The organism is Stenotrophomonas sp. Nf1, assembly GCF_003028475.1.
GTDB lineage: Bacteria > Pseudomonadota > Gammaproteobacteria > Xanthomonadales > Xanthomonadaceae > Stenotrophomonas.
In genome coordinates, this window is sequence record NZ_PYTV01000006.1 from 1 (window position 1) to 55,294 (window position 55,294).

54 protein-coding genes and 2 riboswitches (1 of these 56 cut by a window edge) are annotated in these 55,294 nt (G+C 68.2%); of the genes, 30 read left to right on the forward strand and 24 right to left on the reverse strand.

Features of this window, described 5'->3' with window-relative positions; all coding sequences use genetic code 11:
- Positions 1–320: 320 nt before the first annotated feature.
- The 3 genes from fis to prmA all read right to left on the reverse strand — a co-directional run bounded on the left by fis (position 321) and on the right by prmA (position 2,453).
- Complete coding sequence (gene fis, locus C9412_RS12015) at positions 321–596, reverse strand: DNA-binding transcriptional regulator Fis (RefSeq protein ID WP_005419706.1); 276 nt, start codon at positions 594–596, stop codon at positions 321–323.
- Positions 597–710: 114 nt separating this feature from the next.
- Positions 711–1,490: a DUF3426 domain-containing protein gene (locus tag C9412_RS12020; RefSeq protein ID WP_107231831.1), complete on the reverse strand. Its 780-nt coding sequence runs from the start codon at positions 1,488–1,490 to the stop codon at positions 711–713.
- 42 nt (positions 1,491–1,532) lie between these two features.
- On the reverse strand, positions 1,533–2,453 hold the full coding sequence (gene prmA, locus C9412_RS12025; RefSeq protein ID WP_107231832.1) for a 50S ribosomal protein L11 methyltransferase: 921 nt from the start codon (positions 2,451–2,453) through the stop codon (positions 1,533–1,535).
- 165 nt (positions 2,454–2,618) lie between these two features.
- On the opposite strand from prmA, the gene C9412_RS12030 reads away from it, so the two are divergent.
- On the forward strand, positions 2,619–3,584 hold the full coding sequence (locus C9412_RS12030; RefSeq protein WP_107231833.1) for a hypothetical protein: 966 nt from the start codon (positions 2,619–2,621) through the stop codon (positions 3,582–3,584).
- Positions 3,581–3,955, forward strand: a complete 375-nt coding sequence (locus tag C9412_RS12035) for a hypothetical protein (protein WP_107231834.1) — start codon at positions 3,581–3,583, stop codon at positions 3,953–3,955. Before C9412_RS12030 ends, C9412_RS12035 begins: the two co-directional genes overlap by 4 nt.
- A 96-nt stretch (positions 3,956–4,051) precedes the next feature.
- Here the strand turns inward: C9412_RS12035 and accC are convergent, their stop codons facing one another.
- The 4 genes from accC to C9412_RS12060 form a co-directional block, all read right to left on the reverse strand.
- Positions 4,052–5,419, reverse strand: a complete 1,368-nt coding sequence (gene accC / locus C9412_RS12040) for an acetyl-CoA carboxylase biotin carboxylase subunit (RefSeq protein WP_006473295.1) — start codon at positions 5,417–5,419, stop codon at positions 4,052–4,054.
- A gap of 12 nt (positions 5,420–5,431) precedes the next feature.
- The gene (gene accB, locus C9412_RS12045) at positions 5,432–5,911 is read right to left on the reverse strand and encodes an acetyl-CoA carboxylase biotin carboxyl carrier protein (protein WP_107231835.1); all 480 of its coding nucleotides are present in this window, start codon (positions 5,909–5,911) and stop codon (positions 5,432–5,434) included.
- Positions 5,912–5,971: 60 nt separating this feature from the next.
- Complete coding sequence (gene aroQ, locus C9412_RS12050) at positions 5,972–6,415, reverse strand: type II 3-dehydroquinate dehydratase (protein WP_107231836.1); 444 nt, start codon at positions 6,413–6,415, stop codon at positions 5,972–5,974.
- A 316-nt stretch (positions 6,416–6,731) separates the two neighbouring features.
- A complete protein-coding gene (locus C9412_RS12060) occupies positions 6,732–7,472 on the reverse strand; it encodes a DOPA 4,5-dioxygenase family protein (protein WP_107231838.1) in 741 nt (246 codons plus the stop codon).
- Between the two features lie 165 nt (positions 7,473–7,637).
- Here C9412_RS12060 and C9412_RS12065 point away from each other — a divergent pair, with 165 nt between their 5' ends.
- Positions 7,638–8,465: an isocitrate lyase/phosphoenolpyruvate mutase family protein gene (locus C9412_RS12065; protein ID WP_107231839.1), complete on the forward strand. Its 828-nt coding sequence runs from the start codon at positions 7,638–7,640 to the stop codon at positions 8,463–8,465.
- A 151-nt stretch (positions 8,466–8,616) separates the two neighbouring features.
- Here the strand turns inward: C9412_RS12065 and C9412_RS12070 are convergent, their stop codons facing one another.
- A complete protein-coding gene (locus tag C9412_RS12070; RefSeq protein ID WP_107231840.1) occupies positions 8,617–9,150 on the reverse strand; it encodes a hypothetical protein in 534 nt (177 codons plus the stop codon).
- Positions 9,151–9,277: 127 nt separating this feature from the next.
- On the opposite strand from C9412_RS12070, the gene C9412_RS12075 reads away from it, so the two are divergent.
- Both C9412_RS12075 and C9412_RS12080 read left to right on the forward strand, forming a co-directional pair.
- Complete coding sequence (locus C9412_RS12075; RefSeq protein WP_107231841.1) at positions 9,278–9,874, forward strand: NAD(P)H-dependent oxidoreductase; 597 nt, start codon at positions 9,278–9,280, stop codon at positions 9,872–9,874.
- A 16-nt stretch (positions 9,875–9,890) separates the two neighbouring features.
- Entirely contained in the window at positions 9,891–10,484 is a 594-nt protein-coding gene (locus C9412_RS12080) for a TetR/AcrR family transcriptional regulator (RefSeq protein ID WP_107231842.1), read from the forward strand.
- A 6-nt stretch (positions 10,485–10,490) separates the two neighbouring features.
- On the opposite strand, the gene C9412_RS12085 is transcribed toward C9412_RS12080, so the two are convergent.
- The gene (locus C9412_RS12085) at positions 10,491–11,285 is read right to left on the reverse strand and encodes a D-alanyl-D-alanine carboxypeptidase family protein (protein ID WP_107232076.1); all 795 of its coding nucleotides are present in this window, start codon (positions 11,283–11,285) and stop codon (positions 10,491–10,493) included.
- A gap of 120 nt (positions 11,286–11,405) precedes the next feature.
- Between C9412_RS12085 and C9412_RS12090 the strand changes: the two genes are divergently transcribed.
- Complete coding sequence (locus tag C9412_RS12090) at positions 11,406–12,953, forward strand: alkaline phosphatase (RefSeq protein WP_107231843.1); 1,548 nt, start codon at positions 11,406–11,408, stop codon at positions 12,951–12,953.
- Here the strand turns inward: C9412_RS12090 and C9412_RS12095 are convergent.
- Positions 12,950–13,132 (reverse strand): hypothetical protein, encoded by a 183-nt coding sequence (locus C9412_RS12095; protein WP_107231844.1) that lies wholly within the window; start codon positions 13,130–13,132, stop codon positions 12,950–12,952. The two genes, C9412_RS12090 and C9412_RS12095, sit on opposite strands and share 4 nt — an antisense overlap.
- A 98-nt stretch (positions 13,133–13,230) precedes the next feature.
- Here C9412_RS12095 and C9412_RS12100 point away from each other — a divergent pair, with 98 nt between their 5' ends.
- Complete coding sequence (locus tag C9412_RS12100; protein WP_107231845.1) at positions 13,231–14,130, forward strand: LysR substrate-binding domain-containing protein; 900 nt, start codon at positions 13,231–13,233, stop codon at positions 14,128–14,130.
- Between the two features lie 89 nt (positions 14,131–14,219).
- On the opposite strand, the gene C9412_RS12105 is transcribed toward C9412_RS12100, so the two are convergent.
- From C9412_RS12105 to C9412_RS12115, 3 genes are all read right to left on the reverse strand, one after another.
- Positions 14,220–14,936, reverse strand: a complete 717-nt coding sequence (locus tag C9412_RS12105; RefSeq protein WP_107231846.1) for an ABC transporter substrate-binding protein — start codon at positions 14,934–14,936, stop codon at positions 14,220–14,222.
- A 61-nt stretch (positions 14,937–14,997) separates the two neighbouring features.
- Positions 14,998–16,521 carry a carotenoid oxygenase family protein gene (locus C9412_RS12110; RefSeq protein ID WP_107231847.1) on the reverse strand — a complete coding sequence of 508 codons (1,524 nt, stop codon included), beginning with the start codon at positions 16,519–16,521 and terminating at the stop codon, positions 14,998–15,000.
- A 26-nt stretch (positions 16,522–16,547) separates the two neighbouring features.
- Positions 16,548–16,970 (reverse strand): DUF2141 domain-containing protein, encoded by a 423-nt coding sequence (locus tag C9412_RS12115; protein WP_107231848.1) that lies wholly within the window; start codon positions 16,968–16,970, stop codon positions 16,548–16,550.
- Between the two features lie 161 nt (positions 16,971–17,131).
- Here C9412_RS12115 and C9412_RS12120 point away from each other — a divergent pair, with 161 nt between their 5' ends.
- From C9412_RS12120 to C9412_RS12130, 3 genes are read left to right on the forward strand one after another with little or no spacing between them, the layout of a single operon-like run.
- Entirely contained in the window at positions 17,132–18,232 is a 1,101-nt protein-coding gene (locus C9412_RS12120; RefSeq protein WP_107231849.1) for a histidine kinase, read from the forward strand.
- Positions 18,229–18,867, forward strand: coding sequence for a response regulator transcription factor (locus C9412_RS12125; protein WP_107231850.1), 639 nt, complete (start codon positions 18,229–18,231; stop codon positions 18,865–18,867). Before C9412_RS12120 ends, C9412_RS12125 begins: the two co-directional genes overlap by 4 nt.
- A gap of 21 nt (positions 18,868–18,888) precedes the next feature.
- Positions 18,889–19,260 (forward strand): VOC family protein, encoded by a 372-nt coding sequence (locus C9412_RS12130; protein ID WP_107231851.1) that lies wholly within the window; start codon positions 18,889–18,891, stop codon positions 19,258–19,260.
- 232 nt (positions 19,261–19,492) lie between these two features.
- Here C9412_RS12130 and C9412_RS12135 read toward each other — a convergent pair whose 3' ends face one another.
- Positions 19,493–20,332, reverse strand: coding sequence for an arylamine N-acetyltransferase (locus C9412_RS12135; RefSeq protein ID WP_107231852.1), 840 nt, complete (start codon positions 20,330–20,332; stop codon positions 19,493–19,495).
- Between the two features lie 203 nt (positions 20,333–20,535).
- Here C9412_RS12135 and C9412_RS12140 point away from each other — a divergent pair, with 203 nt between their 5' ends.
- Positions 20,536–23,076 (forward strand): methyl-accepting chemotaxis protein, encoded by a 2,541-nt coding sequence (locus C9412_RS12140; protein WP_107231853.1) that lies wholly within the window; start codon positions 20,536–20,538, stop codon positions 23,074–23,076.
- Between the two features lie 77 nt (positions 23,077–23,153).
- Here C9412_RS12140 and C9412_RS12145 read toward each other — a convergent pair whose 3' ends face one another.
- The 5 genes from C9412_RS12145 to C9412_RS12165 form a co-directional block, all read right to left on the reverse strand.
- A complete protein-coding gene (locus tag C9412_RS12145) occupies positions 23,154–25,676 on the reverse strand; it encodes a sulfite reductase flavoprotein subunit alpha (RefSeq protein ID WP_107231854.1) in 2,523 nt (840 codons plus the stop codon).
- Between the two features lie 190 nt (positions 25,677–25,866).
- Positions 25,867–26,427, reverse strand: a complete 561-nt coding sequence (locus tag C9412_RS12150) for a TlpA disulfide reductase family protein (RefSeq protein WP_107231855.1) — start codon at positions 26,425–26,427, stop codon at positions 25,867–25,869.
- Positions 26,424–28,796 carry a protein-disulfide reductase DsbD gene (locus C9412_RS12155; RefSeq protein ID WP_107231856.1) on the reverse strand — a complete coding sequence of 791 codons (2,373 nt, stop codon included), beginning with the start codon at positions 28,794–28,796 and terminating at the stop codon, positions 26,424–26,426. Before C9412_RS12155 ends, C9412_RS12150 begins: the two co-directional genes overlap by 4 nt.
- Positions 28,793–29,131: a divalent-cation tolerance protein CutA gene (gene cutA, locus C9412_RS12160; RefSeq protein ID WP_107231857.1), complete on the reverse strand. Its 339-nt coding sequence runs from the start codon at positions 29,129–29,131 to the stop codon at positions 28,793–28,795. Before cutA ends, C9412_RS12155 begins: the two co-directional genes overlap by 4 nt.
- A 68-nt stretch (positions 29,132–29,199) precedes the next feature.
- Positions 29,200–30,990 (reverse strand): endonuclease, encoded by a 1,791-nt coding sequence (locus C9412_RS12165; protein WP_107231858.1) that lies wholly within the window; start codon positions 30,988–30,990, stop codon positions 29,200–29,202.
- A gap of 358 nt (positions 30,991–31,348) precedes the next feature.
- On the opposite strand from C9412_RS12165, the gene C9412_RS12170 reads away from it, so the two are divergent.
- Entirely contained in the window at positions 31,349–31,636 is a 288-nt protein-coding gene (locus tag C9412_RS12170; protein ID WP_049427125.1) for a co-chaperone GroES, read from the forward strand.
- Positions 31,637–31,717: 81 nt separating this feature from the next.
- On the forward strand, positions 31,718–33,367 hold the full coding sequence (gene groL, locus C9412_RS12175) for a chaperonin GroEL (protein WP_100443702.1): 1,650 nt from the start codon (positions 31,718–31,720) through the stop codon (positions 33,365–33,367).
- 74 nt (positions 33,368–33,441) lie between these two features.
- On the opposite strand, the gene C9412_RS12180 is transcribed toward groL, so the two are convergent.
- The gene (locus C9412_RS12180) at positions 33,442–34,605 is read right to left on the reverse strand and encodes a serine hydrolase domain-containing protein (RefSeq protein ID WP_107231859.1); all 1,164 of its coding nucleotides are present in this window, start codon (positions 34,603–34,605) and stop codon (positions 33,442–33,444) included.
- A gap of 67 nt (positions 34,606–34,672) precedes the next feature.
- Positions 34,673–35,602, reverse strand: coding sequence for an aspartyl protease family protein (locus C9412_RS12185; RefSeq protein ID WP_258190183.1), 930 nt, complete (start codon positions 35,600–35,602; stop codon positions 34,673–34,675).
- 107 nt (positions 35,603–35,709) lie between these two features.
- On the opposite strand from C9412_RS12185, the gene C9412_RS12190 reads away from it, so the two are divergent.
- The 8 genes from C9412_RS12190 (at position 35,710) to C9412_RS12225 (ending at position 42,244) form a co-directional block, all read left to right on the forward strand.
- Positions 35,710–36,417: a response regulator transcription factor gene (locus C9412_RS12190; protein ID WP_107231860.1), complete on the forward strand. Its 708-nt coding sequence runs from the start codon at positions 35,710–35,712 to the stop codon at positions 36,415–36,417.
- 32 nt (positions 36,418–36,449) lie between these two features.
- Entirely contained in the window at positions 36,450–37,748 is a 1,299-nt protein-coding gene (locus C9412_RS12195; RefSeq protein WP_107231861.1) for an ATP-binding protein, read from the forward strand.
- A gap of 69 nt (positions 37,749–37,817) precedes the next feature.
- Positions 37,818–38,318, forward strand: coding sequence for a MarR family transcriptional regulator (locus C9412_RS12200; RefSeq protein ID WP_107231862.1), 501 nt, complete (start codon positions 37,818–37,820; stop codon positions 38,316–38,318).
- Entirely contained in the window at positions 38,315–39,055 is a 741-nt protein-coding gene (locus C9412_RS12205) for a DNA alkylation repair protein (RefSeq protein WP_107231863.1), read from the forward strand. The genes C9412_RS12200 and C9412_RS12205 overlap by 4 nt, the downstream gene beginning before the upstream one ends.
- Before the next feature lie 46 nt (positions 39,056–39,101).
- Positions 39,102–39,344: a DUF6616 family protein gene (locus C9412_RS12210; protein ID WP_107231864.1), complete on the forward strand. Its 243-nt coding sequence runs from the start codon at positions 39,102–39,104 to the stop codon at positions 39,342–39,344.
- Positions 39,345–39,433: 89 nt separating this feature from the next.
- Positions 39,434–39,691, forward strand: a complete 258-nt coding sequence (locus C9412_RS12215) for a hypothetical protein (protein ID WP_107231865.1) — start codon at positions 39,434–39,436, stop codon at positions 39,689–39,691.
- Positions 39,692–39,988: 297 nt separating this feature from the next.
- A complete protein-coding gene (locus C9412_RS12220) occupies positions 39,989–41,062 on the forward strand; it encodes a 3-deoxy-7-phosphoheptulonate synthase (RefSeq protein ID WP_107231866.1) in 1,074 nt (357 codons plus the stop codon).
- A 378-nt stretch (positions 41,063–41,440) separates the two neighbouring features.
- Positions 41,441–42,244 carry a hypothetical protein gene (locus C9412_RS12225; protein ID WP_107231867.1) on the forward strand — a complete coding sequence of 268 codons (804 nt, stop codon included), beginning with the start codon at positions 41,441–41,443 and terminating at the stop codon, positions 42,242–42,244.
- 31 nt (positions 42,245–42,275) lie between these two features.
- Here the strand turns inward: C9412_RS12225 and C9412_RS12230 are convergent, their stop codons facing one another.
- Positions 42,276–42,893, reverse strand: coding sequence for a trimeric intracellular cation channel family protein (locus tag C9412_RS12230; protein WP_107231868.1), 618 nt, complete (start codon positions 42,891–42,893; stop codon positions 42,276–42,278).
- Between the two features lie 84 nt (positions 42,894–42,977).
- Positions 42,978–43,081, reverse strand: a riboswitch (glycine riboswitch).
- Between the two features lie 13 nt (positions 43,082–43,094).
- Positions 43,095–43,184: riboswitch (glycine riboswitch) on the reverse strand.
- A 40-nt stretch (positions 43,185–43,224) separates the two neighbouring features.
- Here C9412_RS12230 and C9412_RS12235 point away from each other — a divergent pair.
- From C9412_RS12235 to C9412_RS12245, 3 genes are all read left to right on the forward strand, one after another.
- Positions 43,225–43,500, forward strand: a complete 276-nt coding sequence (locus C9412_RS12235; RefSeq protein ID WP_107231869.1) for a GIY-YIG nuclease family protein — start codon at positions 43,225–43,227, stop codon at positions 43,498–43,500.
- Between the two features lie 141 nt (positions 43,501–43,641).
- Entirely contained in the window at positions 43,642–44,073 is a 432-nt protein-coding gene (locus C9412_RS12240; RefSeq protein WP_107231870.1) for a nuclear transport factor 2 family protein, read from the forward strand.
- Between the two features lie 3 nt (positions 44,074–44,076).
- Positions 44,077–44,514, forward strand: coding sequence for a hypothetical protein (locus tag C9412_RS12245; protein WP_107231871.1), 438 nt, complete (start codon positions 44,077–44,079; stop codon positions 44,512–44,514).
- A 257-nt stretch (positions 44,515–44,771) separates the two neighbouring features.
- On the opposite strand, the gene C9412_RS12250 is transcribed toward C9412_RS12245, so the two are convergent.
- A complete protein-coding gene (locus C9412_RS12250) occupies positions 44,772–46,052 on the reverse strand; it encodes an NAD(P)/FAD-dependent oxidoreductase (protein WP_107231872.1) in 1,281 nt (426 codons plus the stop codon).
- A gap of 123 nt (positions 46,053–46,175) precedes the next feature.
- On the opposite strand from C9412_RS12250, the gene C9412_RS12255 reads away from it, so the two are divergent.
- Both C9412_RS12255 and C9412_RS12260 read left to right on the forward strand, forming a co-directional pair.
- Complete coding sequence (locus C9412_RS12255; protein ID WP_107231873.1) at positions 46,176–46,955, forward strand: NYN domain-containing protein; 780 nt, start codon at positions 46,176–46,178, stop codon at positions 46,953–46,955.
- Between the two features lie 111 nt (positions 46,956–47,066).
- Entirely contained in the window at positions 47,067–47,687 is a 621-nt protein-coding gene (locus C9412_RS12260) for a glutathione S-transferase family protein (protein ID WP_107231874.1), read from the forward strand.
- Between the two features lie 198 nt (positions 47,688–47,885).
- Here C9412_RS12260 and C9412_RS12265 read toward each other — a convergent pair whose 3' ends face one another.
- Entirely contained in the window at positions 47,886–50,063 is a 2,178-nt protein-coding gene (locus tag C9412_RS12265) for a primosomal protein N' (RefSeq protein ID WP_107232078.1), read from the reverse strand.
- A gap of 414 nt (positions 50,064–50,477) precedes the next feature.
- On the opposite strand from C9412_RS12265, the gene C9412_RS12270 reads away from it, so the two are divergent.
- The 4 genes from C9412_RS12270 to sppA form a co-directional block, all read left to right on the forward strand.
- Positions 50,478–51,482, forward strand: a complete 1,005-nt coding sequence (locus tag C9412_RS12270) for a hypothetical protein (protein ID WP_107231875.1) — start codon at positions 50,478–50,480, stop codon at positions 51,480–51,482.
- On the forward strand, positions 51,475–52,050 hold the full coding sequence (locus C9412_RS12275) for a DUF3106 domain-containing protein (protein WP_107231876.1): 576 nt from the start codon (positions 51,475–51,477) through the stop codon (positions 52,048–52,050). Before C9412_RS12270 ends, C9412_RS12275 begins: the two co-directional genes overlap by 8 nt.
- 282 nt (positions 52,051–52,332) lie before the next feature.
- The gene (locus C9412_RS12280; protein ID WP_107231877.1) at positions 52,333–53,697 is read left to right on the forward strand and encodes an MATE family efflux transporter; all 1,365 of its coding nucleotides are present in this window, start codon (positions 52,333–52,335) and stop codon (positions 53,695–53,697) included.
- Between the two features lie 116 nt (positions 53,698–53,813).
- A protein-coding gene (gene sppA / locus C9412_RS12285; protein WP_107231878.1) for a signal peptide peptidase SppA crosses the window boundary here: on the forward strand, positions 53,814–55,294 show its 5' portion. 442 nt of this gene lie beyond the right edge of the window; only the first 1,481 of its 1,923 coding nucleotides appear in the window; it begins with the start codon at positions 53,814–53,816; its stop codon lies off the right edge, out of view.

Sequence of the window (55,294 nt, forward strand, 5' to 3'; positions counted from 1 at the left end):
ACGCGCCGGTGTTCTTCCACGTGGTGCGGTACTACTGGAAGGCGGGCGGCGGCGGGTGATTCTCTGGAGCCGGTAGTGCCGGCCGCTGGCCGGCAACGGCAACGGCAACATCCTGCAATCGCTGATGGGGTTGCCGGCCAGCGGCCGGCACTACCCGGGCGCGCGCCTATGCGCCGGTGTTCTTACACGTGGTGCGGTATTGCCGGAAGGCGGGCGGCCGCGGGTGATTCGGCCGGGGTTTGATCCACGCATGGCGTGGATCTACCGGAACCCGGTGGACCCGGCATCGGTAGCGCCGGGCCATGCCCGGCGGGCGGCGCTCAGGCGCTGATGCCGTATTCCTTCAGCTTCTTGCGCAGGGTGGCACGGTGGATGCCCAGCATCGCCGCGGCGCGGCTCTGGTTGCCTTCGCAGTGGTTGAGCACCTCCACGAACAGGGGAATCTCCATCTCGCGCAGCACGATCTCGTAGACATCGTCCGCGTCGCAGCCATCAAGGTCACGCAGGTAACGGCGCACGGACTGGGCGACGTGTTCACGCAGCGGTGGCCGGGGAGCGCCACGACTGTTGTCAGGACGAGAGAGGACAGCGTTCAAGGGGGTTCCCGATCTGTGTTGCCCGTGCGCGCGGGGCGCGCGGCCGGACGAGGTGGTGGCGGCCAGTCTAGCGCGAGCGTGCCCGACCTGCCACGGCTGGTCGTCTCTGACCTGTCACAGGAAGTCGAAGGTGAATGCGACGGTGGACGCGGCCGGTTCCTGCACGCGGAAGGCGATGCGTGCGCTCTGGCCGGGCTCCAACAGGGCCGCGCCTGGGCTCTCGCCCAGATACTGCGCGGGAGCGAACACGCCACTGCCGATCACCCGTCCATCGGCATCGGACAGCGACAGGCGCAGGTCCGGCCACGCCTGTGCCCAGCGTGCATCGTTGCGGATGCTGGCCTGCACCTGCAGCACGCCGGGCTGCCCGGGCAGCGGGCGGATCTCGCGACTGGTCATGGTGAACGCAGCAGGCTCGTGCCAGGCCGGCAGGTCACAACGCAGCACGCCGCACAATGCGCTCAACCAGCCGCGGTTGCCGGCGTCGGCGGCCAGCCGCGCGCGATCGGCCAGTACGCTCTGCAGCAACAGCAGCAGCGCCAGACCGGCCACCAGTGCCCAGTGCCAGCGCGGCGTCGGTAGGGTACGGGCGCGCGCGGTGCCGAGGAAGCTCGGGGTGTCGCGCACGGCTGCCGGTACCGGTGTCGCCGCGACATCGGGCGGGTCCAGCGTCGCATCGTCTTCGATGACCGCCGCATCGGCGTGCAGCGCGTCGGTTACCTGCGGTGCCGCCACCTGCAGCGACGCCTCAGGCGACGCCTCGGGGGGGCTGGCCGGCGTGTCATTGGCCACCGGGTCCGGTGCGTGTGCATCACCTGCAGGTGCGGCGGCACGCTCCGGCGTGGCGTGCAGGAACGTGGCCAGGGGGCGGCGCGGCGGGTTCGGCTCGGACATGCTCAGGGCGCGGGCTCGGATCCAGCGGTCATTCAACCACGATCAGGCGCGGCGCACGCCGGTGATACGCATCCAGTCGCCATCCTGGGTGGCCTGCAGATCGTCGAACCAGGCGGCATACCGCTGCAGCAGTTCGCCTTCCTGGCCGTGCAGGATGCCGGACAGCGCGATGCGGCCCGCCGGGGTCACGCGCGCGGCCAGCAGTTCGGCCAGCGCGTCCAGGGCCGAGGCGAGGATGTTGGCAACCACGATCGGATAGGTGGTGACCGGTTCGTCCTGCGGCAGGTAGACGTGCATGCGTGCCTGCTCGCCGTTGCGTTCGGCGTTGTCGGCGGTGGCGACCAGGGCCTGCGGATCGTTGTCCACGCCGATCGCTTCAGCCGCGCCCAGCTTCAGCGCGGCCAGCGCCAGGATGCCCGAGCCACAGCCGAAGTCGAGCACGCGCTGGCCCTGCAGCAGGCCGTCCACGGCCAGCTGGTCCAGCCAGCGCAGGCACAGCGCGGTGGTCGGGTGGGTGCCCGAGCCGAAGGCCAGGCCCGGATCCAGCCGCACCACGGCGGCGTCGGCGGTCTGCGCGGCGTCCGGCAGTTCATGGTTCCACGGCACGATCCAGGTACGGCTGCCGAAATCCATCGGCTGGAACTGGTCCAGCCAGGCGCGTTCCCAGTCTTCGTCCTCGACGGCACGGAAGCTGCCGCCGCTCCAGTCCAGCTCCGGATCGAAGGCTTCCAGGGCGGCCAGCAGCAACAGCGCATTGCTGTCGGCGGGGAACAGCGCGCTCAGCACCAGGGTGTCCCACAGCGGCGTCTCACCCACGCCCGGCTCGAGGATGGCCTGTTCGTTGCTGGTGTCCGCCTCGGCATCGAGCAGCGTGACCGCCAGCGCGCCCACGTCCTCCAGCGCGTTCTCATAGCGGGGCTGGGTGGCTTCGGTGCAACGCAGGGTCAGTTCCAGGAACGGCATGGCGGTGGGGGGCAATGGCGGGAAAGGGGGCCATGCTAGACCATCGGGGCGTCTCCGTATTGCCTGAGATGCCGCTGCCGGATGAACGGGGCCGGTTCAGACAGGCCTGCCGGGCCTTGCTAAACTCGGCGCTTTCCTGTGCGCCGTGAACGATCACCGCTGCTGATGGCCTTGGCTCCGACCCTCAAAACCTGGTTGCTCGTGCTGCCGGCGGTGGCCGTGCTGGGCGTGGCCGGGTATCGGGCCAGCGGCCACGCGGTGGCGCCGTCCGCCGTGCGGGCGGACGCACCGGGTGTGGTCCCGGCCGTGGACACCACCGCCACGTTGCCCGTGGTGCCCGAGGCGCTGGCGCGCCGGCTGGCCACCTTCGAGCGCAGCGATGCGTTGCCGTCGGGCCTGCCGCTGGACCTCCGGGCCGACATCGAAGATGCCAACGACCTGTACGCCTACGCGCAGCGCCTGCGGGCCCAGGCCGATGGCGGCAATCACGAGGCGCGCTGGATGCTCAGCCGGGTGTACGACTACTGCGCGCAGTACGCTCTCGACCCCGGCGGCTACCGCCTGGACAACAACGTGTTGAGTGGACTGGGGTTGACCGCCGCGCCGGCCATGGTCGAGGCACGCGAGCGCGTCGCGCAGCGATGCGGTGGCTTCGTGCCGGGCGACAAGCTGGGTGCGGCGCTGGTGTTGTCCGAACGTCGCAAGGCCGCCGCCCAGGGCAACCTGGCCGCCGAGGCGTCGCTGTTCGCAGAAGGCGAACCGCTGCATGACACGCCTGAGTACCGTCGTGACCTGGTCGAGCGCGTGCGTACCTCGCGTGACCCGGAGGCCTACATGGCCATCGCCCCGGGCATGGGCGTGCGGGCGGCCGGCGACAGCGCGCTGGACGGCCTGGTGGCCGGCGAGCAGCTGAGCGAACTGGCCTGGCGGCTTGCCGCCTGCGAACTCGGTCTACCGTGTGGGGCCGACAGTGTGCTGGTCAACAGTTTTTGTGCGAACGGAGGGATCTGTTCGCAGGATGGGACGCAGGATTTCCGGGATTTCGTATATGACGCTGCGGTATCACCGCAAGGTGCTGGGAAGATGAAGGAATGGATCAAGCGATTGATTGGAAAGAGGGACGGGCGATGAACTACCGTCGATTCCTGCACGGGGCCAAGTTCTGGTTCTGGGTGGCGCTGTTTGTGGCCTACTCGGCCGGTGCCGTTGGCCTGTTGATGATCGATACCTATGAGGACCGCTACCGGCATCTGTCGAAGGTGGAGCTGACCACGGTCAAGACGCCAGAAGACGTACGCCGCGCCGGTGCCAGCCAGGTGGCCGCGGTCTATCGTGCGCAGACCGGCATGCCGTTCACCTCGCTTCCGGCGGGCAGCACCTTCCAGGTGGTGTGGCCGGATGGCTCGACCGAGACCATGGTGATCGTCGATCCGAGCTCGCCCAACGGCGTACGCCCGCTGGCGAAGTCGCAGATTCCGGCGACGGCGGCCGACAAGCGCTGACCCTGTCTTTGTAGAGCCGAGCCATGCTCGGCTCCACGAGAATAGAAAAAGGGCGGGGAAATCCCCGCCCTTTTCATGTCCAGCATCTGCTGCCGATCAGGTCAGCGCGATCGGCTTGTTCTTGCGTTCGGCCAGGCGCTTTTCCAGGTAGTGGATGTTCTGGCCACCGGCCTGGAAGCCCTTGTCACGCATGATCCGCTGCTGCAGGGCGATGTTGGTCTTGATGCCATCGACCACCATCTCGCTCAGCGCCACCCGCATGCGGGCGATGGCGGTTTCGCGGTCCGGGCCGTGCACGATCAGCTTGCCGATCATCGAGTCGTAGTTCGACGGCACGCGGTAGCCACTGTAGATGTGGGTGTCCACGCGCACGCCGGGGCCGCCCGGCGGATGGAAGCCGGTGATGGTGCCCGGGCTCGGCACGAAGGTTTCAGCGTCTTCGGCATTGATGCGGCACTCGATGGCATGGCCGGTGAGCACCACGTCGCTCTGCTTGATCGACAGCTTCTGGCCGGCGGCGATCTTCAGCTGCTCGGCCACCAGGTCGATGCCGGTGACCATTTCGGTGACCGGATGTTCCACCTGGATGCGGGTGTTCATTTCGATGAAGTAGAAGCGGCCGTCCTCGTACAGGAACTCGAAGGTGCCGGCGCCACGGTAGCCGATGCGCACGCAGGCTTCGGTGCACACCTTGCCGATCTGCTCGCGCTGTTCGGCGCTGATGCCCGGCGCCGGCGCTTCTTCCACCACCTTCTGGTGGCGGCGCTGCATCGAGCAGTCGCGCTCACCCAGGTGGATGGCGTTGCCCTGGCCGTCGGCCAGCACCTGGATTTCCACATGGCGCGGATTTTCCAGGAACTTCTCCATGTAGACCTCGCCATTGCCGAACGCGGCCTTGGCCTCGCTCTTGGTGGTTTCGATCGAGGTCTTCAGCGAGGCTTCGGCGTGCACCACGCGCATGCCGCGGCCGCCACCGCCGCCAGCTGCCTTGATGATGACCGGGTAGCCGATCTCACGGGCGATCTTGGTGTTGGCCACGATGTCTTCGCCCAGCGGGCCGCCCGAGCCGGGTACGCACGGCACGCCGGCGGACTTCATCGCGCGGATGGCTTCGACCTTGTCACCCATCATGCGGATGGTGTCGGCCTTGGGGCCGATGAAGATGAAGCCGGACTCTTCCACGCGCTCGGCGAAATCGGCGTTTTCCGACAGGAAGCCGTAGCCCGGGTGGATGGCCTGCGCGTCGGTGACTTCAGCGGCGGCGATCAGTGCCGGAATGTTGAGGTAGCTCTGCGGCGACGGTGCCGGGCCGATGCAGACCGACTCGTCGGCCATGGCCACGTGCTTGAGGTTGCGGTCGACCGTGGAGTGCACGGCCACCGTGCGGATGCCCAGGGTGTGGCACGCGCGCAGGATGCGCAGCGCGATCTCCCCTCGGTTGGCAATGACGACTTTGTCGAGCATGGCGTCCGCCCCTTAGCCGATCACGAACAGCGGCTGGTCGAACTCCACCGGCTGGCCGTTCTCGCCGAGGATGGCGACGATGGTGCCGGACTTGTCGGCTTCGATCGGGTTGAACATCTTCATCGCTTCGATGATGGCCAGGGTTTCGCCTTCCTTGACCTGCTGGCCAACGGTGACGAAGGCCGGCTTGTCCGGGGCCGCCGAAGCGTAGAAGGTGCCGACCATCGGCGAGCGCAGCACGTGGCCTTCCGGCAGCGCCGGGCCCGGCTTGGCGGTGCCGCCGGTGGAGGCTTCGGTCGGCGACTGCATCGGCATCGCCTGCGGCGCCGGGGCGGCCGGCGCGGCATACACCGGCGCGGCGACCGGGGCGGCATAGCCGGCCACCGGGGCGCGCGACAGGCGCACCGACTCTTCGCCTTCCTTGATTTCGATTTCCGCCAGGTTCGACTCTTCCAGCAGGTCGATCAGCTTCTTGATTTTGCGCAGATCCATGAGGGCCTCTTTGATATCTATCTAGGTGAGGAGAGCGCCGTGTGGCGCCCGGGTCGACAATCAGGTGGCGGACACCCGCAGCAGCGCCGCATCCATTGCGTAGCGGTAGCTGTCGGCGCCGAAGCCGCAGACCACGCCCACCGCCTTGTCACTGAAGTAGCTGTGCTGGCGGAACGGTTCGCGGGTATGCGGGTTGGACAGGTGGATCTCGATGAACGGCACCGCCACCGCCGCCAGCGCATCGCGCAGGGCAACCGAGGTGTGGGTGAAGGCGGCGGGGTTGATCAGGATGAAAGCGGTTCCGTCGTTGCGCGCGGCCTGCACGCGGTCCACCAGCACATGCTCGGCGTTGGACTGCAGGCTGTCCACGACATGCCCGGCGGCCGATGCCTGGGCGGCCAGGGCCTGGTCGATGTCGGCCAGCGTGGTGTGGCCGTAGACCTCCGGCTCGCGGGTGCCGAGCAGGTTGAGGTTGGGGCCGTGCAGGACCAGCAGCTTCGCCATGGGATCCGGAAGACGGGAAAGGGCGGCAGTCTGGCGGAAGCGGTGGATGCTGTCCAGTTCGGCGAAGTTTGGCGCGTTTCAATCGTGCGTTTGAAATTCGCCGAAGCGCTTGTGGCCGTATGCGGCGCGCCAGATCAAGGCGTGCTGAACGCCATGTGGGCGGGGGATATGTGCACGTAGACCGATGATGGCGGCAGGTCGGTTGATCCATGCCATGCGTGGATGAAGAAGCTCGGTGCGCAGCAAGCTACGCACCCACCGGAGGGGGGCTGCGCACCCACCGGAAGGGTGCCATGCACCCCACCAGAAGCGCGGGTCAGGTCTCCAGCGGCAGCGTGGGCACCACGTTCGGGAACACCTCTTCCAGCGGCTCCCGCTCGCCCGGCGCCGGCGCCGGCCAGTTGTAGGCGTTCACCGGCTGGGCCCGGTTCACCCACAACGCGTAGTACAGGTGATCGGCGCGGCCATCACCGGTGTTCGGGTGGATCAGGATGGTCAACCCCAGGCTGTTGAGCTGCAGCCACGGCACCAGCACCGGCAGCAGATCGTTGGTGAAGCCGAAGTAGAACGAGGGGGTGACGTGCGGCCCGCGTGGTTCGAGGTTCCAGTTGCCCAGCTCCACCGGGAAGCGCTCGACCGCCCAGCGCCGCAGCAGCGCGGCCTTCTCGAAGCTGTCCTCATCGAAGTAGATGTGCGCGTGATAGCTCTTGATGTCGGTGTAGGGGCGCGGCGTGCGGGGCAACGTGGCTTCGCCGGGGCGCACACTGGCCGGGCGCGGGGTGGGTTCGCCCGCGGTCGCCTCGCCCCAGGGGCTGCGGCCCTTGGGCGCCGGCGGCACGATGGCGCGGAAGCCGGGACGGCCCGGCTCGGTGGTGTTTACGGCGGCGACGCCATGGGGCGTTGCCGCCGCCGTTGATGCACTGGCCAGGCCGCCGGCGGCCAACCCGGCCGAGGCGATCAGGCGCCGCCGGCTGGGCGAAAGCAGGTCGGCCCACTGGGCGTCTTCGTCACCAGCGTCGATGGCGACGTCGGTCGGGGGAGGCAGGTCAGCGTGCATGCGGGGTTCCGTGGCGACAGCGCGGGGGCGACAAGGCACGCTCGGGCAGGCCGGCCGGTGGCGTCCAATAAGCAGGCGGCATCACCTCATGCAGGTTCCCGCCGGTGCCATTGAGCCTGGGCACGGGCCGGGCTAGGGTGCAGGGATACCGCCCCGGAGCCCGCCATGTCCCTGTCCGATGCCGACACCCGGCGCAAGCGCGCGACCTTCCGCCAGCTGCACGCCGAAGGCTGCTTCGTGCTGCCCAATCCCTGGGACGTTGGCAGTGCACGCTATCTGCAGCGGCAGGGCTTCCTGGCCCTGGCCACCACCAGCGCCGGCTGCGCCTGGAGCGAAGGCCGGCCCGACGGCGCGGTTTCGCTGCAGGCCACGCTGGAGCACCTGCGGCTGATGGCCGCGGCGACGCCGCTGCCCTTGAATGCCGATTTCGGAGATGGCTTCGGTATGTCCCCGCCCCAGGTGGCCGAGGCGGTGGCGGCGGCCATCGACACCGGCATCGCCGCGCTGTCGATCGAGGATGCCAGTGGCGTGACCGACGCGCCGCTGCGCCCGATCGATGACGCGGTGGCGCGCCTGCGTGCGGCGCGCGCCGCCATCGATCAGGCTGGGGGCGAGGTACTGCTGGTGGGACGTGCCGAGAACTTCTTCGTCGGCGTACCGGATCTGCACGACACGCTGCAGCGCCTGCGCGCCTATGCCGAGGCCGGTGCCGATGTGCTGTATGCGCCGGGCATCAGTACGCCGGAACAGATCCGCGCGGTGGTTTCCGCGGCAGGATCCACACCGGTGAACCTGCTGGTCGGTGGGCCCACGCCGCTCAACCTGCAGGACATCGCCGCACTCGGCGTGCGCCGGGTCAGCCTGGGCGGTGCACTGGCCCGCGCGGCGTGGGGAGGTTTGATGCAGGCCACCTGGCCGATCGTTCAGGACGGTCGCTTCGACGGTCTGCAACAGGCGGCCCCGGGCGCGGCACTGAACGCGCTGTTCCAGTAGCGGACAGCCAGTAGATCCATGCCATGCGTGGATGCAGGATGTCCGGTGCACAGCAAGCTACGCACCCACCGAGGAGCGGCGCCCGCATGCCGGTAGATCCACGCCATGCGTGGATGGATGCGCCGGAACGTACCGACGCCCCGCAAGTGCGCTACAGCGTTTCCACTCCGCCCTTGGGCAGGATCACGCCCGGTTCCAGTGCCGGCAACAGCTGCCGGAGCATCGCGGGATTGTCGATCAGCCCGGCGCCATCAAGGTAGCGCCACTGCGAAGTGCCGACCTGGCGCACGGCAACCATGAACGAGGTGCTGCGGATAGCGGTTTCGCGCACGCGCAGCAGTGACTGCCGCGGTACGAAGCAGACTTCCTCGTCATCGGCCGCATAGGTGCGGCCAGGTACTCCCGCTTCGTCGCTGATGATGACGACGCCCGCTTCGCGCAACGCCTTGATGGTGTCGCGGGTGGAACTGGCATAGACCTCATCGCCACCTGCGAGCCGCTTCAGGCTGGGATGGGTGCGCTCGATGATCAGTTCGGCATCGCCCTTGGCGAACGCCGCCAGCATTGCCTGCACATCCTGGCGCAGTGCGGCCGAATCGCCGGGACTCAATTCTCCGGCTGCGGCGGGAAACACGACCATGGCCAGCAACACGGCCAGCATCGGGGCAAACAGGCGTCGGCGCATCGTCGGCGATCTCCACGGGATGGGGCGCACTATACGGCGAACGCAAAAACAGCGTCCCATCGATGGCGCTGGTGATCCGGGCAATGCTACTTACTATTGGTAGGTAATGATTCCTGGAGATTTACCCATGCACAGCCTCATCGTCACCACCCACCCGGAAACCGGATCGCTCACCCATGCCATCGCCCAGCGCATCGGCGATGCCATCCGGGCCACCGACGCTGGCAATACCGTCACCCATGCCGACCTGGTCGCCGAAGGCTTCGATCCGCGATTCAACCGCGAAGACCAGGCGCTGTTCCGCGGCACCGGTGCGGTACCGGCCGATGTTGCCGCCGAGCACGCACGGCTGGACCTGGCCGATACGCTGGTGCTGGTCTATCCGCTGTACTGGTGGTCGTTCCCCGCCTTGTTGAAAGGGTGGGTCGACCGCGTGTTCACCCAGGGCTGGGCCTACCAGGACGGCGCCGACGGCAAGGTACAGAAGAAGCTGCAGCGCCTGCGCGTGCACCTGGTCGGCGTCGGCGGCGCCGGCGCGGCGATGATCGAGCGGCGCGGCTATGGCGCGGCGATGAAGACCCAGATCGACATGGGCATCTTCGACTACTGCGGCGCGCGCGTGTTGTCGTCCGAACTGCTGCTCGATGCCGATAGCGGTGCGGCCGCCGCGCATCTGCAGACCGCAGTGGAAATCGGCCGTAAAATCGGTACTCCGATGCACTGATCGCCGTGTTCCGCCGATGCCTGCCAACGCCGTCCCCACGCGCCGCCGCCTGACCCGCGAGCAACGTGCCCGCCAGCTGCTGGATGTGGCCTGGGCGCTGGTCGGTGAAGAAGGCACCGATGCGTTGACGCTGGGGCGGCTGGCCGAAGCGGCGGGCGTGACCAAGCCGGTGGCCTACGATCACTTCGTGACCCGTCATGGCCTGCTGGCGGCGCTGTACCACGACTACGACGCACGACAGACGCAGGTATTCCACGAGCGCATCGATCGCGCCCGGGCGCGGCTGGGCGATCGCGCCGCTGCCATCGCCTCGGGCTACATCGACTGCATCCTCAGCCAGGGCAGCGAGGTGCAGGGCATCCTGTCGGCGCTGGTCGGCGCGCCGGAACTGCAGGAGGTGCGGCGCTGCTACCAGCAGGACTTCATCGACAACTGCGAGGTATGGCTGGGCCCGTTTGCCGCGGACGGCACGGTGCCGCTGGCCGGCCGCTGGGCCATCCTGGGCGCGGCCGAAAGTCTGTCCGAGGCGGTGGCCGCCGGCGCACTGGACCAGGGCGTGGCCGAAGCCGAGCTGCAACGCCTGATCGTGGCGACGGTCAAACGACGCTGACCGGGCTCAGGCCTCGATGACGGCGCCGGCCAGCGTGGTGAAGCCGGTGGCCAGCTGTTCGCGCACCATCGCGTCGCGCGCCTGGCGGCTGTCCGAACCGAGCACCACCGTGATCAGGCGCACCGGCTGCGCCTGCCCGGGCAGCACCCGGCAGGCGGTGGCGGCCAGGCAGAAGCCGGCGGCCTGGGTGTAGCCGGTCTTCAATCCATCCACGCCTTCATCGCCCAGCAGCGCGTTCTGGTTGGAGCGGCTGAAGCGACCATGCGCGAACGCACGCTGCGCGGTGATGGCCAGGATCTGTGGATGGTCGGACAGCAGATGAGCCGCGAGCACCGCCATGTCGCGCGCGCTGGACGCATGCTGTGGCGTGGTGATGCCCGATACGCTGGCGAACCCGCTATCGCGCAGGCCAAGCCGGCGTGCGTGGTGGTTCATGCGCTGCAGAAATGCACCCTGCGATCCATCCAGGTGGCGCGCGATCGCCAGTGCGGCGTCATTGCCGGAGACGATCATCATCCCCTCCAGCAGGCGCGCCAGGGTGACCGTTTCGCCGGGTGCCAGGCCCATCCGCGTTTCATCAGCCGCGACCGCGTGCACGTCGTCGCCGGCGATGGTGACCGTTTCGTCCCACGAACGCCCGGTCTCTGCGATGCACGCATACACCGCGTAGGCGGTCATCAGCTTGGTCAGCGATGCGGGCGGTCGCACGGTGTCGGCGTTGTGCTGGTGGATCACCGCGCGGGTTGCAGCGTCAATGGTGATCGCAGAGAGCGGCGCGCGCGCCGGAGAAGAAGTCGGCATGGGGCAGCGATGGCAACGGTAGCTGCGCAGGGTAGCGCGCAGCGGCTGCATGAAGCTGCAACATTGAAACTTTATAACAGGTGGTCATCACGGGCCGCAGGTGGCCCGACAGGACCCACAATGAGCCCATTCCTTCCACGCCGCGGGCGCCATGCCCTGCTGCTGGCTGCACTGGCCGCAGTCGGCGGCTGCCAGCCGAACCTGCGCGCCGGTCCATCGGCGCCGGCTGCGGTCCAACCGTACAACGTGATCGTGATGATCAATGACGGCGCCGGTTGGGGCACCTGGGATGCGGCCGCCTACTGGCAGTACGGCAGCCGCGAGGGTGCGCCCTATGCGGCGTTCCCGCAGCGCCTGGCCGTGACCACCTTCCCTCTGAATTCCAGCAGCCAGCCGACCGGCGACACTGCGCAGACCCTTGGCTACGACGCGGCCAGGGCGTGGAATACCGAGGCGGTTCCCGCGCTGGACCTGCCGTTCGCCGGCTACCAGTACCTGGCCGCGGTGGCGACCGACAGCGCGGCGGCAGGTACCGCGTTGTCCGCGGGCATCAAGACCTACAACAACGCCATCAACGTGGACAACGAGGGCAGGGCGGTCGACTTCAACACCCTGCGCGCCAAGCGCCTGGGCATGGCCACCGGCGTGGTCACCTCCGTGCCCTTCGCGCACGCCACGCCGGCCGCGTTCGCCGCGCAGAACCCATCGCGCAACAACTATCACGCGATCGCGCACCAGATGCTGGCGCAGGGTCATATGGACCTGGTGATGGGCACCGGCGGCCCGGGTTACAGCGTCGATGGACGCGCCTGTGGCCAGGGCACGGCGGCTGCGCCGGCCGAAGGCTGCGCCAATCCGTGGGAGTGGGTCTCGCAGCAGGACTGGCAGCAGCTGGAAGCGGGCAGCACCATCGGCGGCAACCCGGCCGGGCCGTGGCGACTGATCCGCAGCAAGGAGGACTTCCTCGCGCTGGCGCAGGGCCGGCTGCCGGCAGACCGTCCGTTGATCGGCGTGCCGCGCGTGGCCAATACGCTGCAGCAGGCACGCCAGCGGCAGGTGCTGGGCCAGGATGCGAGCACGCCTTCGGGCGTGCGCAGGATCGACAGCGTGCCCGATCTGGCGACCATGACCCGTGGCGCCCTGCGGTTCCTGCAGCAGCGTTCGGCCAAGGGCCTGTTCCTGATGGTGGAAGGCGGCGCCACCGACTGGGCCGCGCACACCAGCGCCTGTGGCACCGAATGGCACTACGGCTCATGCAGCGACCAGCCGCAGTACGGGCGGCTGATCGAGGAAACGGTGGAGTTCAACGACGCGGTGGCGGCGGTGGTCGAATGGATCGAGCACAACGGCGGTTGGGAACGCAGCCTGCTGATCGTCACCACCGACCATGACAACAGCATGCCGATGGGGCCGGATGCGCAGAACATCGCGTTCGAACCGGTGCGCAACAACGGCCGTGGCCGCATGCCGGGGATGAGCTTCCGCCCCACCGGCAACCACTCCAACGCGCTGGTGCCGCTGTGGGCCAAGGGCGCCGGCGCGGAGCTGCTGGGCCAGCGCGTGCGGGGTGTGGATGCCGGCTACCGCCAGCATGTGCGCTGGAACGACGGCCGTTACATCGACAACACCGATGTGGCGGCCGCCGTGCAGGAAGCGCTGCAACGCTAGGGGAGTGCCGGCCGCTGGCCGGCAGCCTTGTGGTCCCGGCATTCGGAGGTTGCCGGCCGGCGGCCGGCACTACCGGGAGTGCAGGTGGACGGCGTTGCAGGCAGAGCGGCCAGCTGCCGCGCCAGCTCGGCGCTGGCGATGTGGCCATGCAGGAACAACAGGCTGCCGAAGATGTTCATGAGCGTGCCTCCACTTGAGTGGATTGCACGATACGGGCAGGATGGAGGGGCAAAAAGCGACATTTCCGCAAGCCTGACTTGAAAGAGGTTCAAGCCTTGTGACCCGTCCACCCTTGCATGCCCTGCAGGGCTTCGTCGCTGCCGCCCGGCTCGGCAACCTGTCGCGCGCGGCGGCGTCGATGAACCTCACGGTCAGCGCGCTCAGCCACCAGATGCGGCAGCTGGAAGAGCGCCTGGGCCAGCCGCTTTTGGTCCGCCAGGCGCGCGGCGTCGCCCTCACCCTGGAAGGTCAGCGCCTGCTGGACCAGGTCGGCCCACATCTGGATGCGATCAACGAAGCCTTCCAGCCGTATGCGGCGCGTGCCGAGCACGTGCTGACGATCAGCGCGGTGCCGTCGATGGCCAGTGCGTGGCTGGTGCCACGGCTGGGGCATTTCGTGGCTGCCCATCCGCAGATCGAGATCAATCTGCAGTCCAGCGAACGGCTGGTGGATTTCGAACGCCAGCGCCAGTTCGACGCTGCGCTGCGGCTGGGCGGTGGCCACTGGCCAGGGCTGGTGGTGGAGCCGCTGTTCGATGAGTGGCTGCTGCCGATGGCCAGCCCGGCACTGATCGAGCGCATGGGCGGCATCGACCGTGTCCCGCTCACGCAATGGCCGTTGCTGGGTGATCCCGACGGGGCGTGGGGCGCCTGGTTCGCCTTGAGTGGGCAGAGCCCGCCGCCCCGCTTCGTAGCGGTGCTGGATGATTCCGAAGCGCATCATCGGGCCGCGCTGGACGGCGTGGGTGTCGCCCTGGGCCGGGTCACGCGTGCGCGCCTGCTGCTCGACTCCGGCCAGCTGGTCGCGCTGTCCCAGCAGCGCCTGAAGACCGACTGGCCGCACTGGCTGGTGTACCCGCCACGCTCGGCCCATCACCGTGGTTTCCTTGCCTTCCGCGACTGGCTGCACGCGCAGGCGGCCGAGCACGTGCGGCATATGGCCGGCGTGCATCTGTAGAGTCGAGCTTGCTCGACTGTCTTCGTGCACAGCTGTCGAGCAAACTCGACTCTACGGGCCGGTAGTCGAGCACGCTCGATGCCACGGATTCACCGCACCAGGGTGACCGCTTGCCCCGCACGCGCGAAGGCTTCGCCCAGCAACGGGCCGGCCTTGATCGCTTCCACCTCGTCGAACAAGGCGCGCAACGCCTCGGCCGGGCGCGAGGCCGGTGCCGCAACCGCCTGCTGGATCGCGGTGAAACGATCGGCCAGCACGCGGTGGCCGGGATGCGCCTGCGCCCAGGCCGCCAGCGGCTGGCGCACCCCGGCGGCGGCATCCAGGTGCTGCTGGTCGAACAGGGTGATGGCCGCGGCCGAAGTCTCCGCGCGCTCGATCGCGGCGTGGCGCAGCTCGCGGCTGAGGAACAGGTCGTAGGCCGCGCCGCAGCCGACTGCGATGCGCAGGCCGTCGCGGTCAAGATCGGTCACCCGCTGTGCCGGGCTGTCTTCGCGCACCAGGTAGGTGCCTTCAATCTCCACATACGGCGCACTGAAGGCGATGTGGTCGGCGCGTGCCGGATCGATCGCCAGGAAGGCCAGATCCCAGCCGCCCTGCGCGGCTGCGGCGACCACCGAAGCCGCGGCGTCATGGCAGGTGAAACGTGCCTGCACGCCCATGCGCTGTGCCAGCGCCGTCGCCAGTTCCAGTGATGGCCCGCGTGGTGAACGCGCATCACCCTGCGCGAGCACGGGATTACCGAGATTGATCGCCACGCGCAGGAATCCCTGCGGCGCCAGCGCGCTTCGATGGTCGGCCAGGGACATGCAGGGCTCCGCGGGAAGGGGAGCTCCAGCATGCCAGCGCCGGTGTCCGCGCGGCGTCGACTCAACCGCGTGCAGCGAACGTGCCGTGGAAGCCCAGTGGCACCGCGTAGGGCAGCCAGGCCTGTGCCAGGGGGCCATCGTCCAGGTGGCGCGCGTCGAGTACCGCCAGACCGCTGCGCTGGTTCACCGGATCGAGCAGGGTGCCGATCAGCCAGCCGTCGTCGGCATTGCGGCTGCCCGGGCGCGGCACGAACACGTGTTCCTCGGCCATGATGTCCGGCCCGTAGTGCCACAGCTGGCGGCGTCCACGCTCGATGTCGAACGCCGCCACCGCGTTGAAGTACGGCGCGGTGGCCGGGCCGTCGATGGTAGGTGCGTACAGCCGCGCACCCCGCGTGTTGGCCGAACGCGGGTCGAACAGCGGGAACTCCACCGCGCTGATGCCCAGCGATTCCCAGCGCGCCTGCCCACGGCGCAGGTCCAGGTGCAGCTCGACCAGGCTGGCACCACTGTTGGCCGCATGCGCGCCGTCCCCGGCCATCGCCTCCTTCATCGGCGAGCGCGCTTCGTTGATGTCGTCGTGGCGCACCGCGCGCAGCACGATGCCACCCTCGCGGGTGAAGGCATCGCCGAAGTGATAGATCGCGGCGAACGGCGCCTCGAGCCACTGCGCCTTGTCCGGCGCATCCTTGGCCACCACCGCGATGCGTGCCGGGCGCTGCGGCGCGAACTGCATGCGCTCGAAGAAGCTGCCGCCGGTGCCGGTGAAGTCGAACGGCATCAGCACGAACACCAGGTGCTGCTCGGTCATCGCAAAGGCATGCAGGTAGCCATGTTCCGGCGTTTCAATCACATTGGCACTGCGCAGCTGGCCGTCCTTGCCGATGTGCCAGATCAGCAGGCCGTGGCCTCCCATCAGACTGATCGAACCGAAGTTCCACACGCTGCCATCGCGGTCCGGCAGCGGATGCGCCGAGAATGGCAACGCCGCCAGATCCGGGCGCCAGGTGACCGGGCCAAGGGTCTGCAGCGAATCGGGGTCCACTTCGAACGCCGAGCCGGATTCGCACAGCGCGAACAGGCGGCCATTGATCATCGTCACCGAGGTGTTGGCCACGTTGACGTCATCGTTGTTGCGCACCGCCAGGGCACCGGGAACGTGGGTGCCGGCCGCCGGGTACTGAAAGCGGCCGGCCTTCTGTTCACGGCTGAACTTCGGCGTAGCGACCATGCGCCCCTGATGGGTCAGGCTGCCATCGCCGTTGAAGCGCCAGCCATGCACCATGCCATCGCCATCGAACCAGTGGTCGTAACGGAAGCCATCGCGCTCGGTCCAGGCCGGGCCATTGCGGTACAGCGTGCCCGCGAGGCCAGCCGGCAGCCGGCCCTGCAGTTGCACGGTGGCCGGGCCGAGGCTCTCGCCGGTGACGCTGCGCCAGCCGAGCAGCCACGGGTGTTCCTGCAGGCCCTGCGCGAAACGGGCCGGGTTACCGGCGAAGGCGGGCGCGCTGCGCAGTGCGGTGGCGCCCAGGGCCAGGCAGGCGCTGCTGCTGAGCAGGGTACGGAGGAAGCGGCGACGGTCCATGGTGGCCTCGGGTCTGGATGCAGGAATCAGCGCAGAGTGATGTCGATGGCAGCGCCGGCAGCCGGCACGGTCACGCGCGCTTCGTCGAAGGACGGCTTGCGCATCACCTGCGGGTTGTTGCTGAAGCCATAGCCTTCCACCGGCATGCCGACCAGGTTGGTGTCGAGCTTGCCGTTGTCGTTCTCGTCGTGGCTGAGCAGCACCGCGTAGCTGCCGGCTGGCAGGTTCTTGAACAGGAAGTGGGCGCTGTCGCCGCTGGGCCTGGCCTGCTGCGCCTGCACCGGTGCGGCCTTGCCGTCCCACGCGCTGGCGCTGTCGACCAGGGCGACGCGCAGGGTGCCGGTCTGCGCACGGACATCGTGCACGGTCACTGCCAGATCGGCGGCATGGGCACTGCCGGCCAGGGCCAGGGCAGTCAGGGCGGTGCTGAGCAGGGCGGTGCGGATCATGGCAGTGGCTCCGGAAGTGGGTGGTGTGCTGCGGTGTGGAGCCAGTCTGCGCGGGGCGTGGTGCCGGGTTCAGGGCCAGTGGTCATCGATTCGACGTGCCAGAAGTCACTTTCTGCGCCGGACCCATTGCCGGTTGCGGGCGCGCCCGTCAGCATCGGGCCATGCCCAGCCTGTTCCGCCACCTGTTGCGTCCGCTCAGCCTCGCCGGTCTGGCCACCGTGCTGGTGGTGGGCCTGTCGTTCGGCGTGCAGGGCCCCGCCACCGGCCTCAGCCAGGCGTTGCTTGCCGCGTTCCTGCTGCTGTTCGTGGTGCATGGTTGGGCCGCCATGCCGACCGGCGCGCGTGCGTTCGCCGCACTGCTGCAGGCCGTACTGGCGGTCGCCCTGGTCGCGCTGCAGCCGCGTACCGGCACGGCGCCGGTGCTGCTGGTAGTGCTGGTCGCGCAGCTGGCCGAGCATTGGCCGGCGCGCTTCATGCTGGTTGTTGCGGTGTTGGCCAACCTGGCGTTGTACGCGGTGCTTCGCCACAGCGGTTTCACCCAGCCGCTGCTGGTGGTGCTGCTGTATGCCGGCTTCCAGGCCTTTGCCGCGTTGACCGCCCACTACGCGCGTCGTAGCGCACTGGCCCGCGACGCGCTGGCCCGGGTCAATGCCGATCTGCTGGCGACCCGCGCGCTGCTGGCCGACAGTGCCCGCGATGCCGAGCGCCTGCGCCTGGCGCGTGAGCTGCACGATGTGGCCGGCCACAAACTCACCGCGATGCGCTTGAACCTGCGCGCACTGGCGGCGGATCCGGCACTGGCCGGGCGCGAAGGACTGGTGCTGGCCGAGCAGCTGTCGGGCGAACTGCTCGGCGATATCCGCCAGGTGGTGCAATCGATGCGCGATGATCGCGGCCTCGACCTGGCCACCGCACTGCATGCGCTGGCCGCGCCATTCCCACGCCCGGCGCTGCAACTGCACATCGGCGAGGGCGTGCGCGTGACCGACCCGCTGACCGCCGAGACCGTGTTGAGGCTGGCGCAGGAAGCGCTGACCAATGCCGCCCGGCATGGCAACGCAGGCACGGTATGGCTGACGATCAACCAGGAGAACGCGCAGTTGCGTATCGATATCCGTGATGACGGCCAACGCGCCGAGCGCATCCGTGAAGGCAACGGCATCGCCGGCATGCGCGAGCGTCTGGCCGCGGTGCGCGGCCAGCTGGAACTGGCCCGCACCGCGCAGGGCGGCATGCACCTGACCGCGTGGTTGCCAGCATGAGCGGTGGCGCGATCCGTGTTGCCCTGGCCGATGACCAGGCGCTGGTCCGTGCCGGCTTGCGCGCGTTGCTGCAAGGGTTGGGCGTGGAGGTGGTGCTGGAGGCTGAAGACGGCCAGGCACTGCTCGATGCACTGGCGGCGCAGACGGTTGATGTGGTGCTCAGCGACATCCGCATGCCCGGCATGGATGGCATCCAGGCCCTGCGCCAACTGCGTGCGCGCGGTGACACCACGCCGTTGCTGCTGTTGACCACCTTTGACGAAAGCGATCTGCTGCTGCGGGCCAGCGAAGCCGGTGCGCAGGGATTCCTGCTCAAGGACGCGGCTCCGGCCGACCTGCGTGAGGCGATCGAGCGCGTTGCCGCCGGTGAGACGCTGCTGCTGCCGGTCAGTACCGAACCGGTACGCGCCCGCTATCGTTTCCACGATGAAGCGCCGCCCACCGACACCTTCGGCGAGCGCGAAGTGGCGATCCTGCGGCTGCTGGCCGGAGGCTACAGCAACAAGGAGATCGCGCGCAGTCTGTTCCTGGCCGAAGGCACAGTGAAGAACTATGTCTCGGCCATCCTCGACAAGCTGGGCACCCGCGACCGCACCCGCGCGGTACTGAAGGCGATTACCCTGCGCATCATCTGAGTGGAAGGCAGAAGGCGACGCATGAACCCGATCCTGCACGTTGAAATACCCACCATTGACCTGGAACGGGCCATCGCGTTCTACCAGCGATGGCTGCAGGTGGACGTGGATGCGCCGATCCTGCTGCATGACTGCCGCATGGCGTACCTGCCGTTTTCGGATGACGCAGGGGGTGCCAGCATGGCGCTGGTGCAGGGCGCGGACTACCGGCCCTCCGAGCTGGGCGCGCGCATCTACGTTGGCGTGGGCGATGTGGATGCCAGCCTTGAGCGCGCATTGCTGGCCGGCGCCGAACTGCGCTTCGGCCCGGCCGACGCCGGCGACTGGCGCGTGGCCGAGATCCGCGACAGCGAAGGCAACCGCATCGCGCTGCAGTCGCCCGCCGTTCCGTAGCGTCGAGCTTGCTCGACGGCTGTTGATTCCCCTGCCCATTCCCCAGTCGAGCAAGCTCGACGCTACAACATCGCGGCGCGCGAGCGCTCTCGTAGAGTCGAGCTTGCTCGACTGCTGTTGATTCCACCGCCGACGCCCCAGTCGAGCAAGCTCGACGCTACCTTGTAGAGCCGAGCGCACGCTCGGCTGCTGTCGATTCCTCTGCCCATTCCCCGGTCGAGCAAGCTCGACGCTACAACATCGCGGCGCGCGAGCGCTGCAGCCAGTCGTTGATCGCCGGGTCCAGCCGCGGGTCGTCCGGCAGCTGCACGCCGAAGCGCTGTTGCAGCACGTCGCGCACGTCACCGACATCGTGCAGTGGGCGCTTGTCCGGCGCCTGCCCGGGCCGGTACTCGGTGTAGTTGCCGCTGCCGATCGTGCGGCGCCAGTCCGGCCCGGTCAGTGACGCACGCAGCTGGCCCGGAAAGCTGGAATCAGGATGGGTGCACACGTACCAGTTGCCCACCACGTTGTCGATCGGCGCAGGCGCCTGCAGGTCGAACCGGTACATCGCGCGCCACTCGTTGCTGGATTCGACCGACAGCACGAAGTCGCCCTCGTCCGGCAGGCGCTGCAGCCGGTAACGCTCGTGCGGCGTGGACTGCGGCTGCGCATCGTGCAGGCGCAGCGGCACGGTGGGGGTCAGGCTGCCGAACCCGGCATCCACCAGCCAGTCATCACCGTCCACCCGCACGCGCAGCAGCAGGTGGGTGCGCGCGGTCAGCTCGCCGTCCTGCGCGGCCAGCAGCACGCGCGCGCTCAACGGTTGTGCATCGAAGCAAAGCGCCTGCAACAGGGCCAGCAGGCCGCCATTGAGCTCGAAGCAGTAGCCACCCCGACGCGCGTCGAGCAGCTTGCGTTGCACGCTGTCCAGGTCGATCGGTACCGCATCGCGCAGCAGGCAGCTGAGGGTCTCGAACGGCAGCAGTGCGTTGTGGCGCTGCTGCAGCAGGGTCAGCCCGGCCAGCGTCGCGGGTGGCGGCGCATCCAGCTGCAGGCGTTGCAGGTAACGGGGGATATCGAGCGTGGCCATGGCGGCACCGGGCGGGGGAGGGAGGTCCACTGTGCTCCCCCAACCGGGGTTGAGGTCAAGCGCGGCCGCGGTGTCATCCCGCCGTCGCCTGCGCCCGGTACAAAGGCCGCGTGCGCTGGCAAGCGCGGGCAGACATCGAACACAGCCCTAAAGATGCATCGATTCCGGCCGATAAAGGTGCGTCTTTCTGCCTGGAGCCTGTCATGTCGGCCGTCGTTCCCCACCTCCGGTCCCTGCGCACGCGTCTTGCCACATGGCGCAGGGTGTTCCCCGGCCTGCTGCGCTGGTTGCAGCCGCACCGGCTCAGCGTGGCCAACAAGCTCAAGGCCACCCTGTGGGTCTGCGGCCTGGGCCTGGTGGCGATCGCCGCCGTCTACGCCTGGACCGGACACACCAGCGCGCAGGCCGCGCGCAACCAGGCCAGCTACCAGCATGGCAGTGATCTGGCTGCCCGCCTGGCCACCCGCGTGGCCGAAGCCCGCCGGTTGCAGACCCAGTATGCGCGGAGTTTCGATGACGCGGACCGCGATCAGCTGCTGGCCACGCAGAAGGCGCTGCAGGCGGACCTGCGGGCATTGCGGGCGATGCCGATGGACGCCGGCCGGCGCAAGGCACTGCAGGCGCTGGCTGAAGCGGTGGACGCCTTCTCGCAGGGGGTGGCTGCACTGTTCGAGCGCGTGGATGAAATGGGACGGGGTGAGGCCGGGCTTGCCGCGCAGCTGCAGCAGGCCGCTGATACGTTGCAGGCCCAGGTGGATGCGCTGCAGCGACCGGCACTGGCGCTGACGCTGCAGAAGATGCGCCGCCAGGAGGCGCTGTTGCTGCTCGACGGCGACGCGGCCCACGCTGACCGTGCCAGCGAGGAAAAGCTGCCGTTCGACCTGGCGTTGGCCGGACTGCCGGCCGATGTGCAGGACACCCTGCGCAGCGGAATGGAAGGCTACCAGGGCGCGTTGCTGGCCTATACCGCCGCCCGCGTGGGCCTGGATGTGGAGACGCAGTCGCTGCTGGACACCGCCGCCGGCGTTGCTCCCGCGCTGGCCGCATTCCAGCAGGCCCAGGTATCGGCGCTGGCCACCGCACAGTCACGCCAGCAGACGGGTGCGCGCACCATGAGCGTACTTTTCGCATTGACCCTGCTGCTGGTGGCCGGCGTGCTGATCACCAGCCTGGTGCTGGTGCTGCGCGCGGTACGCCAGCCGATCCAGGACACGCTGCGCTTTGCCAGTGACATCGCCGACGATCGCCTCGACACCACCCTGCGCGTGTACAACGCCAACGATGAGATCGGCCAGCTGGCGCAACGCCTGGTCGACATGCAGCAGCGCCTGCGCGCACGCATCGACACCGAACGTGCGGTGGCCCGCGGCAACACCCGTGTGCGCCAGGCGCTGGACAGCGCGCAGACCGGGCTGATGGTGATCGATGCCGAAGGCCAGCTGGCCTACGCCAACCCGGCGTTGCAGCAGCAACTGGCGCTGCCGGCCGATGAGCTGGTGGGCCGCGAGGCGGTACGGCTGCACCCGGCACTGGCCAACCTGGTCGGCGTGCGCCAGCGTGAGGAACGCGAGATCGGCCATGCCGGCGTGCGCTACCAGCTGATCGCCAACGCCATCATCGATGACGGGCACTACCTCGGCGTGGCGGTGGAATGGCGCAGCCGCGCGCTGGAAACCCTGCTGGAAACCGAAGTGGCCGCGCTGGTCGATGCGGCCGCGCAGGGTGATCTGCATGGGCGTATCGAACTGGATGGCAAGCAGGGCTTCGTGCGCACACTGTCAACCAGCATCAACCGTCTGCTGGCCACCTTCGAAGCCAATCTCGGCGACCTGCAGGCGCTGCTGGCGGCACTGGCCAGCGGCGATCTCAGTGTGCGCATGGGCGGTGATCTGCAGGGCGTGTTCGCGCGCATGCGCGATGATGCCAATGCCACCGTGGCGCAGCTGGGGCGTATCGTCACCCGCATCCAGCAAGCGACGTCGCATCTGGATACCGGCGTGGGCGAGATCGTCGCCGGCCATCACGACCTGTCGCAGCGCACCGAGCAGCAGGCCGCCAACCTGGAAGAGACGGCGGCCTCCATGCACGAGCTGACCGATACGGTGGGCCGCAACGCCGACGCGGCAGGCCGTGCCGATGCGCTGGTACAGGGCGCGGCGGCGGTGGCGCAGCGCGGCGGGCAGGCCGTCGCTCAGGTGGTGGCGACCATGCAGGGCATCAGCGAGGCATCGCGCCGCATCGGTGACATCACCCAGCTGATCGATGGCATCGCCTTCCAGACCAATATCCTGGCGCTCAACGCTGCCGTGGAAGCGGCACGCGCCGGCGAGCAGGGCCGCAGCTTCGCCGTGGTGGCCGCCGAAGTACGGTTGCTGGCCCAGCGCAGTGCCGAGGCCGCCAAGCAGATCAAGGGATTGATCGAGGATTCGGTGGCGCGGGTCGGGCAGGGCAACCAGCAGGCCGGACAGGCAGGCACCACGATGGGCGAGATCGTCGGCAGCGTGCAGCAGCTGGCGGATCTACTGGCCGGTATCCGCAGCGCCTCGCACGAGCAGCATGCCGGCATCGCGCAGGTGAACCAGACCATCGTGCAGATGGAAGCCAGCACTCAACGCAACGCCAGTCTGGTGGAAGAGGCCGGTGCCTCGACCGCGCAGATGCAGGCGCAGGTGCATGCGCTGGCCGAAGCAGTTGGCGCGTTCCGGTTGCAGCCGGTGCCGCTGGCGCGCGCTGCGGCGGCCTGAACCTGCTGGGGTAGTGCCGGCCGCTGGCCGGCGTGGTCATGACAATGCCGGCCAGCGGCCGGCACTACCGGAGAGCCTCAATACACGTCGCGGCGGTAGCGGCCGTTCTCCAGCAGCGTTTCCACCGCCTCGTCACCGAGGGTTTCACGCAGCACCTGGTCCACGCCTTCGGCCATGCCCTGCAACGAACCGCAGACGTGGATCACCGCGCCGCGCTGCATCCAGTCGCGCAGTACATCGGAGGCCGCGCGCAGCCGATCCTGCACGTAGCCACCGTCACCATCGCGCGAGAACGCCAGGTCCACCCGCTGCAGATGGCCCTCGGCCTGCCAGGCTTCGATCTCTTCGCCGAACAGGAAGTCGTGCGCACGCTGGCGTTCGCCGAACAGCAGCCAGTGCCCGTGCGCGCCGGCATGCGCCGCTTCGCGCAGCAGGCTGCGCAGGCCGGCGATGCCGGTACCATTGCCGATCAGCACCATCGGCGCTGCGGCTACGCGATGGAAACCCGGATTGCGGTGCACGCGGGCAACGATGCCAGCGCCCACTGGGGCATGCAGCGACAGCCAACCCGAGCCCAGCCCGGCGCGACCGGCCGGGTCATGCGTCAGCCGCACCACCAGTTCCACTGCGCCATCCTGCGCAGCGGAGGCAATCGAGTATTCGCGACCGGGCAGTGCGGGCAGGCCGGCCAGCCACAGGCAGGCGTCCTGCACCATCAGCGCGGTATCGACATCGGGCAGTTCGCGTTCGCTGGCCAGTGCCAGCAGCGTGCGTGGTTGACCCTCCACCAGCAGGGGTTGCAGTGGATCCAGCCCGTGCGCCTTCAGTACCGCGCTGGCATGTCGTGCGCTGTGGCGGGGCGACACATGCAGGATGTCACCGGCCTGCCACTGCACCTGCGCCGGGGCTGCCAGGCGGATGTGCCAGATCGCACCGCCGACGCTGCCGGGATTGAGCCGCTCGCGGCCAAGCAATCGCCAGTCGTGCATCACCGTGGCCGAGGGCAGCACGCTGTCATCGGTGGCGATTCCGGTCAGGGTTGCCAGTTGCAGCTGCCATTGGCGCAGGGCCGGTAGCGCAGCGGCATCCACCTCGATGCGTTCGAACAGCGGGCGTGCGCCATTGCCGATCAGCCAGCGGTCGACCTGGCGGCCAAAGCCACAGAAATGCGGATACTGGCGATCACCCAGCGCCAGCAGCCCGAATTCCAGGCCCGACAGGTCCTGGCGTTGTGCAAGCAGCTGTCGCGCGGCGCGTCGTGCCGCATCCGGTGGCTCGCCATCGCCGAAGGTACTGAGCACCAGCAGCGCGTGCGTGCTGCGCTGTAGTTCGGCCGCATCGACGCGGGCCAGCGGCAGTACCCGCACCGCATGGCCGGCGGCCTGCACCTGCGCCGCTGCGCGCCAGGCCAGCTGCTCGCCCAGCCCGCTCTGGCTGGCGTGCACCACCAGCCACGGCGCAGCGCCGTCATCGGCGGCGGCGACCGGCAGCGACCGGCGCAGGCCGCGCGCCGCGCGCTGGCTGCGGCGGCGATCCAGATACAGCATCCAGCCGGTGATGAAGAACAGGCTCATGCCCAGGCTGCTGAGCATCACTACCACACGCCCCGGCACACCGAAGTAACTGCCCGAGTGCAATGCGAACACGCTGGTGGCCAGCTGTCCGCCAGCGCCCTGGCGCGCATAGGGGCGCGCATCGAGGACCGCACCACTGGCCGGGTCCAGCTGCAGCAGATCGTGGGCGCGATCATGGTGGCCACCGCGCTGCGACGGATCGCCGGCCATCACCCGGATGTTCAGCGGCTGGCCTGGCTTTTCCGGCAGGCGCAGGTCGATGAAGCCGGTGCGCACGCCGGGCAACGCATACAGCGTGGCTTCGACGCGCTGCAGGTCCAGCGTCGCATCGGTGGGCACCTTGTGCTTGGCCGCAGGTGCGACGCCGAGCAGGGTGTTGGCGGCGCTGCGGTACCAGTCGAACGACCACCACAGGCCGGTCAGCGCGCTCATCAGGTAGATCAGCAGTACCCAGGTGCCGACCACCGAATGCAGGCTCCACAGGAAGCCACGGCCGCTGCGCTTCCATTCCACCGCCAGCCAGCTGCGCCAGTGCCACCAGCGCCGTGGCCAACGCAGGTACAGGCCGGACAGGGTGAAGAACAACAGCGCGATCGCACAGCTGCCGGTGATCCATTTGCCGCGTTCACCGGCAGCGAGGTGGCGGTGCAGGTCTTCGACGAAATCAAAGAAGGCCTGCCCGCGCAGCGCGCTGAAGCGTTCGCCGCTGTAGGGGTCGAAGTACACCCAGTGTTCTTTGCCACCGGCAAAACGCGCCACCGAGGGACGTTGCCCGGTCGCATCCACGCGCAGGCGCTGCAGGGGACGCTCGCTGCCGGCCTGCAGCAGCGGCACCAGTTCGCTCAGTGCAAGCGGGTGCTGGCCGTCGGCGTGATGTTCGGCAATCTCGGCGAAGCCGGGGTTGGCCGCGCGCAGCAGTTCGTCCTCGAAGGACAGCGCCGCGCCGCTGAGGCCCATGACGGCCAGGACGGCACCGGCGGTGATGCCCAGCAGCCAGTGCAGTTGGAACAGGACGTTCTTGAACATCGAAGGAGAGGGGCCCGGAAGGCTGCCGCCCGCATCCTGCGCAACAGCAAATGAGAATTAGTCGCGGAATTTTCCGTGGCGCCTCGGCTGCGGTCAAGCAGGGGGAATCGGCCAGGCGGCGCCGGGGATCGCGGCGGTAGTGCCGGCCGCTGGCCGGCAACCCCAGGTTTCATCCACGCATGGCGTGGATCTACTGCCAGCGTTCGATCTCGCCGTGCGCGAACGGTCCCAGCTTCGCCTTCACCATGCGCCCCTGCGCATCGAACAGCACGCTGTAGGGCAACAGGCCCTGGGTATTGCCCAGCTGCACACTGGCGTCGCGTGGGCCCGGGGTCTCGATCACGATCGGGTAGTCCACCGGCACCCGCTGCAGGAAGCGGCGTACGTCCTCCGGTGTATCCAGGGCCAGACCCAGCACCTGCACCCCGTCGTCGCCCTGGGCGCGGGCGAAACGGGCCAGTTCAGGCATCTCCTCCACGCACGGCGCGCACCAGCTGGCCCAGACGTTGACCAGCAATGGGCGACCGCTGAAGCGCTGCTGCAGGACCAATGGCCGGCCATCGAGGTCGGGCAGCGACAGGGCCGGCATCCGGTCTCCGGCCTGCAGTGGGGGCGGTGCAGGCACGGCTGCAGGTGCAGGCGTTGCGGCAACCGGGGCCGCCGGGGTGGGGGCCAACCGGTGCCCGGCCCACAGACCCAGGCCGGCGGCCAGTACCGCTGTCCACAGCAGCGCTGGCCGTTGCCACTTCATCGTGCGGTGCGCAGCAGCGCTTCCTCCACCACCGCTTGGGTCAGCAGGGTCGGCAGCACGGTCGGCGGTGCGCCGGGGCCGTACACCACGTACAACGGCACACCCACCGCCTTGTGCTCTTCCAGGAACGTGGTGATCTGCGGGTCGACGTTGGTGTAGTCACCGCGCATGTACACCGCGTTGGTGCGCTTGAGCAGCTCCTTGAACTCCGGGCGCGACAGCACCGCACGCTCGTTGGCCTTGCAGCTGACGCACCAGTCGGCGGTCATGTTGACGAACACCACGCGGTTGTCGGCGCGCAGGCGGTCCAGCAGCTGCGGGGAGTATTCGACCACGTTGTCGCTGGCGGCCTGCGCCGCCCGCGCCGGCGGTTCCAGCTGGGTCACGCTCCATGCCGGCACCAGTGCGCCGATCGCCAGCAGCACGCCGAGCAGGGTCACCGCCCGCGAGCCGGTCCAGCGGTTGCGTTCGAACAGCCACAGGCCGAAGGCGAACAGCAGCAGGCCGCCCAGCACCAGCGCCATCCCGTCCACGCCGCGCTGCTTGCCCAGCACCCACAGCAGCCACAGCGCGGTGGCATACATCGGGAAGGCCAGCACATGCTTGAGCGTTTCCATCCACGGGCCCGGCTTGGGCAGGCGGCGCGCCAATGCGGGCACGAAGCCGACCAGCAGGAACGGCAACGCCAGGCCCAGGCCGAGGAACAGGAACACCGTCATCGCCTTCAGCGGCGGGGCGATGAACGCGTAGGCAATCGCGCCGCCCATGAACGGGCCAACGCAGGCGCTGCCGACCACACAGGCCAGCGCGCCGGTGAAGAAATCGCCGGCGGGGCCGCTGCGGCTGGCCAGCGACTGGCCCAGGTTGCCGATGCCGCCGCCGAGGGTGAACACGCCGGACAGGCTCAGGCCCACTGCGAACATGATGTAGGCCAGCGTCGCCACCACGCCCGGATGCTGCAGCTGGAAGCCGATACCGACCGCGTTGCCGATCGCGCGCAGGCCGACCATCAGCGCGCCGATCACCGCGAACGCGACCAGCACGCCCAGCGTGTACCAGAGCGCGTGGCTGCGTGCGCGCTGCGGGCTTTCGCCGCTCTGCGCCAGGCTCAGCACCTTCAGCGACAGGATCGGCAGCACGCATGGCATCAGGTTCAGCACCAGGCCACCGGCCAGCGCCAGCAGCAGCACCCACACGAACGAGCGGTCCGGATTCGGCGTGCTTGCCGGTGGGCGCGTGCGCAGGGCGTTGTCACCGCGGGCATCGGCGGCGAACTCATTGCCGGTGCTGGCCCCGGCAGCGCCGGCATCGGTATTGGGTACGGTCGGCAGCAGGCGCAGCGGAGCGCCATTGGCGCCTTCGCGCGCCGCTCCGGTGGCGGCGGGCAACGGGCTGATCACCTCGGTGCGTGGCGGTGCCTGGTCGGCGCTGGCATTGATCTTTCCCGCCGGGATCGACAGCTTCACCCGCCGCGTCATCGGCGGATAGCAGATGCCATCGGTCTGGCAGCCCTGGAAGGTCACCACCAGGGTGCTGTCGACCGCCGCGGAAACCGTGCGGCGCAGCGGCAGCGGCACTTCCACCTGGTTGAAGTACACCGAGACATCGCCGAAGTGCTCATCGCGATGCGACTGTGCGGCCGGCCAGCGCGGCTTGTCGGCCAGTACGCCGGCGCTGCCTTCCAGCTTCAGCGAGGTGCGGTCGCGATACAGGTAGTAGCCCGGCGCGGGGCTGAAGCGCAGCAGCACGGTGTTGCCATCGCTGGCGATGGCATCGAATCCGAACGCCTGTTCCGACGGCAGCGGCAGCGCCTGGCCGTTGCTGGCCGTACCCGGCAGGCGCAGGCCACCGCTGTTGCCGGCACCGGCCAGTGGGTTGTTGAACGGGCTGGCGGTACCGGCACGCGCGGCCGGGGCCGCCGCCGGTGCAGCGCCGCCGGGCAGGGTGACCTGCACCACGCGCTTCTGCGGCGGGTAGCAGACCCCCGCATCGGCGCAGCCCTGGTAGCGCACTTCCAGGCTGATGGTGCCGGCCGCGTCGGTCGGCGCGCCGGGCAGGGTGGCCTGCAGGCGCTCGCGATAGGTTTCGACTTCGCCGAAGAAGTCGTCGTGGTGCTTGTCGCCCTTCGGCATCTGCAGCGCGCCGGCGTTGAACGCCGGGTCGGCCTTGACGCTGGTGCGGTGGCGATACAGGTAGTAGCCCGGTGCGATCTTGAACTGCAGTTGCACCTGGCCGCGCTCGGGGGCGGTGGCGGTCAGCGCGAACGCCTGGTCTACCGGCAGCAGGTCCTTCTCATCCAGCGCGAACGCCGGCAGCGAGAGCCACAACAGGGCGCACAAGGCAGCGCCACGCGCAAACAGAGTCTTCAATCAGTGTCCTCCCGGGTCTGTGCCCGGATCCAATCCAGATACGCCGGCAGGCCGGCCCGGGTTTCGACCGCAATGCACTCCGGGAGTTCATACGGATGCAGTTCGACGATCCGGGCGATGGCGTCATCGACGCGGCTCGCGGTGGTCTTCACCAGCAGCTGCAGCTCGGCGTCGGTGGTGACCTCACCCTGCCAGCGGTAGGTCGACTGTGCGCCTTCAAGTCGGGTCACGCACGCGGCCAGGCGCTCGCCGACCAGCGCGTGCGCGATGCGCTCGGCACTGGCCCGGTCCGGGCAGGTGGTCAACAGCAGCAGGATGGGATCGACGGTCGACATGACCGTCGAGTATAGGGCCGCCGCCGGGTCAGGGCCCGGCGGCGGCGATGGACCGCTGCGTTGCGCGGTCAGTTGGCCAGCTGGCAGGTGGCCGGCTTGGCCGAAGTGAACAGGCCCGGGGTCGCCCACTCGGGGTGGTCGATGAACGGGTTGCGGTTGCCCTGGAAGCTGTAGATCACGTCATTGCGCGCACGTTCGGCATCATCCGGCGGGTCGGACAGGTGCCAGTCGATCAGCGTGGACAGCAGGCCCATGTAGGCCGGCGAACTGCTGGTCTTGACGATCTTGCTGCGGTCGTCGGTCAGCTCCAGGTCCGGCTCGGACTGGCCGGTGGCCGCATCCTTGCCGCCCTCGTAGCGGATGGCCATGTACATCACCGCACGCGCCATGTCGCCCTTGCGCTTGCCCCACACCTCGAAGGTGCCGGTGTTGCCGTCCGGCGTGCGCACCCAGTTGGAATTGCCCGGATAGCCACCGCTGCCGCCGCCCTGGCCGTTGTTGGCCTCGGTGGCACGCTCGCCGCAGCCGGCGTCGCACTTGGCGAACGGCTTGTTGCCACGGTCGGCGTTCCACTGCGCATCGGTCAGGTACAGCATGTGGGTGTCGGTGTACGGTGCGTACGGCAGGCCCTTGTCACCGGTGGTGCTGGCAAAGCCCAGCGAGTTCGGCCAGGTGTGCTCGCGGTTGTACTTCAGGCCACTGCCGCTGCCGGCGCGGTCGGTCACCTTGGCGTAGCTGCGGTTGCGGTACGCATCGAGGATCCGCCCGCTGTTGTTCGGGTCCTCGTCGGCGATCTCCAGGATGGTCCAGGTGCTGGTGCCCGAACCGCTGTACGGGTAGGCGGTGTGGCCCTTGATGGTGGCGTGCAGCGAGCAGCGCAGCTGGCTCGGGCTGGAGGTGTTCACCTTCGAGTAGTAGCCGGCCGGCACGCCCGGATTGCCCGGGTCGGGATTGCCGCCGGTGCTGGCCACGGTGAAGGCGATGCGGCTGTCAGCGGCCGGGTGCGCGCCCTGCAGGTCGGTGATGCGCGCGGCGCGGATGTCGAAGCGGCAGGCTTCACCGGCCACCAGCGCGGTATTGGTGGACAGCTTCACGCTGCGGCCGCTGGCCGGGAAGGTCAGCGGCACGCTGCCGGAGGTGCCGCAGCTCAGCGCGAAGGCGCCGCTGGCCAGGTTCACCGTCTCGCTGAACACCACTTCCAGATCGGCCGCGGCCGGGAAGGTGCTGCTGCCCTGCGCCGGGGTGGTGGTGGACACCGACGGCGGCGTGTTCGGGCCCGGGGTGCCGCCACCGCTGAAGGTCTGGCCGTTGTTGCAGCTGCCGAAGGTCTGCCTGGCCGACTCGGCCCAGGTGAAGTGGGCGTACTGGCTGCCGCTGCCGGTCAGCTGCAGCGAGGTGCCCGGCGCGGTGCTGTTGGTCTCGGCCACCGGAATGTTCTGGCTGGTCATGCCGGCGGCAGGGCCACCGGAGGCGGTGATGGCGCCCTCGTAGCTGAGGAACTGGACCACCTTGCCGCTGGCATCGACCAGGGCGATGCCGTCGTTCGGGCCGTTCTGCAGGCCGTTGGTCGGATAGCTGACCACGGCGATGCTGGCGCTGCCGCAGCCGGCGGCGCTGCCGGCCGGGACCGGGTTGTTGGCGTAGACCGTGGCGGCCGACGGATTGCTGCCGTTGTAAAGGTACAGGCGGTAGCCGGACAGATCCTCACCGGCGGTGGCCACCACCTCGATCGCTTCGCCGACGTCACCGGCGGCGGTGCTGTCGTCGTAGTGCAGTTCGTTGATGAAGACCTCGGCCTGGGCCGGCGCGGCGGCCAGCGCCAGCAGGCAGGCGGCGGCAAGCGGGGACAGCAATCGCATCGACAACTCCTTGTGATTGGGAATGCGCGGCCGAGCCTAAGGCCGATCCAGTGACACTTTGTCGTAAATGAACGTCAGATATCTGACAGTGCGACGCTGATCACCAAATGTCGAGGGTGTCGGCGCACGATTCGACGCGCTTCACCGGGCTGAACGTCTTCATGCAAGGCCGCACCGTGCAGGCCTGGCCGCGACGAAATTTTTTCCGGGGCCGGCCTTGAAAGGTCCGGGGCCAGCTCCATCTCTGTCCTGCTCCCGATTCGTCGGGCTTTTTCGCGAGCAATGCTGGCAGTCACCTTGGGTGAGTGCTAACATCGCCAGACTTTTTCAGACCAATCAATAACTTAAGAGGTCTCTCATGAGCATCAAGCCGCTGCACGACCGCGTTGTGGTCAAGCCGATCGAAGCCGACGAAATCTCCGCCGGCGGCATCGTGATCCCGGATTCGGCCAAGGAAAAGTCCACCAAGGGTGAAGTCGTGGCCGTCGGCCCGGGCAAGCCGCTGGACAACGGCAGCGTGCGCGCGCCGTCGCTGAAGGTCGGCGACAAGGTCATCTACGGCCAGTACGCCGGCAGCTCGTACAAGAGCGAAGGCGTCGAGTACAAGGTCCTGCGCGAAGACGACGTGCTCGCCATCATCGGCTGAGCCTCGGCGCGACCTGCTTTTCAGTAAGACATCCCTTTTCGCCGCCGGGCCCGGCCCGGCGCAAACATTGAGGTAATCGCAATGGCTGCCAAGGATATTCGTTTCGGTGAAGACGCCCGTTCGCGCATGGTGCGCGGCGTCAACGTTCTCGCCAATGCCGTCAAGGCCACCCTGGGCCCGAAGGGCCGCAACGTCGTGCTGGAAAAGAGCTTCGGCGCTCCGACCATCACCAAGGACGGCGTCTCCGTCGCCAAGGAAATCGAACTGGCTGACAAGTTCGAGAACATGGGCGCGCAGATGGTGAAGGAAGTCGCCTCGCGCACCAACGACGACGCCGGCGACGGCACCACCACCGCCACCGTGCTGGCCCAGGCCCTGATCCGCGAAGGCGCCAAGGCTGTGGCCGCTGGCATGAACCCGATGGACCTCAAGCGCGGTATCGACAAGGCCGTCGTGGCCGCCGTCACCGAGCTGAAGAACATCTCCAAGCCGACCGCCGACGACAAGGCGATCGCCCAGGTCGGTACCATCTCGGCCAACTCGGACGAGTCGATCGGCCAGATCATCGCCGATGCGATGAAGGAAGTCGGCAAGGAAGGCGTGATCACCGTTGAAGAAGGCTCGGGCCTGGACAACGAGCTGGACGTGGTCAAGGGCATGCAGTTCGACCGCGGCTACCTGTCCCCGTACTTCATCAACAACCAGCAGTCGCAGACCGCTGACCTGGATGACCCGTTCATCCTGCTGCACGACAAGAAGATCTCCAACGTGCGTGACCTGCTGCCGGTGCTGGAAGGCGTCGCCAAGGCCGGCAAGCCGCTGCTGATCGTTGCCGAAGAAGTCGAAGGCGAAGCGCTGGCGACCCTGGTGGTCAACACCATCCGTGGCATCGTCAAGGTTGTGGCCGTCAAGGCTCCGGGCTTCGGCGACCGTCGCAAGGCGATGCTGGAAGACATGGCCGTGCTGACCGGCGGCACCGTGATCTCCGAAGAAGTCGGCCTGTCGCTGGAAAAGGCCACCATCAAGGACCTGGGCCGCGCCAAGAAGGTGCAGGTCTCCAAGGAAAACACCACCATCATCGATGGCGTGGGTGACAAGGCTGCCGTCGACGCACGCGTCGGCCAGATCAAGACCCAGATCCAGGACACCTCCTCCGATTACGATCGCGAGAAGCTGCAGGAACGCGTGGCCAAGCTGGCCGGCGGCGTTGCGGTGATCAAGGTTGGCGCCTCGACCGAAATCGAAATGAAGGAAAAGAAGGATCGCGTCGACGACGCCCTGCACGCTACCCGTGCAGCCGTTGAAGAAGGCGTGGTCCCGGGCGGCGGCGTGGCCCTGGTCCGTGCGGTCACCGCGCTGGCCGGCCTGAAGGGTGCCAACGAAGACCAGAACCACGGCATCCAGATCGCCCTGCGCGCGATGGAAGCCCCGCTGCGCGAAATCGTGGCCAACGCCGGCGAAGAGCCGTCGGTCATCATCAACAAGGTCAAGGAAGGCACCGGTAGCTTCGGCTACAACGCGGCCACCGGCGAGTTCGGCGACATGCTGCAGTTCGGCATCCTGGACCCGACCAAGGTGACCCGTTCGGCGCTGCAGAACGCCGCTTCGATCGCGGGCCTGATGATCACCACCGAAGCCATGGTTGCCGAAGCTCCGAAGAAGGACGAGCCGGCCATGGGCGGCGCCGGTGGCATGGGCGGCATGGGTGGCATGGGCGGCATGGACTTCTAAGTCCCCGCGTTACCGATGCACCAAGAACCCCGCCGCAAGGCGGGGTTTTTTTGTGGGCGCGGTGGGCGATGCGGTCAGCGCACGAACGGCTTGTTCGCCCCGTATTCCCATTCCCACGGCACGCCGGTTTCACCCAGCACGAAGCGCACCAACGCCGGGAACGCTGCTTCGGCGCGTACATCGTTGCCCAGGATCACCACGCAGCGCTGGCCCTGTTCGATGCACACCAGCGTATTGCCCACCGCATCATCATGGCCGCCCTTGTAGAAGCCGGCACCCTGCGGGCCCTGGAACGTCACCACGCCCAGCCCCGCCGCCAGGTTCCGGTGCCGTTGCGCAGGCGGCAGCTCCGGCTGCAGGGTGGGGAACTGGCTGGCGGTGGTGATCGGCAGCTGCGGCCGCACCAGCTCACGGCGCATCGATGCGGACAGCCCGTCGCCACGCACGTAGCCGGCGGCGAAGCGGGCCATGTCGGCGATGGTGGTGTCCATCGACCCTGCCGCACGTACGCGGCTGCGCTCATCGTGCGGTTCGGCCGCGCCTTCTGCCGTCCAGCCATCGGCCAGGTTGGCGGCGAAATCCTCACGCCACATCATGCTGGTGCGGGTCATGCCGAAGCGGTCGAACACCTGCCGCTGCATCAATGCGCCGACGTCCTGGCCCAGCCGCCCACGCTCGATCACGAACTGCAACAGGATCAGCCCTTCGCCGGAATAGCCGTAGCGGCTGCCCGGATCGAAGTGGAACTTCAGGCGGCCATCGGGTTCCAGGAAGCCGAAGTTGGCAAAGCCACTGGAATGGTTGAGCAGCAGGCGCGGGGTGAGCTGGCGCCAGCGCGCATCATCGGCCAGCACGCGGTAGTCGGCGTACTTCTTCGGCTCGGGCGCGTAGTCCGGCAGGGGCTTGTCCAGCGCCGCAGCGATGCTGGCATCCAGCTCGATCTTCCGGTCCTGCGCCAGCTGTGCGACCAGGTGGCCAAACGCCATCTTGGTCAGCGACGCGGCATACATCACGGTGTCGGTGCGCAGCGGCTCGCCTGCGGCATTGCGCTCGCCGTAGGCGGCCACGTGCACCACCTTGCCGCCGTCGATCACCGCCAGCGCCATGCCGCGCGCGTGCGCGGCCCGCATCAGCCGCTGGGCTTCGGTGTCGATGCGGGCCGGCGTGGGTACCGGAGGTGGGGCGGCCAGCACGGCCAGCGGGAACAGCGTCAGCAACAACAGGGCAGCACGGCGCATGCGTGGACCTCCTGGCGGGACGTGGCGCGATGCTACGTCAGCCGGCCGCCGGCGTCATGGCCCGGCTTCAGCTGTCAGACGGGCGGCGCAGGCAGATCCGCGCCGCGCCGGTGCTGATGTCGACCTGGCCGCCGCGCATGGCATCGGCGCCCAGGATCAGCGCGGGGCGCTTATCCAGTCCGATGGCCTTGAACACCGGCAGCTCGCTGATCCTGACCTCCATGGCCGGGTGCTGCCAACCGGCGCTGTGCATGCCGGGCAGGGTATACAGCCAGGTCGGGTGCGGCTTTCCGCCCAGGCCTTCGGTGCCCTTGCTGCGCACACGCACGCGCGGATCGCTGCCATCGGTGTGCAACCCCAGTGCGCGTGCGGCGGCATCGTTGAGTACGGTCTGCGCGGCGCCGGTATCGACCACGGCAATGGCAGCAACCTTCGTTCCGCCGAAAGTGAGGGTAATGAATCCGAAATCGCGCAGGCCCTTGGCGCGGTCTGGCAGTGCATTGGCCTGGCAGCTGCCATCGTCGAAGTTGAGGGTGCCGGTTCTCGACAGCGACAGCTCACCACGAGCGAAGTCCCAACGGGTGTCCCAGCGTGCGGTCAGGTCATTGCCAACCAGGCCATCAATGGCGGGGGCGTCGCCCTCGGTCAGCGACGCCAGATCGGCCTGCAGCGCGCTGGCCTGCAGCTGCCAGCTACCCAGCTGCCACGTGGTGGTGCGCGTCCGGCGCAGCTGCGCGCCCGAGGTGCTGGCGCCCTGGGCGAGCGAAACCTTGGCATTGTCATCCGCCAGACCGTAGCGGCGTGCCACACGATCATCGATCAGCGTCGCGCCCGCGGCACTGTCGACCACGAAGCGCAGCGGTTCGGCCCGGCCGTCCAGCGAGAGCGCCACCGTCGGGTGCCCGCCCTGCACCCACATCGGCAGCATATGTTCGGGGGTGTCGGCGGCCAGCGTGGGGAAGGCGGCGGCAAGTAGGGGCAGCAGGGTGAGGCGCACGGGAAGTCTCCGGAGTTCAATGGGGAGGCCCATTGGCGCGCATCGGCGTATCACTTGAATATCGGCGTTGATACCGTCCTGATACAGACCTGCACGATACTGGCCGCATGAACACCTCCGCCCGGGTCATCGTTGTCGATGACGACGCCAGCATCCGTGATGCCATTGCCGACTGCCTGCAGCTGCACGGCTACCAGGTGCGCGTGGCCGCCGACGCCGCGGCGTTGGATGCGCTGCTGCAGAGCGAGCGGCCGGACGCGATCATCCTGGACTGGATGATGCCCGGCGAGGATGGGCTGTCCGTGTGCCGCCGGTTGCAGGCGCGCGCCATTCCGATCCTGATGCTGTCGGCGATGGGCAGCGCGCCGGACCGGGTGATCGGACTGGAGATGGGGGCCGATGACTATCTGGCCAAACCCTTCGATCCGCGCGAACTGCTGGCGCGGGTGCGGGCACTGCTGCGCCGGCAGGACAAACTGCGCTCCCAGGTGCCCAGCGAGCTGCGCTTTGCCGGCTGGCGATTGCTGCCCGATCAGCGCCGCCTGCTCGCACCCGATGGCAGCGAACTGGTGCTCAGCCGCGGCGAGTTCGCCCTGCTGCTGGTGCTCGCCGAGCGCGCAGGGCGGGTGCTGGGGCGCGAGCAGCTGCTGTCGTTGACCCGCGGCGAGGACAGCGAGAGCGTCGACCGTGCCATCGACCTGGCGATCAGCCGCCTGCGCCGCAAGCTGGGCCAGGCAGCACCTGGCGCCGAAGCACTGGTGCAGACCCTGCGCGGCGAAGGCTATCGCTTCGACGCCGAGGTGCAGGTGCTGTGAGGGCGCGCTGGTCCACTGCGCGCTGGATCGCGATGCTGGCCGTGGCCAGCCTGCTGCTGGCCACCTTGGTCAGCGTGGTGGTGGTGGGCTGGATGCCGCGACCGGCGCCGCCGCCGATGCGGCTGGACCAGGCCATGCAGGTGCTGCGTGGTGAACGCTCTGCCGCAGCGCTGGGCCTGCGCCTGGAAACCCGCGCATCTCCACCTGAGGGCATCAGCAATGACTTGCTCACTCATTTGGTGGCCGTGCAGCTGGGCCAGCCACTGGAGCAGGTGAAGCTGGTCTGGAGCAGCCGCGGAAAGGCCCCGGAAGTGCAGGTCATCGAAGGCGGCGCTGTGCTCGACGCCAAAGCGCGTGCAGGCGCGTTGCAGGCGCAGGTCGCGGTGCTGACCGCAATGCAGTGGACGCCTTTCGAACTGGCCGTGCGCCGGGCCGATGGTCGATGGCAGGTGGTGGGCAGCGACCACAGCGATCTGGCGGCGTGGCGCCGGCAGGTCGTGCTGGCGCTGGTGGCGGGAACCGTGCTGCTGGCACCGCTGGCCGCCTGGGCAGCGATCCGCCTCGGCCGACCCCTGCGGCGGCTGGCCGAAGCCAGCGCCAACGTGGACCTGCAGGCCGCCACACCGCTACCGGACGACGGCCCACGCGAGGTACAGGTACTGGCCCGCGCAATCAGTACCGGGCGCGAGCGGCTGCACGAACAGGCGCAGGAGATGACCCGCATGCTCGCCGCTGTCGCGCATGATCTGCGCACACCGTTGACCGGCCTGCGCCTGCGTGCGGAGTTCGCGCCGCCACAACAAGCGGCACGGATGGTGGCCGACATCGAGCGCATGGACACGATGATCGAGCAGGTGCTCGACTATGCACGTGGCGAGCTGCAGCCAGTGCAGATGCGTCCATTGGATCTGGCCGCGCTGCTGGAAGAGTGCGTGCAGAGCGCCCTGCTGCGCGGCGCCGAAATCTCCCTCGACGGCCCCGATACGCTGCCATGGCAGGGCGACGCGCTGCTGCTGCGGCGGGCGATCGACAATCTCATCGACAATGCCGATCGCTACGCGGGGGCGGTACAACTGCAGGCAGCCGTGTCCGGCAACGTGGTGCAGCTGGACGTGATGGATCGCGGCCCCGGCATCGACGAGGCCGACCGTGTGCGCCTGCTGCAGCCCTTCCAGCGCAGCGAGAGTTCGCGCAGCCGCGCCACCGGTGGGACCGGGCTGGGCCTGGCAGTCGCCGCCAACGCTGCCCGGCGGCATGGCGGCGAGCTGCTGCTGCTGCCCCGCGAAGGCGGCGGGCTGATCGCCCGGCTGCTACTGGCCAAGCATTCCTGATCTCAACGCCTGATCGACTCTGGCCATTTTCATATTATGATTAGCTGCCTAATCATAATCATGAAGTCGATGATCGAAGCCAAGCACCATGCCCTGCTGGAGGAAGCGCAGCGACGTGGCCACGCCAATGTCGCCCAGCTGCGTCTGTGCTTCCAGCTGCTGTCGCTGTCCTCGGCGATCGATCGCGACTGCGCCAGCCGGCTGGCGCCGCATGGGCTCAGCGAAGGCCGCTTCATCGTGCTGTTCTTGCTGCACGGTGCCGGTGGCACGCTGCCGCCGCATGAACTGGCCGAGCGCGCAGGCGTCACCCGCGCCACCATCAGCGGCCTGCTCGATGGCCTGCAGCGCGAAGAGCTGCTGCAACGTCGCGGCGATGCGGAAGATGGCCGTCGCCTGCAGATTGTGCTGACCGCCCAAGGCAAGCGCCTGGCAGAGAGCCTGTTCGAACAGCACAGCCACTGGATCGGTGGCCTGTTCGACGGGCTGGATGCTGGTGAACAGCAGCAGCTTTCGCAGCTGCTGCACAAGGTCTGGCAGCACACCGATGCGGGTCGGGAACCGGCAGCATGAACGCGGCGATCCCGGCAGAGCGCCTTCGTGAGCTCAACACCGGCAGCACCGCCACCACCCATCTGGCCGAATGCCTGGCAGTGGACTTCGGTGCACTGCTGCCTGCGGTGGTGCCGGTGCTGCAGGCGGCCGCCGTGCAACGCATGCGTGATGCAGCAGGCAAAGGCATCACCCAGCGCATGGCGTTGGCCGCGACGCTGCTGCGCGAAGCCGGGCAGGGCGATCCGGTGCACTGGCAATTGCACCCCTCCGACACCGTGCGTGGCTGGGCCTGCTACCTGATCGGCAGCGACAGCACCGCATCCCTCGCGGCGAAGCTGCAGGCGATGCGTCCACTCGCTGATGACCCGCATTTCGGCGTGCGTGAATGGGCGTGGCTGGCGCTGCGCACGGACATCGTGGCGGCACCGCTGCAGGCGCTAGAGTTGCTGTTGCCGTGGACAGATGAAGCATCGCCCTACCTGCGGCGCTTCGCCTGCGAAGCACTGCGCCCGCGGGGCGTGTGGGCCACTCACATCGCGCTGTTCAAGCAGCATCCAGAACATGCATTGCCGATGCTTGAAGCGCTGGCCAACGACCCCGAGCGCTACGTGCAGGATTCGGTCGGCAACTGGCTCAACGATGCCGGCAAGACCCAGCCGCGCTGGCTGCGCGATCTGTGCACGCGCTGGCAGCGCGAACATCACAGCAGCGCCAACGCCTACATCCGCAAGCGCGCACTGCGTTCGCTGCGGTAGTGCCGGCCGCTGGCCGGCAAGCCTCAAACCCTCAAGGAAGAACGCCATGTCGCACACGCTCATCGATCTCTACACCGCCACTCCCGCCTGGGCCGCACTGCCGCCCGAGCAACGCACCGCCTTCTTCGACCGCATCGGTGCCGGCATGCAGCAATTCGATCCGGCCCGCATCGCGGCGGTGGCAATGGGCAGCGTTGCCACCGGCTGGCATCGGTACTTCACCACCACCAACGCACTGGGTGCGGACGATGGCATGGCGCAGCACCTGACCGATCTGGCCGCGTTGTAGCAGCGCCTGCAGATGCCCACGGCACATGCGCCTGTCACCCAGACGCGGTAAACAGTGCATTGCCCCTGTCATCCGCACGGAAGTCGATCATGCAGAGCACGCTCCAGGTAACGCTGTACGGCCCGCAAGGCGACACGCCCGCGCTGCAGCTGCCGCAGGTGGAAGGACCGTCGGTGGCGATCCCGGAACCGGTCCTGCGCCGGCTGGTGTCCGATCTCTACACCGCCCGTTCCCTGCTCAATCCCGAGCAGCTGGATGAGGCGCGGCAGGAGCTGGGTCGCGTGCTGGAGCGCTGGGCCGACATCCATGAAGGGTTGCTGCTGGACGTGGAAGTGCATGGCAAATGAGCGATTTCGCGTGGCTGCGCGCCGATGGACGGTGCCGGTGCGCACATCGCTGAACCGCTTCCCCAGTTGCGGATGAAACATTTTGCACTGCGCAAAAGCTGTGCTATCAATACACCCCATGAACGCAGCCCGCGCCAGCTTTTACTTTTGGTATTACTTTCCGAAGCCCCTGGCGGAGGAAGGACTGCGCTCACCCTGAAGAAAGCTTCAGACGCATTCCCGAAAGCCGCCAGCGAACCTGGCGGCTTTTTTCATGCCGCCACGCTGGGGACCCCCAACGTTCCGGAGACCTCCCCCATGCCCCCGCACACCGACGACCTGCGTATCCGCACCATCGAACCGCTGACACCGCCTGCCCAGCTGCTGGCGATGCTGCCGTGTGACGATGAAGCCTCCGACACCGTCAGCGCCTCGCGCGCGGCCCTGCACCAGATCCTGCACGGCCGTGACGACCGCCTGGCCGTGGTGGTCGGCCCGTGCTCGATCCACGACCCGAGTGCCGCCATCGAGTACGCCCAGCGCCTGAAGCCGCTGCGCGATGCGCTGGCCGGTGAACTGGAAATCGTCATGCGCGTGTACTTCGAGAAGCCGCGCACCACGGTGGGCTGGAAGGGCCTGATCAACGATCCGGACCTGGATGGCAGCTTCAGGATCGACAAGGGCCTGCGCATCGCACGTGGCCTGCTGCGCGACATCAACAAGCTCGGCCTGCCGGCCGGCGTCGAATTCCTCGACGTGATCTCCCCGCAGTACATCGCCGATCTGGTGGCATGGGGCGCCATTGGTGCACGCACCACTGAAAGCCAGGTGCATCGCGAACTGGCGTCGGGGCTGTCGTGCCCGGTCGGCTTCAAGAACGGCACCGACGGCAACGTGAAGATCGCCGCAGACGCCGTGGGTGCTGCCTCGAATCCGCATCACTTCCTGTCGGTCACCAAGCAGGGTGGCACCGCCATCGTGTCGACCACCGGCAACCCGGATTGCCATGTGATCCTGCGCGGCGGCAAGCAGCCGAACTACGATGCGGCCAGCGTGGGCGAGGCCTGCCAGGCGCTGGCCAAGGCCAAGCTGCCGACGCGCCTGATGATCGACGCCAGCCATGCCAACAGCCTGAAGAACCCCGAGAACCAGCCGAAGGTGATCGAAGACATCGCCGTTCAGTTGGAAGACGGCGAACAGCGCATCGTCGGTGTGATGATCGAGAGCCATCTGGTCGGTGGCCGCCAGGAACTGGTGGAAGGCCAGCCGCTGGTCTACGGGCAGAGCATCACCGATGGCTGCATCGACTGGGACACCACCGTGACGGTACTGGAGCGACTGGCTGCGGCCGTGCGCGCCCGTCGCGGAGTGAAGGTGTCCGAAGCCGCCTGATGGAAGCCGCCTGAGTGCGGCATGTGTGTGGATGGCGGCCAGTGCCTGCGGGGGTGCGGCCGCGATCAGGGCCGGTCGGAGTTGGAGACCGGCCCGTCCGCACCGGCGATGCGCCTGGCGCTGCGTATGTGCGACAGCGCCAGGTACATCGCCGGGGTGGTGTGAACCCCGACCATTGACGATGCGGTTGACGCGGTAGATCCACGCCATGCGTGGATAGGGGCAGGCCACGGCGCGATTTCGGAAGAGTTGCATGGAATCTGCCTGCAGCTTCGGCCGAAGATCGGGGCCTCACCTGGCTGGACCCCGCCGATGCACGTTTTCCCCGACGACAGCCCGTTGCAGCCAGAATGCCGATCAGTTTCCGGAGCGGCCGCCATGGCCCTCGTACGCTTGAAAGGCGGCCCGATTGCTGATGACGCGATCTCCGTCATCGAGGACTGGTTCGAATCCTCGTCTCCCGCGACCACGGCAAGCCTGCTGGCGGAACTTGATGAGAGAATCGAGCTTTACCGCAACGAAGGAGACCAGGCGCTTCTGCGTACGACGTTGAAGGCCAGGGCGATGATCGCGGCCTCTGCCGACCAACCGCGCGATGATCGTGAGTCCACCTCTTCGTTCAAGGTGGTGCCTGCAGCATCCCTCGTTGGCGACTGGAGCTCGGACTGCGAAACGGATTGCGTGATCGTCGACGGGGATCTGAGCGTAGAAGGCACGCTGGCGCTCAATAATCTGGGCGAGACGCTGTGTGTGATCGTCCTGGGCAGTCTCAGCGCCCGCAATCTTGACTGTGGTGGTTGGGTCTTCGTGCGTGACGATCTTGCGTGTGAGCATCTCCATGCATGCTCGCTCAACGATGGGATTCTGGCCGTAGGGGGAAGCATCACCGTGCAGACCTATCTCGAGACCGGCACATACACACAGGTCGGTCGTGAGCTGTACGCCAGCTTCCTTTCCACCGTCCAGAACGAGATTGTCGTTGAGGGCGGGGTTCACTGCCCGGGCTTCAGTAGACGGTCTGACCCCGACTACCTGTCCGGATGGATGGATCCCGAGCTGCTCGAGCAGGTCGACGCCGGCAGCGATGACTGTGACAGCCCATGGAGTGTCTATCCCTCAGAGGCCTACCGGCTGCGCATCCTTGCAGGCGGGAGCCCGATGAACTCCCGCCTGCGCAAGTGATCCGGAAGCAGGCGCACCCGCCAGGCCGCGGTCAATGCACTTCGTCGTGATACACAAACTTCGGCATTTCCCAGCGGTAGTGGATCGCCAGCAGGCGCATCGCGAAGCCGCCGCCCAGGCAGCACAGAATGGCAGTGGCGTCGGCCACGCCCCAGTGCAGCAGCAGTAGATACGCCGCGCCGGTCAGCAGCGCGATGATCGCGTACAGCTCCTTCTGGAAGATCAGCGGCACCTCGTTGCAGAGGATGTCGCGCAGCACGCCGCCGAACGCGCCGGTCAGCATGCCGGCAATCAACACGATGGGGGTGGCGTGGCCCGCCTCACGTGCGATCGAGCAGCCGATCAGGGTGAAGGCGATCAGGCCCAGGCCATCGAGTACCAGGAAGGTGCGGCGGAAGTGGTGCATCCAGCGCGCCACCCAGGTGGCAATCAGCGCCGCGCACACGGTGAAGCCCAGGTACTCGGGATGCTTCACCCAGCCCAGCGGGTAGTGGCCGAGCAGGATGTCGCGCAGCGAACCGCCGCCGAGGGCGGTGACGCAGGCGATCATGACCACGCCGAACAGGTCCATGCGGCGGCGGCCGGCGGACAGCGCGCCGGTCATGGCTTCGGCGGAAATGGCGATCAGATAGATGATGGACAGCAGCATGGGGCAGGCTCCGGGCGCGGTGGGGCCGGCCATGCGCGTATACCGCCACTGCCTGCGCAATGACGGGATGACGATGACCGGTGCCGCTCCCGCTGTCCTTTTGCCTGAGAGTTCAGCGGCGTAGGCCGCGTGCCCCTTCGGCGGATCGTCCCGGGCATGCCCGGTGACCTCTCTCCAGCTCGGCGAGTCGAATGCATGGTTGGTGGGATTCCAGCCCACCGGCCTGAGCGATCATGGGAGCCTGCGCCTTCGGCGGGCGCCAGCGCGGCGCCTCTCTCCTGCATTCGGGCGCCAGTATATCCGCTGCAGTGCAGCACGGCATAATCCGGCCATGGCCCCGTCCCTCCGCCCCTGGTTCCTGTACCTGCTCGAATGCCGCGATGGCAGTTTCTACGCCGGCATCAGCACCGACGTGGACGCGCGTTTCGCCGCCCACCAGGCCGGCAAGGGCGCCCGCTACACCCGCGCCCGGCCGCCGCTGCGCATCCTGGCCGTGCGCGAATACCCGGACCGCGCCGCCGCCTCGCGCGCCGAATGGCAGCTCAAGCAGCAGCCGCGCGAACGCAAGCTGGCTTGGCTGCAGGCGCCGGATCCCGCGCTTTTGTAGAGCCGAGCCCGTGCTCGGCTGCTGGATGGGCGACGAGGCTCAGCCGAGCATGGGCTCGGCTCTACAGTAGATCCACGCCATGCGTGGATGGGCGCGTGCGGCCATGCCATGATCGCCCAGCCCTCAGCGCTGGAGACCCGGATGTCCGCCGTTGCCCTGTTGTTCGCTCTCTCCGCATCAGCCAGCCCCGCCGCCGACCCGGCCACCCTCGCGGCCATCGAAGCCACCTGCCACGACTACGTCGACGGTCAGCTGGAAGCTGATCCGCAGCGCGTCGCCCGTTCCCTGCATCCGGATCTGGCCAAGCGCGCGGTGCTCGGCGATACGCCCGACGAGCGACTCGGCCTGCGCCGGATGTCGAAGGAGGAGCTGGTCGCGCTGACGAAGCAGGGCGCGTTGAAGACCCCGAAGGATCAATGGGACCGTCGCTGTACGGTGCTGGACGTGACCGGCAACGCCGCCTCGGTGCGGCTGGAAACCCCGTGGTTCGTCGACTACTTCCACATGGGGCGCTTCGAGCAGCGCTGGGTCATCGTCAACGCGCTGTGGTACCCGAAGCCGAAGGCGGAATAACCCATGCGCGCTGCTGGCCGCGCATGGCTCTGCATCGTCGTGCTGGTCGCCGGCATCGCGCTGCTGCCTGGCCTGTTGTACCTGCTCGGGATGGCACTGGTGGATGGTCGACCGAAGCCGGCGGGCCGCGCCGCCAGTGATGTGGCAGCGTGCGGCACTGAACCACGGGTGGAATACCAACCGATGAATCCCTGGCGATTCGCCGCGCAGTTCTTCGACAAGGACGTGATGAAGAAGAAGGCGCCCGACGTGGAGCGGGAGGCCCTCTGGATTGCCCGAAGCCATCTGTCGCAGCAGCCCCAGCGCGGCATGCTGCGATGGCATCTGAGCAGCGCAGCACTGACGATCTGGATTACCCGGCACTGGGGCGCGGCGCAGATTGCCGACACGGCGAGGAAGCAAGGCTTCTGCCAGCAATGGTCGCGCCCACGGATGAAGTAGCGCCACACCATGCGTGGATGGCGTCAACGGGGTCAGAGCCCTTTCCTGCGGAAAGGGATCCGACCCCTGGGCTGCCGGCCCTACCGCTTCGGCCGCCGGTCGTCGCGGTCATCACATGGTCGAAACGGGGGTCCCCGGTGGCCCGACGGGGAAGTAGAGCCACGCCGTGCGTGGCTGAGCTCCATGCAGCCTGCACAGACATTCATCCACGCATGGCGTGGATCTACTGCACCGGCCGAGGAGGCGCGAGTGCGGCCCTACCGCTTCGGCCGCCGGTCGTCCTGGTCATCGCCGAAGATGATGCGTGCGCTGCGCTGGTAGCTCCAGTACGCCACTGCCCAGTTCAGCAGCACCACGATGCGGTTGCGGAAGCCGATCAGGAAGAACACGTGCGCGGCCAGCCAGAACCACCACGCCAGCACACCGGACAGCTGCAGGCGGCCTAGATGCACGATGGCCGCCATGCGGCCGATGGTGGCCAGGTTGCCGTAGTCGGCGTACGTGAACGGACCGGGTTCGGGCTTGCCGTGCAGGCGCGCGCGAATCACCTCGGCCACGTACTTGCCCATCTGCTTGGCGGCCGGTGCCACGCCGGGTACCGGCTTGCCGTCGGCCTGGCTCAGTGCGGCCAGGTCACCGGCCACGAACAGCTCCGGGTGACCGGGCAGGGTCAGGTCCGGCTGCACCTGCACGCGCCCGGCGCGGTCCAGCGGCACCTCCAGCGTACGCGCCAGCGGTGAGGCGGCCACGCCGGCGGCCCACACCACGGTGCGTGCCGGCACGAACTGATCGCCGAGCTTGAAACCCTGGCTGTCGATGTCGCTCACCGGGGTGCCGGTCAGCACTTCCACGCCCAGCTTTTCCAGCTGCCGGCGCGCCTTCAGCGAAAGCACTTCCGGGAACGAGGACAGCACGCGTGGCCCGGCTTCGACCAACCGCACCTTGGCGCTGGCCGGGTCGATGTGGCGGAATTCGTTGCGCAGCGTGTGCCGTGCAATCTCGGCCAGGGTGCCGGCCAGTTCAACGCCGGTGGGGCCACCACCGACGATGGCGAAGCTCAGCCATGCCGCCTTCTTCGCCGGGTCCGGCTCGGCCTCGGCGCGTTCGAACGCCAGCAGCAGCTTGCGGCGCAGCGCGATGGCGTCGTCCAGGGTCTTCAGGCCGGGCGCATCATCGGCCCATTGGTCGTTGCCGAAGTAGGCGTGGGTAGCGCCGGTGGCCAGCAGCAGGCTGTCGTAGTCCAGCGCGCTGCCGTCGGCCATGCGGATCTGCCGGGCCTGCTTGTCGATGGCCACCACTTCGCCCAGCCGCACTTCCACATTGCGCTGGTGGCCGAGGATGTGGCGCAGCGGTGCGGCGATATCCGGCGCGGACAGGCCGGCGGTGGCCACCTGGTACAGCAGTGGCTGGAACAGGTGATGGTTGCGGCGGTCGACCAGAGTGATGCGTATGCGCTCGCGGGCCAGCGCACGGGTGGCCCAGAGACCGGCAAAACCGCCGCCGACAACGACCAGGTGGGGAACGCGCTCACGACTCATCGACTCACTCCAGTGGGGGCATTGGGGGAAGCGCCTGGCATCTTCGCACGCCGGCCGCCTGTCACGTCAGCGCTCGCACGGATCGGCGATACTTGGGTTCAGGCACACGCCCCTGAGGAGCCCATGAGCGAACCGGAAAAGCGCATCGCCCTGTTGATCGACGCCGACAATGCGCCGGCCTCGAAGATCGACGAAGTCCTGGCCGAAGTGGCGCGCTATGGCGTGGCCAACGTGCGTCGCGCCTATGGCAACTGGAAGAGCCCGCGATTGAAGGGCTGGGAAGCGGTGCTGCACGAGTATGCGATCCGCCCGATCCAGCAGTTCGCTTACAGCAAGGGCAAGAATGCCTCGGACATGGCGATGGTGATCGATGCCATGGACCTGCTGTACGCGCGCAACCTGGATGGATTTGCCATCGTTTCCAGCGATGCCGATTTCACTCCGATGGTGATGCGCCTGCTCACCGATGGCGTGAAGGTGTATGGCTTCGGCGAGAAGAAAACGCCGGAACCGTTCGTCAATGCGTGTTCGAAGTTCACCTATCTGGAAGCGTTGGGCCAGACCCATGCCAGTGTGCCGGATGTCGAGCAGGCGCCGAGTGAGCAGACATCGAACGAGCCGCCGCCCAGCGACGATGCCCGCCCGCGCAAGAGCGGCGCGGAAATGCGCAGCGACACCCGGCTGGTGAAGATGCTGCGGCGCGCGGTGTCGGCGGCCGAAGGCGAGGACGGCTGGTCGCACCTGGGGCCGGTCGGCAGCCAGATCGGCAACCAGGCCTCGTTCGATTCGCGCAACTACGGCTACGGCAAACTCAGTGACCTGCTGGCGGCCATTGGCCTGTTCGAGCTGAAGAAGGACGGCAAATCCTCCTACGTGCGCGCGCTGCCGAAAAAGAACCGGTAGTGCCAGCCGCCGGCCAGCGATGCCCGGCCGCCAGATCCAGCATCCAGCACGCACACACCCACACGGATCAGGCGTATCGTTGCCGCTCGCATTGCCAGCAAGGAAACCTGCATGTTGAAGATCTGGGGACGTCACAATTCCAGCAACGTCCGCAAGGTGTTGTGGTGTGCCGAGGAGATCGGCCTGCCCTACCAGTCCATCGAGGTGGGCGGCAGCCATGGCGGCACGCAGTCAGCCGAGTACGTGGCGATGAACCCGAACGGGCTGGTGCCGGTGATCGAGGATCACGGCCTTCCGCTGTGGGAATCGAACACCATCGTGCGCTACCTGAGCGCACGCTATGCGCTGGGCACGCTGTATGCCGAAGACCCGATGGAGCGTGCGCAGGCCGAGAAGTGGATGGACTGGAGCACTTCGCGGATGGCACCGCTGTACTCCGAACTGATCTGGGGGATCATGCGCACCGCCCCGGCCGACCGTGACGAGGCGCGCATCAATGCCGCCATCGTGCGCGCCGGAGACTATCTCGCCATGGCCAATGCCACGCTGGCCACGCAGCCGTGGCTGTCGGGCGCGAAGTTCGCGATGGGCGACATTCCGCTCGGCGCGCTGGTCTATGCCTGGTTCGAGCTGCCAATCCAGCGCCCGGAACTGCCGCATCTGGCCGAGTGGTACGCCCGCCTGCGTGAGCGACCGGCGTACCAGCGTGGCGTGATGTCACCGATGACGTAAGCGTCGGAGTTCGGGGTCGGAGCCCTCTCTGCGAGAGGGATCCGACCCCAATGCCGCAGGGTCGGATCCCACCCGGCGGGTGGGCTCTGACCCCTGCCGCGGCACCGGTAGAGTCGAGCTTGCTCGACTGCCGTGTGTCATCAGTAGTCGAGCAAGCTCGACTCTACCGGCGATACCGGTGCTACCGGCCGCCAGCCTTCAATAAAGATCCGTCGGATCCACATCCAGCGACCAGCGCACCTTGCGTGCTTCCGGCAGCGCATACAGCTGCGGCACCAGCTGTGCCAGCACGCCATGCAGCGGGGGGCGCTGCAACGCCGACAGCAACAACTGCGTACGCTGGTAGCCGGCACGGCGCGGCATCGGTGCCGGCATGGGGCCGTACGCTTCCACCACCGCCTGTTCGCCCAGCAGCTGCCGTGCCGCCAACAGGAAGGCATTGGCATGTTCGACCTGCTGCGCTTCGGCGCGCATCAGCGCCAGATGCGCGAACGGTGGGAAACCTGCGGCCTGGCGCTGGTTCAACTCGGCCTGCGCGAACGGGTGGTAGCCACCGCTGACCAGTGTTTCCAGCAGCGGGTGCCCCGGGTGATGGGTCTGCAGCCAGACCTCGCCCGGGTCGCGTGCACGCCCGGCACGGCCGGCGACCTGGATCAGCTGCTGCGCCAGTTTCTCGCTGGCGCGGAAGTCAGCCGAGAACAGGCCCTCGTCGATGCCGACCACCACCACCAGGGTCAGCTTGGGCAGGTCGTGGCCCTTGGCCAGGATCTGCGTGCCGACCAGGATGCCGGGCTGGTCGCCCAGTTTCGCCAGCTGCTGCTCCAGCGCATCACGGCGTGAGGTGGTGCCGCGATCGATGCGGACCACCGGGAAATCGGCGAATGCGGCGGTGAGGTGTTCTTCCAGGCGTTCGGTGCCGATGCCCTGCGGTTGCAGGGCCAGGCTGCCGCAGGCCGGGCACGCCAGCGGTGCCGGCTGTCGCGCGCCACAGTGATGGCACTGCAGGCGACGGCCACCGCCGTGCACGGTCATCGGCGCATCGCAGCGCTGGCACGGCGCAGTCCAGCCGCAGTCGTGGCACAGCAGCACCGGTGCGTAGCCGCGGCGGTTCTTGAACACCAGCACCTGCTGGCCGCGCTGCAGGTGTTCGCCGATGCCGGCCAGCACATCGGCCGAAAGGCCGTCATGCAGTGGCCGCTTGCGAACATCCAGAATGCGCACGCGCGGTGGTCGTGCATCACCGGCGCGCTGCTTCAGGCGCAGGTGGGTGTAACGCCCGGCATAGGCGTTGTGCAGCGTTTCCAGCGAAGGGGTGGCGCTGCCCAGCAGTACCGGGATGCCCAGTGCCTTGGCCCGCACCAGGGCGAAATCGCGGGCGTGGTAGCGGATGCCGTCCTGCTGCTTGTAGCTGCCGTCGTGTTCCTCATCGACGATCAACAAGCCGGCCTGCGGCAACGGCGTGAACACCGCCGAACGCGTACCGACAATCACCCGTGCCTCGCCGCGCGAAGCCGCCGCCCAGACCCGGGCGCGCTCGTTGTCGTTCAGGCCCGAATGCAGCGCATGCACCGCGATGCCGAGGCGACCGCGGAAGCGCGCCAGGGTCTGCGGGGTGAGGCCGATTTCCGGCACCAGCACCAGCGCCTGCCGGCCTTGCGCCAGGCAGTGGATGATCGCCTGCAGGTAGACCTCGGTCTTGCCGCTGCCGGTCACGCCATCGAGCAGGAACGGCTGGAAACCTTCGGCGGCGTTGATCGACGCCACCGCCTCGGCCTGGTCCGGGTTGAGGGTGGGGCCGGGCAGCGGTTGCGCATGCTGCGGTGCCACGCTGAGAGCAACACGCTCGGCCAGTTCACGCTTGGCCAGGCTGCGCGCGGCGGTGCGCCAGTCCTGCATGCGCTCGCCCAGCACGTCTTCATCGACGATGGCCTCGGCCAGCAGTTCGGCCAATTGGCGGGGGCGGCTGCCGGCACGCAGCGTGTCGCGCTGTGCGCGGCCCTCGGCGGTCAGCTGCCAGCCCCAGTGATGGGTGTCGGGCAGCGGTTCGCCATGGCGCAGCGGGCCGGGCAGGGCGGTATTCACTACTTCGCCCAGCGGTGCGTGGGTATAGCGTGCCAGCCACTGCAGGCTCTGCCACAGCTCGCCCTGCAGCAGCGGCTGGCCGTCGCACCAGGCCAGCGCCTGGCGCAGGCCCTGGCCGTCTTCGCTGTGGCCGTGGCCGGCGACCACACCCACCAGTTCACGGTTGCCGAACGGCACCTTCAGGCGGCAGCCGACGGCCACCTCCGGGTCACCGCCCTGCGGCGACAGGTAGTCGAACAGGCGGGGCAGCGGGACGGGCAGGGCGACCTGCAGAGTCGGGATGGGGGCAAACATCGGGCCAGTGTAACGGGCCATGCGCACGCGGATGGCGGGCGCCGGAGGCGGTCGAGCGACGCCCCGGGAATCATAAATGTCACCTAAATATCGGTGTCCATTGGAGATTCAGTCTTATCCACACGTTCTGTGGATAACGTTGTGCGTTACCGGTCGACGGGCGCGTGTGAGGCCGATGGCGACAGCCTTGCCCTCGGGTTGGTCAAAAAATCGCCACACTTTAAAAGCCTTTGAAAACAGCAACTTGAGTGTGAAACATTGCTGAAACAGAGTGAATTCAGCTGGATGCCCCAGTTTTCCCCGCAGGGGCCGTGGTGCTGTGCACAACCTGCAGCACGAAGCAGCGGTTGGCGCAAGTCCTGCCGGGCGCCAATGGGCTGCCGCTATCATGCCGGCAGACCTTTGGAGTGACCGATGACGGCTGTGCCCGCCCCTGTTTCCTCGACCGCGGCCGGCGCGCTGGCGGCGTTCCTGCGTGGCGTCGAGCGCCGTGCCCTGGTGGTGGCCGAGCTGCAGTGCGGCGACGCCGCCCGTGCCGAGCAGACCCTGGTGGCCGTGATGCGTGCCTTCGCCGCTGTGGCCAGTGATCTGCCGATGGCGCAGTGGCCGACCCGGTTCTGGACCCTGTTGGGCCAGCGCCAGGCGCTGCGTGAGCCGGTGGGCGGGCAATGGCAGCCGCCGTTGGCGGCGCTGGGCGAGATGGCGCCCCTGCCGCGCCTGGCTCTGTTGCTGCGGGTGGGCGGCAGCCTGGACGAGGGCATTGCCATGCGCGTACTCGACCAGGACGAGGCGGGTTACCAGCATCTGCTGGCCGATGCCTGCCCGCGTGATGCGCATGGCCAGCCCGATGCCTCGGCCTGGCGCCAGCTGGCCGAACAGGTACAGGGGCGGATCCGCGACCTGCCGGCCAAGCGCCTGCAGCAGCTGCAGCAGCCGGCTGCCCCGGTGGCCAGCACCGAAGCTCCCAGCACCAGTTGGCGCGCACCACAGCGCGACGAACGTGCGCCCGCCCATGGCAAGCGGCGGCGTCCGAACGCCAAGCCGCGCTGGCGCGGCCCGCTGATCCTGCTGGTGACTGTGGCCGTGCTGCTGGTCGCTGCCCTCGGCTGGCGTCACTGGCAGGGCCGTTCGCTCGGCAGTGATGCGCCGCTGCCCGAAGGCGTGGTGGGCGAGGCCGGTCCGGTCACAGTGGAAGCGCTGCCGCCGAGCACCGTCAACGCCCCGCCGGTGGCGACCCCGGTCCAGGCTGCGGATGACGCCACGATGCTGGGCGACCGCGACTATCCGCTGGTCGCCGACGCCGATCTGTATGCGTGGACGGCCGCCGGCGGACCGCTGCCGGTGGACGAGTCGCAATCCAAGCCGAGCCGGCCGGAGCCGGCCAGCACCACGCTGGAAACCACCGCCGCCGATGAATAAGACCGTGTTCGTCAGCCTGCTGCTGACCCTGCCGTTGTCGCTTTCGGCCGCCCCGCAGACCTTGAATGTGCCGCTGCCGGCACCGTCGCCGGCCGCACCGGCCGCGCTGCCGGCATCGACCGCTGCGCCGTCTGCCTTTGCCCAGCTCGATGCGCAGCAGCAGCGCCAGCGCCGCGCCGACTACGCCGCCTGGCGCGCGTTGCCGGAAGGCGAGCGCGAGCGCATCCGCCAGGCGGCTGCGCGTTTCAATGCGCTGCCGGCCGACCAGCAGCAACGCCTGCGCCAACAGTTCCAGGCGCAGGACCAGGCCTTCCGCGAGGGCTGGCGGCTGGGCCCGCAGCTGGGTCTGGAGTTTCCCAAGCTGCATGGGCTGTTCGGGTTCGTGCCGCCGGAGCAGCGTGACACCGCACTGGCCGTGCTGCGCCAGCTCAGCCCGGCGCAGCTGGCCCAGCTGACCCTGGTCGCGCAGCGCACGCCACCGCAGGAGCGCGACGCCATACGCAGCGCCTTCCTCGCCGTGCCCGCCGCCGAGCGCGACACCTGGCTCAAGCGCCAGGCCGGCCAGTAACCCCGAAGGTGTAACGTCGACGGGGTAGAGTCGACGGGGTGGAGTCGACTGCCGCGCGCAGCGCGGGGTTTTCGTCGCGTGATGGAAGAGCAGTCGCCCAAAAGAGCAGTCGACTAACAGTCGACTCTACCCAGCCGGCTCCTTCACCTCTGCAGCGAGGCCTGCCGGGACCCGGCATTCACGCCATGTCATGGGAATGCGCGCGCTGCGCGCGTAAGATGACCGGCCGCAACCCGGTGCCTGTGCCCTTCGCGCGCAACCGTAGTTCGCGTCAAGCACCTTATGTCTACTGCAACCTCCACGCCGCGCTTCAGCAAGGAAGTCGGCGCCACCGGTCTGCTCGCCCTGCCGCTTGTGCTGGGCCACGTATCCACCGGTCTGATCTCCTTCGTCGACAACGTGATTGCCGGCCACCACGCCACGGCGACCCTGGCCGCGGTGACCATCGGTACCGCGCTGTTGTGGCTGCCGATGCTGATCCCGATCGGCACGCTCATCTCGCTTACCGCCTCGGTCTCGCAGCTGCATGGCGCCGGCCGCGAGCGCGAGATCGGCCCGCTGTTCCGCCAGGCGTTATGGCTGGCGCTGGGCCTGGGCCTGATCATGTTCACCTTCCTCACCGTGGTGCCGCCGCTGCTGCCGGCGTTCGGCATCGCGCCGGACATCGTGCCGGGGGCGACCGCGTTCCTGCATGCGGTGCGCTGGGGCGGTCCGGCGCTCACCCTGTACTTCTGCATGCGCTACCTCAGTGAAGGCATGCACTGGACGCTGCCGACCATGCTGCTCGGCTTCGGTGGCCTGCTGGTGCTGGCGCCCATGGGCTATGTGCTGGCCAACGGCAAGCTCGGTTTCCCGGAGATGGGCGCCGAAGGGCTCGGTATCGCCTCAGCGGTGATGATGTGGCTGCAGGCCATCGCCTTCGCCACCTACCTGTGGCTCACCAAGCGCTTTGCCCACCTGCAGCTGTTCTCGCATTTCGAAGGCCCGCGCTGGAAGGCGATCTGGGAGCTGCTGCGCACCGGCCTGCCGATCGGCATCACCGTGCTGATGGAAGGCGGTCTGTTCATCGTCACCGCGCTGTTGATCGGCCGCCTCGGCGCCAACGAGGCGGCCGCGCACCAGATCGCGATCAACGTCGCGCAGCTGTGCTTCATGATCCCGATGGGCGTGGCCGAGGCCACCACCGTGCGCGTGGGCCATGCGGTCGGTCGCGGCGATGGTTTCGGCGTGCGCCGTGCGGCGTGGGCCGGCTACGCGATCATCATGGGTACGCAGACCTTGTCGGCGGCGGTGCTGCTGTTCGGCCACGACGCCATCGTCGGGGTCTACACCAACGATCTGGCGGTGGCCGGCCTGGCCTCGACCCTGCTGCTGTATGCGGCGACCTTCCAGTTCCCCGATGGCATCCAGGTGCTGTCGGCCGGCGCGTTGCGCGGCCTGAAGGACACCCGCGTGCCGATGTTCATCGCCATGTTCGCGTACTGGGGCCTGGGCATGCCGCTCGGTGCCGGGCTCGGCCTGGGCCTGGGCATGGGCCCGCAGGGCATGTGGATCGGCCTGATCGTCGGCCTGACCGCCGCCGCCATCCTGATGGGCTGGCGCCTGCGCCGCAGCAGCCTGCGCATCGGCCAGTCAATGCTGTCCTGACCTTCCGCGCCCGCCATGTTCACCCCTGGCGGGCGATCCCCTGACTTGTGTCCGATGCTGCATCACGCGGCACCGGCTATGCTGGTACCACGGCAAGAAGCCATCCGGAGCGTTCCATGAATCAACCCGTGCCCCCGCTGCCCCCGGCGCGTCGCAACCCCGTCGCCAGCTTCTTCATCGGGCTGTGGGACGTCATGAACTTCACCCGCCGGTTGATCCTCAACCTGGTGTTCTTCGGCCTGCTGTTCCTGCTGCTGGTGATGTTCATCGTCGCTGCCGGCATGGGTGCCGGTGCCAGCAAATCGCTGCAGGACCGGACCACCCTGGTGATCGCGCCGGAAGGCCGCCTGGTCGAACAGTTCAGCGCAGATCCGGTCAGCCGCGCGCTGGCCAAGGCAGTGGGCGACAACAGTGCCGAAGAGATCCAGCTGCGCGACCTGCTGCGGGTGATCGAGTCGGCCAAGGAAGACAAGAAGATCGAGCGGGTGGTGCTGGAGCTGGACAAGCTGCAGCCGTCCGGCTTTGCCTCGCTGCGTGAAGTCGCCGCCGCGCTGCAGGACCTGCGCGCCTCGGGCAAGCAGCTGGTGGCCTACAGCGAGAGCATGGGTCAGTCGCAGTACCTGCTGGCCGCACAGGCCGACGAGGTCTACCTGGACCCGATGGGCTCGGTGGTGCTGGAAGGCCTGGGCCGTTACCGCCAGTACTTCCGCACCGGCCTGCAGGACAAGCTGGGCGTGGACGTGCACCTGTTCAAGGTGGGCGAGTACAAGTCCGCGGCCGAGCCGTATGTGCTCGACGCCGCCTCGCCGGCCTCCAAGGAAGCCGACCTGTTCTGGATGAACGATGTGTGGCAGCGCTACCTGGGTGATATCGCCAAGGCGCGCCGCCTGGACCCGGCACAGCTGGCTGCGGGCATCGACACGCTGCCCGAAGGCGTCGCCGCCGCCGGTGGCGATCTGGCCAAGTTCGCGCTGCAGCAGAAGCTGGTGACCGCGCTGAAGACCCGCGAGGAATTCGAGGATCTGATGATCGAGCGCGGCGTGGCCGATGACGATGCCGACGGCGGTTTCCGCAATGTCGATTTCGGCGGTTACCTGGCCCTGCTCGACGCACGTCGCAACCCGGTGGACTCGCGCCCGCAGGTGGCCGTGGTGGTCGCCGCCGGCGAAATCAGCGGCGGTGACCTGCCGGCTGGCCGCATCGGTGGCGAGTCGACCTCGGCGCTGCTGCGTGCTGCGCGCGATGACGAGAACGTCAAGGCGGTGGTGCTGCGGGTGAACTCTCCGGGTGGCGAAGTCTTCGCCTCCGAGCAGATCCGTCGTGAAGTGGTGGCCCTGCAGGCTGCCGGCAAGCCGGTGGTGGTATCGATGGGCGACCTGGCCGCATCGGGCGGCTACTGGATCAGCATGAATGCCGACCGCATCTATGCCGATCCGTCGACCATCACCGGATCGATCGGCATCTTCGGCATGATTCCCAACTTCAGCCGCGCGCTGGACAAGATCGGCGTGCACACCGACGGTGTCGGCACCACCCGCTTTGCCGGTGCGTTCGATGTGACCCGTCCGATGGACCCGGCCGTTGGCCAGGTCATCCA

What these genes read in the sequence shown, in the direction of transcription:
- C9412_RS12075 (WP_107231841.1), top strand. Translation starts at nt 9,278, where the DNA reads ATGCACAGCCTCATCGTCACCACCCACCCGGAAACCGGATCGCTCACC.
- C9412_RS12110 (WP_107231847.1), bottom strand. Translation starts at nt 16,521, where the DNA reads ATGGACCGTCGCCGCTTCCTCCGTACCCTGCTCAGCAGCAGCGCCTGC.
- C9412_RS12135 (WP_107231852.1), bottom strand. Translation starts at nt 20,332, where the DNA reads ATGGCCACGCTCGATATCCCCCGTTACCTGCAACGCCTGCAGCTGGAT.
- C9412_RS12240 (WP_107231870.1), top strand. Translation starts at nt 43,642, where the DNA reads ATGTCCGCCGTTGCCCTGTTGTTCGCTCTCTCCGCATCAGCCAGCCCC.
- C9412_RS12245 (WP_107231871.1), top strand. Translation starts at nt 44,077, where the DNA reads ATGCGCGCTGCTGGCCGCGCATGGCTCTGCATCGTCGTGCTGGTCGCC.
- C9412_RS12095 (WP_107231844.1), bottom strand. Translation starts at nt 13,132, where the DNA reads ATGAACATCTTCGGCAGCCTGTTGTTCCTGCATGGCCACATCGCCAGC.
- C9412_RS12190 (WP_107231860.1), top strand. Translation starts at nt 35,710, where the DNA reads ATGAACACCTCCGCCCGGGTCATCGTTGTCGATGACGACGCCAGCATC.
- accB (WP_107231835.1), bottom strand. Translation starts at nt 5,911, where the DNA reads ATGGATCTGCGCAAAATCAAGAAGCTGATCGACCTGCTGGAAGAGTCG.
- C9412_RS12150 (WP_107231855.1), bottom strand. Translation starts at nt 26,427, where the DNA reads ATGAAGTGGCAACGGCCAGCGCTGCTGTGGACAGCGGTACTGGCCGCC.
- C9412_RS12280 (WP_107231877.1), top strand. Translation starts at nt 52,333, where the DNA reads ATGTCTACTGCAACCTCCACGCCGCGCTTCAGCAAGGAAGTCGGCGCC.
- cutA (WP_107231857.1), bottom strand. Translation starts at nt 29,131, where the DNA reads ATGTCGACCGTCGATCCCATCCTGCTGCTGTTGACCACCTGCCCGGAC.
- C9412_RS12140 (WP_107231853.1), top strand. Translation starts at nt 20,536, where the DNA reads ATGTCGGCCGTCGTTCCCCACCTCCGGTCCCTGCGCACGCGTCTTGCC.
- C9412_RS12165 (WP_107231858.1), bottom strand. Translation starts at nt 30,990, where the DNA reads ATGCGATTGCTGTCCCCGCTTGCCGCCGCCTGCCTGCTGGCGCTGGCC.
- C9412_RS12255 (WP_107231873.1), top strand. Translation starts at nt 46,176, where the DNA reads ATGAGCGAACCGGAAAAGCGCATCGCCCTGTTGATCGACGCCGACAAT.
- C9412_RS12080 (WP_107231842.1), top strand. Translation starts at nt 9,891, where the DNA reads ATGCCTGCCAACGCCGTCCCCACGCGCCGCCGCCTGACCCGCGAGCAA.
- C9412_RS12035 (WP_107231834.1), top strand. Translation starts at nt 3,581, where the DNA reads ATGAACTACCGTCGATTCCTGCACGGGGCCAAGTTCTGGTTCTGGGTG.
- C9412_RS12060 (WP_107231838.1), bottom strand. Translation starts at nt 7,472, where the DNA reads ATGCACGCTGACCTGCCTCCCCCGACCGACGTCGCCATCGACGCTGGT.
- C9412_RS12170 (WP_049427125.1), top strand. Translation starts at nt 31,349, where the DNA reads ATGAGCATCAAGCCGCTGCACGACCGCGTTGTGGTCAAGCCGATCGAA.
- C9412_RS12130 (WP_107231851.1), top strand. Translation starts at nt 18,889, where the DNA reads ATGAACCCGATCCTGCACGTTGAAATACCCACCATTGACCTGGAACGG.
- groL (WP_100443702.1), top strand. Translation starts at nt 31,718, where the DNA reads ATGGCTGCCAAGGATATTCGTTTCGGTGAAGACGCCCGTTCGCGCATG.
- C9412_RS12200 (WP_107231862.1), top strand. Translation starts at nt 37,818, where the DNA reads ATGATCGAAGCCAAGCACCATGCCCTGCTGGAGGAAGCGCAGCGACGT.
- C9412_RS12145 (WP_107231854.1), bottom strand. Translation starts at nt 25,676, where the DNA reads ATGTTCAAGAACGTCCTGTTCCAACTGCACTGGCTGCTGGGCATCACC.
- C9412_RS12230 (WP_107231868.1), bottom strand. Translation starts at nt 42,893, where the DNA reads ATGCTGCTGTCCATCATCTATCTGATCGCCATTTCCGCCGAAGCCATG.
- C9412_RS12250 (WP_107231872.1), bottom strand. Translation starts at nt 46,052, where the DNA reads ATGAGTCGTGAGCGCGTTCCCCACCTGGTCGTTGTCGGCGGCGGTTTT.
- C9412_RS12120 (WP_107231849.1), top strand. Translation starts at nt 17,132, where the DNA reads ATGCCCAGCCTGTTCCGCCACCTGTTGCGTCCGCTCAGCCTCGCCGGT.
- C9412_RS12195 (WP_107231861.1), top strand. Translation starts at nt 36,450, where the DNA reads ATGCTGGCCGTGGCCAGCCTGCTGCTGGCCACCTTGGTCAGCGTGGTG.
- prmA (WP_107231832.1), bottom strand. Translation starts at nt 2,453, where the DNA reads ATGCCGTTCCTGGAACTGACCCTGCGTTGCACCGAAGCCACCCAGCCC.
- C9412_RS12125 (WP_107231850.1), top strand. Translation starts at nt 18,229, where the DNA reads ATGAGCGGTGGCGCGATCCGTGTTGCCCTGGCCGATGACCAGGCGCTG.
- C9412_RS12020 (WP_107231831.1), bottom strand. Translation starts at nt 1,490, where the DNA reads ATGTCCGAGCCGAACCCGCCGCGCCGCCCCCTGGCCACGTTCCTGCAC.
- C9412_RS12070 (WP_107231840.1), bottom strand. Translation starts at nt 9,150, where the DNA reads ATGCGCCGACGCCTGTTTGCCCCGATGCTGGCCGTGTTGCTGGCCATG.
- C9412_RS12105 (WP_107231846.1), bottom strand. Translation starts at nt 14,936, where the DNA reads ATGTCCCTGGCCGACCATCGAAGCGCGCTGGCGCCGCAGGGATTCCTG.
- C9412_RS12085 (WP_107232076.1), bottom strand. Translation starts at nt 11,285, where the DNA reads ATGCCGACTTCTTCTCCGGCGCGCGCGCCGCTCTCTGCGATCACCATT.
- C9412_RS12030 (WP_107231833.1), top strand. Translation starts at nt 2,619, where the DNA reads ATGGCCTTGGCTCCGACCCTCAAAACCTGGTTGCTCGTGCTGCCGGCG.
- C9412_RS12205 (WP_107231863.1), top strand. Translation starts at nt 38,315, where the DNA reads ATGAACGCGGCGATCCCGGCAGAGCGCCTTCGTGAGCTCAACACCGGC.
- aroQ (WP_107231836.1), bottom strand. Translation starts at nt 6,415, where the DNA reads ATGGCGAAGCTGCTGGTCCTGCACGGCCCCAACCTCAACCTGCTCGGC.
- C9412_RS12270 (WP_107231875.1), top strand. Translation starts at nt 50,478, where the DNA reads ATGACGGCTGTGCCCGCCCCTGTTTCCTCGACCGCGGCCGGCGCGCTG.
- C9412_RS12215 (WP_107231865.1), top strand. Translation starts at nt 39,434, where the DNA reads ATGCAGAGCACGCTCCAGGTAACGCTGTACGGCCCGCAAGGCGACACG.
- C9412_RS12210 (WP_107231864.1), top strand. Translation starts at nt 39,102, where the DNA reads ATGTCGCACACGCTCATCGATCTCTACACCGCCACTCCCGCCTGGGCC.
- C9412_RS12090 (WP_107231843.1), top strand. Translation starts at nt 11,406, where the DNA reads ATGAGCCCATTCCTTCCACGCCGCGGGCGCCATGCCCTGCTGCTGGCT.
- C9412_RS12225 (WP_107231867.1), top strand. Translation starts at nt 41,441, where the DNA reads ATGGCCCTCGTACGCTTGAAAGGCGGCCCGATTGCTGATGACGCGATC.
- C9412_RS12260 (WP_107231874.1), top strand. Translation starts at nt 47,067, where the DNA reads ATGTTGAAGATCTGGGGACGTCACAATTCCAGCAACGTCCGCAAGGTG.
- C9412_RS12235 (WP_107231869.1), top strand. Translation starts at nt 43,225, where the DNA reads ATGGCCCCGTCCCTCCGCCCCTGGTTCCTGTACCTGCTCGAATGCCGC.
- C9412_RS12115 (WP_107231848.1), bottom strand. Translation starts at nt 16,970, where the DNA reads ATGATCCGCACCGCCCTGCTCAGCACCGCCCTGACTGCCCTGGCCCTG.
- accC (WP_006473295.1), bottom strand. Translation starts at nt 5,419, where the DNA reads ATGCTCGACAAAGTCGTCATTGCCAACCGAGGGGAGATCGCGCTGCGC.
- C9412_RS12275 (WP_107231876.1), top strand. Translation starts at nt 51,475, where the DNA reads ATGAATAAGACCGTGTTCGTCAGCCTGCTGCTGACCCTGCCGTTGTCG.
- C9412_RS12265 (WP_107232078.1), bottom strand. Translation starts at nt 50,063, where the DNA reads ATGTTTGCCCCCATCCCGACTCTGCAGGTCGCCCTGCCCGTCCCGCTG.
- C9412_RS12180 (WP_107231859.1), bottom strand. Translation starts at nt 34,605, where the DNA reads ATGCGCCGTGCTGCCCTGTTGTTGCTGACGCTGTTCCCGCTGGCCGTG.
- C9412_RS12220 (WP_107231866.1), top strand. Translation starts at nt 39,989, where the DNA reads ATGCCCCCGCACACCGACGACCTGCGTATCCGCACCATCGAACCGCTG.
- C9412_RS12065 (WP_107231839.1), top strand. Translation starts at nt 7,638, where the DNA reads ATGTCCCTGTCCGATGCCGACACCCGGCGCAAGCGCGCGACCTTCCGC.